The sequence below is a fragment of the Sutcliffiella horikoshii genome, assembly GCF_019931755.1.
GTDB lineage: Bacteria > Bacillota > Bacilli > Bacillales > Bacillaceae_I > Sutcliffiella_A > Sutcliffiella_A horikoshii_E.
Genome location: NZ_CP082918.1, coordinates 1,148,379 through 1,205,689 on the forward strand (window position 1 = coordinate 1,148,379; position 57,311 = coordinate 1,205,689).

Annotated in this window: 60 protein-coding genes and 2 riboswitches (2 of these 62 cut by a window edge); of the genes, 39 read left to right on the forward strand and 21 right to left on the reverse strand. The window is 40.8% G+C overall.

Annotated elements, in window-relative coordinates:
• Both K7887_RS05950 and K7887_RS05955 read left to right on the forward strand, forming a co-directional pair.
• Positions 1-1,323, forward strand: partial view of a transglycosylase domain-containing protein gene (locus K7887_RS05950; protein WP_223492630.1) — the 3' portion only. Its footprint begins 738 nt before the window's first position; the window shows 1,323 of its 2,061 coding nt (coding positions 739-2,061); the start codon falls outside the window, past its left edge; it ends in the stop codon at positions 1,321-1,323.
• A 106-nt stretch (positions 1,324-1,429) separates the two neighbouring features.
• The gene (locus tag K7887_RS05955) at positions 1,430-2,236 is read left to right on the forward strand and encodes a VLRF1 family aeRF1-type release factor (protein ID WP_223492631.1); all 807 of its coding nucleotides are present in this window, start codon (positions 1,430-1,432) and stop codon (positions 2,234-2,236) included.
• Between the two features lie 282 nt (positions 2,237-2,518).
• Here the strand turns inward: K7887_RS05955 and K7887_RS05960 are convergent, their stop codons facing one another.
• Positions 2,519-3,499 carry an SDR family oxidoreductase gene (locus K7887_RS05960; protein ID WP_223492632.1) on the reverse strand — a complete coding sequence of 327 codons (981 nt, stop codon included), beginning with the start codon at positions 3,497-3,499 and terminating at the stop codon, positions 2,519-2,521.
• Between the two features lie 185 nt (positions 3,500-3,684).
• Between K7887_RS05960 and K7887_RS05965 the strand changes: the two genes are divergently transcribed.
• The 12 genes from K7887_RS05965 (at position 3,685) to thiE (ending at position 14,243) form a co-directional block, all read left to right on the forward strand.
• Positions 3,685-4,965: an MFS transporter gene (locus K7887_RS05965; protein ID WP_223492633.1), complete on the forward strand. Its 1,281-nt coding sequence runs from the start codon at positions 3,685-3,687 to the stop codon at positions 4,963-4,965.
• Between the two features lie 74 nt (positions 4,966-5,039).
• Positions 5,040-5,146, forward strand: a riboswitch (TPP riboswitch).
• 103 nt (positions 5,147-5,249) lie between these two features.
• Positions 5,250-5,933, forward strand: a complete 684-nt coding sequence (gene tenA, locus K7887_RS05970) for a thiaminase II (RefSeq protein WP_223492634.1) — start codon at positions 5,250-5,252, stop codon at positions 5,931-5,933.
• Positions 5,934-5,944: 11 nt separating this feature from the next.
• Complete coding sequence (locus K7887_RS05975; RefSeq protein WP_223492635.1) at positions 5,945-6,526, forward strand: ECF transporter S component; 582 nt, start codon at positions 5,945-5,947, stop codon at positions 6,524-6,526.
• 11 nt (positions 6,527-6,537) lie between these two features.
• Entirely contained in the window at positions 6,538-7,995 is a 1,458-nt protein-coding gene (locus K7887_RS05980) for an ABC transporter ATP-binding protein (protein WP_223492636.1), read from the forward strand.
• Positions 7,976-8,770 carry an energy-coupling factor transporter transmembrane component T family protein gene (locus K7887_RS05985; RefSeq protein ID WP_223492637.1) on the forward strand — a complete coding sequence of 265 codons (795 nt, stop codon included), beginning with the start codon at positions 7,976-7,978 and terminating at the stop codon, positions 8,768-8,770. Before K7887_RS05980 ends, K7887_RS05985 begins: the two co-directional genes overlap by 20 nt.
• 60 nt (positions 8,771-8,830) lie before the next feature.
• Positions 8,831-8,937: riboswitch (TPP riboswitch) on the forward strand.
• Positions 8,938-9,036: 99 nt separating this feature from the next.
• The gene (gene tenI / locus K7887_RS05990; protein WP_223492638.1) at positions 9,037-9,651 is read left to right on the forward strand and encodes a thiazole tautomerase TenI; all 615 of its coding nucleotides are present in this window, start codon (positions 9,037-9,039) and stop codon (positions 9,649-9,651) included.
• Positions 9,648-10,778, forward strand: coding sequence for a glycine oxidase ThiO (thiO, locus tag K7887_RS05995; RefSeq protein ID WP_223492639.1), 1,131 nt, complete (start codon positions 9,648-9,650; stop codon positions 10,776-10,778). The genes tenI and thiO overlap by 4 nt, the downstream gene beginning before the upstream one ends.
• Complete coding sequence (gene thiS, locus K7887_RS06000; RefSeq protein ID WP_399209300.1) at positions 10,762-10,983, forward strand: sulfur carrier protein ThiS; 222 nt, start codon at positions 10,762-10,764, stop codon at positions 10,981-10,983. The genes thiO and thiS overlap by 17 nt, the downstream gene beginning before the upstream one ends.
• A 1-nt stretch (position 10,984) precedes the next feature.
• Positions 10,985-11,752, forward strand: a complete 768-nt coding sequence (locus K7887_RS06005) for a thiazole synthase (protein WP_223492641.1) — start codon at positions 10,985-10,987, stop codon at positions 11,750-11,752.
• Positions 11,752-12,780, forward strand: coding sequence for a MoeB/ThiF family adenylyltransferase (locus K7887_RS06010; RefSeq protein ID WP_223492642.1), 1,029 nt, complete (start codon positions 11,752-11,754; stop codon positions 12,778-12,780). Before K7887_RS06005 ends, K7887_RS06010 begins: the two co-directional genes overlap by 1 nt.
• A 15-nt stretch (positions 12,781-12,795) precedes the next feature.
• Positions 12,796-13,599 carry a bifunctional hydroxymethylpyrimidine kinase/phosphomethylpyrimidine kinase gene (gene thiD, locus K7887_RS06015; RefSeq protein ID WP_223492643.1) on the forward strand — a complete coding sequence of 268 codons (804 nt, stop codon included), beginning with the start codon at positions 12,796-12,798 and terminating at the stop codon, positions 13,597-13,599.
• Positions 13,596-14,243 carry a thiamine phosphate synthase gene (gene thiE, locus K7887_RS06020; RefSeq protein WP_223492644.1) on the forward strand — a complete coding sequence of 216 codons (648 nt, stop codon included), beginning with the start codon at positions 13,596-13,598 and terminating at the stop codon, positions 14,241-14,243. The genes thiD and thiE overlap by 4 nt, the downstream gene beginning before the upstream one ends.
• A 164-nt stretch (positions 14,244-14,407) precedes the next feature.
• Here thiE and hmpA read toward each other — a convergent pair whose 3' ends face one another.
• Together hmpA and K7887_RS06030 are read right to left on the reverse strand one after the other, a co-directional pair.
• Complete coding sequence (hmpA, locus tag K7887_RS06025) at positions 14,408-15,640, reverse strand: NO-inducible flavohemoprotein (RefSeq protein WP_223492645.1); 1,233 nt, start codon at positions 15,638-15,640, stop codon at positions 14,408-14,410.
• 211 nt (positions 15,641-15,851) lie between these two features.
• The gene (locus tag K7887_RS06030; RefSeq protein WP_010198513.1) at positions 15,852-16,052 is read right to left on the reverse strand and encodes a cold-shock protein; all 201 of its coding nucleotides are present in this window, start codon (positions 16,050-16,052) and stop codon (positions 15,852-15,854) included.
• Between the two features lie 802 nt (positions 16,053-16,854).
• On the opposite strand from K7887_RS06030, the gene K7887_RS06035 reads away from it, so the two are divergent.
• The 5 genes from K7887_RS06035 to K7887_RS06055 all read left to right on the forward strand — a co-directional run bounded on the left by K7887_RS06035 (position 16,855) and on the right by K7887_RS06055 (position 23,107).
• Complete coding sequence (locus tag K7887_RS06035) at positions 16,855-18,612, forward strand: ABC transporter ATP-binding protein (protein ID WP_223492646.1); 1,758 nt, start codon at positions 16,855-16,857, stop codon at positions 18,610-18,612.
• Entirely contained in the window at positions 18,609-20,645 is a 2,037-nt protein-coding gene (locus K7887_RS06040; RefSeq protein ID WP_399209306.1) for an ABC transporter ATP-binding protein, read from the forward strand. Before K7887_RS06035 ends, K7887_RS06040 begins: the two co-directional genes overlap by 4 nt.
• Positions 20,646-20,817: 172 nt before the next feature.
• Positions 20,818-21,636, forward strand: coding sequence for an amino acid ABC transporter substrate-binding protein (locus tag K7887_RS06045; RefSeq protein ID WP_223492647.1), 819 nt, complete (start codon positions 20,818-20,820; stop codon positions 21,634-21,636).
• Positions 21,623-22,324 (forward strand): amino acid ABC transporter permease, encoded by a 702-nt coding sequence (locus K7887_RS06050; protein WP_223492648.1) that lies wholly within the window; start codon positions 21,623-21,625, stop codon positions 22,322-22,324. Before K7887_RS06045 ends, K7887_RS06050 begins: the two co-directional genes overlap by 14 nt.
• Positions 22,325-22,363: 39 nt before the next feature.
• Complete coding sequence (locus K7887_RS06055) at positions 22,364-23,107, forward strand: amino acid ABC transporter ATP-binding protein (RefSeq protein ID WP_223492649.1); 744 nt, start codon at positions 22,364-22,366, stop codon at positions 23,105-23,107.
• A 41-nt stretch (positions 23,108-23,148) separates the two neighbouring features.
• Here K7887_RS06055 and K7887_RS06060 read toward each other — a convergent pair whose 3' ends face one another.
• Both K7887_RS06060 and K7887_RS06065 read right to left on the reverse strand, forming a co-directional pair.
• A complete protein-coding gene (locus K7887_RS06060) occupies positions 23,149-24,228 on the reverse strand; it encodes an FAD-dependent oxidoreductase (RefSeq protein ID WP_223492650.1) in 1,080 nt (359 codons plus the stop codon).
• Positions 24,229-24,370: 142 nt separating this feature from the next.
• Positions 24,371-24,571, reverse strand: coding sequence for an alpha/beta-type small acid-soluble spore protein (locus K7887_RS06065; protein ID WP_223492651.1), 201 nt, complete (start codon positions 24,569-24,571; stop codon positions 24,371-24,373).
• Positions 24,572-24,831: 260 nt separating this feature from the next.
• On the opposite strand from K7887_RS06065, the gene K7887_RS06070 reads away from it, so the two are divergent.
• The gene (locus K7887_RS06070; protein WP_223492652.1) at positions 24,832-25,074 is read left to right on the forward strand and encodes a hypothetical protein; all 243 of its coding nucleotides are present in this window, start codon (positions 24,832-24,834) and stop codon (positions 25,072-25,074) included.
• A 39-nt stretch (positions 25,075-25,113) separates the two neighbouring features.
• On the opposite strand, the gene K7887_RS06075 is transcribed toward K7887_RS06070, so the two are convergent.
• From K7887_RS06075 to K7887_RS06110, 8 genes are all read right to left on the reverse strand, one after another.
• Positions 25,114-26,217 (reverse strand): ABC transporter ATP-binding protein, encoded by a 1,104-nt coding sequence (locus K7887_RS06075; protein ID WP_223492653.1) that lies wholly within the window; start codon positions 26,215-26,217, stop codon positions 25,114-25,116.
• A gap of 502 nt (positions 26,218-26,719) precedes the next feature.
• Positions 26,720-27,616, reverse strand: a complete 897-nt coding sequence (locus K7887_RS06080; protein WP_223492654.1) for a PucR family transcriptional regulator — start codon at positions 27,614-27,616, stop codon at positions 26,720-26,722.
• A 97-nt stretch (positions 27,617-27,713) separates the two neighbouring features.
• The gene (locus K7887_RS06085; RefSeq protein WP_223492655.1) at positions 27,714-27,899 is read right to left on the reverse strand and encodes a hypothetical protein; all 186 of its coding nucleotides are present in this window, start codon (positions 27,897-27,899) and stop codon (positions 27,714-27,716) included.
• A 53-nt stretch (positions 27,900-27,952) separates the two neighbouring features.
• Positions 27,953-28,165 carry a YheE family protein gene (locus tag K7887_RS06090; RefSeq protein WP_148989719.1) on the reverse strand — a complete coding sequence of 71 codons (213 nt, stop codon included), beginning with the start codon at positions 28,163-28,165 and terminating at the stop codon, positions 27,953-27,955.
• Positions 28,166-28,213: 48 nt separating this feature from the next.
• Entirely contained in the window at positions 28,214-29,407 is a 1,194-nt protein-coding gene (locus tag K7887_RS06095; RefSeq protein ID WP_223492656.1) for a YheC/YheD family protein, read from the reverse strand.
• On the reverse strand, positions 29,404-30,762 hold the full coding sequence (locus tag K7887_RS06100; protein ID WP_223492657.1) for a YheC/YheD family endospore coat-associated protein: 1,359 nt from the start codon (positions 30,760-30,762) through the stop codon (positions 29,404-29,406). Before K7887_RS06100 ends, K7887_RS06095 begins: the two co-directional genes overlap by 4 nt.
• Positions 30,763-30,782: 20 nt before the next feature.
• Positions 30,783-31,841 carry a YheC/YheD family endospore coat-associated protein gene (locus K7887_RS06105; protein WP_223492658.1) on the reverse strand — a complete coding sequence of 353 codons (1,059 nt, stop codon included), beginning with the start codon at positions 31,839-31,841 and terminating at the stop codon, positions 30,783-30,785.
• A gap of 1 nt (position 31,842) precedes the next feature.
• Complete coding sequence (locus K7887_RS06110; RefSeq protein WP_223492659.1) at positions 31,843-33,219, reverse strand: YheC/YheD family endospore coat-associated protein; 1,377 nt, start codon at positions 33,217-33,219, stop codon at positions 31,843-31,845.
• Positions 33,220-33,336: 117 nt separating this feature from the next.
• Here K7887_RS06110 and K7887_RS06115 point away from each other — a divergent pair, with 117 nt between their 5' ends.
• The 7 genes from K7887_RS06115 (at position 33,337) to K7887_RS06145 (ending at position 40,273) form a co-directional block, all read left to right on the forward strand.
• The gene (locus K7887_RS06115; protein ID WP_223492660.1) at positions 33,337-34,470 is read left to right on the forward strand and encodes a DUF445 domain-containing protein; all 1,134 of its coding nucleotides are present in this window, start codon (positions 33,337-33,339) and stop codon (positions 34,468-34,470) included.
• A gap of 304 nt (positions 34,471-34,774) precedes the next feature.
• Complete coding sequence (locus tag K7887_RS06120) at positions 34,775-35,134, forward strand: YlbF/YmcA family competence regulator (RefSeq protein WP_223492661.1); 360 nt, start codon at positions 34,775-34,777, stop codon at positions 35,132-35,134.
• Between the two features lie 162 nt (positions 35,135-35,296).
• Positions 35,297-36,157 (forward strand): Cof-type HAD-IIB family hydrolase, encoded by an 861-nt coding sequence (locus K7887_RS06125; protein WP_010198469.1) that lies wholly within the window; start codon positions 35,297-35,299, stop codon positions 36,155-36,157.
• A 422-nt stretch (positions 36,158-36,579) separates the two neighbouring features.
• A complete protein-coding gene (locus K7887_RS06130) occupies positions 36,580-38,067 on the forward strand; it encodes a coproporphyrinogen III oxidase (RefSeq protein WP_223492662.1) in 1,488 nt (495 codons plus the stop codon).
• A gap of 117 nt (positions 38,068-38,184) precedes the next feature.
• Positions 38,185-38,562 (forward strand): MaoC/PaaZ C-terminal domain-containing protein, encoded by a 378-nt coding sequence (locus K7887_RS06135; protein WP_223492663.1) that lies wholly within the window; start codon positions 38,185-38,187, stop codon positions 38,560-38,562.
• A gap of 91 nt (positions 38,563-38,653) precedes the next feature.
• Positions 38,654-39,427, forward strand: a complete 774-nt coding sequence (locus K7887_RS06140) for an enoyl-CoA hydratase (protein WP_223492664.1) — start codon at positions 38,654-38,656, stop codon at positions 39,425-39,427.
• Between the two features lie 180 nt (positions 39,428-39,607).
• Positions 39,608-40,273 (forward strand): TVP38/TMEM64 family protein, encoded by a 666-nt coding sequence (locus K7887_RS06145; protein ID WP_223492665.1) that lies wholly within the window; start codon positions 39,608-39,610, stop codon positions 40,271-40,273.
• A gap of 25 nt (positions 40,274-40,298) precedes the next feature.
• Here K7887_RS06145 and K7887_RS06150 read toward each other — a convergent pair whose 3' ends face one another.
• Positions 40,299-40,484 (reverse strand): YhzD family protein, encoded by a 186-nt coding sequence (locus K7887_RS06150; protein ID WP_223492666.1) that lies wholly within the window; start codon positions 40,482-40,484, stop codon positions 40,299-40,301.
• A 142-nt stretch (positions 40,485-40,626) separates the two neighbouring features.
• Here K7887_RS06150 and K7887_RS06155 point away from each other — a divergent pair, with 142 nt between their 5' ends.
• The 7 genes from K7887_RS06155 to K7887_RS06185 all read left to right on the forward strand — a co-directional run bounded on the left by K7887_RS06155 (position 40,627) and on the right by K7887_RS06185 (position 49,876).
• The gene (locus K7887_RS06155; protein WP_223492667.1) at positions 40,627-41,529 is read left to right on the forward strand and encodes an ABC transporter ATP-binding protein; all 903 of its coding nucleotides are present in this window, start codon (positions 40,627-40,629) and stop codon (positions 41,527-41,529) included.
• Positions 41,522-42,778 carry an ABC transporter permease gene (locus tag K7887_RS06160; protein ID WP_223492668.1) on the forward strand — a complete coding sequence of 419 codons (1,257 nt, stop codon included), beginning with the start codon at positions 41,522-41,524 and terminating at the stop codon, positions 42,776-42,778. Before K7887_RS06155 ends, K7887_RS06160 begins: the two co-directional genes overlap by 8 nt.
• 130 nt (positions 42,779-42,908) lie before the next feature.
• Positions 42,909-44,141: a metallophosphoesterase family protein gene (locus tag K7887_RS06165; RefSeq protein WP_223492669.1), complete on the forward strand. Its 1,233-nt coding sequence runs from the start codon at positions 42,909-42,911 to the stop codon at positions 44,139-44,141.
• 5 nt (positions 44,142-44,146) lie between these two features.
• A complete protein-coding gene (locus tag K7887_RS06170; RefSeq protein WP_223492670.1) occupies positions 44,147-47,179 on the forward strand; it encodes an ATP-binding protein in 3,033 nt (1,010 codons plus the stop codon).
• Between the two features lie 83 nt (positions 47,180-47,262).
• Positions 47,263-48,480, forward strand: coding sequence for an MFS transporter (locus K7887_RS06175; RefSeq protein ID WP_223492671.1), 1,218 nt, complete (start codon positions 47,263-47,265; stop codon positions 48,478-48,480).
• Between the two features lie 207 nt (positions 48,481-48,687).
• Entirely contained in the window at positions 48,688-49,632 is a 945-nt protein-coding gene (gene yhaM / locus K7887_RS06180) for a 3'-5' exoribonuclease YhaM (RefSeq protein WP_223492672.1), read from the forward strand.
• A 70-nt stretch (positions 49,633-49,702) separates the two neighbouring features.
• Positions 49,703-49,876, forward strand: coding sequence for a sporulation YhaL family protein (locus tag K7887_RS06185; RefSeq protein WP_010198295.1), 174 nt, complete (start codon positions 49,703-49,705; stop codon positions 49,874-49,876).
• Positions 49,877-49,904: 28 nt separating this feature from the next.
• Here the strand turns inward: K7887_RS06185 and K7887_RS06190 are convergent, their stop codons facing one another.
• Positions 49,905-50,792, reverse strand: a complete 888-nt coding sequence (locus K7887_RS06190) for a peptidylprolyl isomerase (protein WP_223492673.1) — start codon at positions 50,790-50,792, stop codon at positions 49,905-49,907.
• Positions 50,793-51,519: 727 nt separating this feature from the next.
• Between K7887_RS06190 and K7887_RS06195 the strand changes: the two genes are divergently transcribed.
• Together K7887_RS06195 and K7887_RS06200 are read left to right on the forward strand one after the other, a co-directional pair.
• The gene (locus K7887_RS06195; protein WP_063561705.1) at positions 51,520-51,606 is read left to right on the forward strand and encodes a YjcZ family sporulation protein; all 87 of its coding nucleotides are present in this window, start codon (positions 51,520-51,522) and stop codon (positions 51,604-51,606) included.
• Between the two features lie 31 nt (positions 51,607-51,637).
• On the forward strand, positions 51,638-51,727 hold the full coding sequence (locus tag K7887_RS06200) for a YjcZ family sporulation protein (protein ID WP_223492674.1): 90 nt from the start codon (positions 51,638-51,640) through the stop codon (positions 51,725-51,727).
• 88 nt (positions 51,728-51,815) lie between these two features.
• Here the strand turns inward: K7887_RS06200 and K7887_RS06205 are convergent, their stop codons facing one another.
• Both K7887_RS06205 and K7887_RS06210 read right to left on the reverse strand, forming a co-directional pair.
• On the reverse strand, positions 51,816-52,007 hold the full coding sequence (locus tag K7887_RS06205; protein ID WP_010192281.1) for a hypothetical protein: 192 nt from the start codon (positions 52,005-52,007) through the stop codon (positions 51,816-51,818).
• A 149-nt stretch (positions 52,008-52,156) separates the two neighbouring features.
• Positions 52,157-52,711 (reverse strand): DUF3267 domain-containing protein, encoded by a 555-nt coding sequence (locus K7887_RS06210; RefSeq protein WP_223492675.1) that lies wholly within the window; start codon positions 52,709-52,711, stop codon positions 52,157-52,159.
• A 248-nt stretch (positions 52,712-52,959) separates the two neighbouring features.
• Between K7887_RS06210 and K7887_RS06215 the strand changes: the two genes are divergently transcribed.
• On the forward strand, positions 52,960-53,256 hold the full coding sequence (locus K7887_RS06215) for a DUF1878 family protein (protein WP_263290339.1): 297 nt from the start codon (positions 52,960-52,962) through the stop codon (positions 53,254-53,256).
• Here K7887_RS06215 and K7887_RS06220 read toward each other — a convergent pair.
• Positions 53,243-53,842 (reverse strand): HTH-type transcriptional regulator Hpr, encoded by a 600-nt coding sequence (locus tag K7887_RS06220; protein WP_223492677.1) that lies wholly within the window; start codon positions 53,840-53,842, stop codon positions 53,243-53,245. The genes K7887_RS06215 and K7887_RS06220 overlap by 14 nt on opposite strands.
• Positions 53,843-53,935: 93 nt before the next feature.
• Complete coding sequence (locus tag K7887_RS06225; protein WP_223492678.1) at positions 53,936-54,301, reverse strand: YtxH domain-containing protein; 366 nt, start codon at positions 54,299-54,301, stop codon at positions 53,936-53,938.
• Positions 54,302-54,550: 249 nt separating this feature from the next.
• Here K7887_RS06225 and K7887_RS06230 point away from each other — a divergent pair, with 249 nt between their 5' ends.
• Complete coding sequence (locus K7887_RS06230; protein WP_223492679.1) at positions 54,551-54,742, forward strand: membrane protein YhzF; 192 nt, start codon at positions 54,551-54,553, stop codon at positions 54,740-54,742.
• Positions 54,743-54,798: 56 nt separating this feature from the next.
• Here the strand turns inward: K7887_RS06230 and K7887_RS06235 are convergent, their stop codons facing one another.
• Positions 54,799-55,323: a tryptophan transporter gene (locus K7887_RS06235; protein WP_223492680.1), complete on the reverse strand. Its 525-nt coding sequence runs from the start codon at positions 55,321-55,323 to the stop codon at positions 54,799-54,801.
• A gap of 123 nt (positions 55,324-55,446) precedes the next feature.
• Complete coding sequence (gene serC / locus K7887_RS06240) at positions 55,447-56,529, reverse strand: 3-phosphoserine/phosphohydroxythreonine transaminase (RefSeq protein ID WP_223492681.1); 1,083 nt, start codon at positions 56,527-56,529, stop codon at positions 55,447-55,449.
• Positions 56,530-56,633: 104 nt separating this feature from the next.
• On the opposite strand from serC, the gene K7887_RS06245 reads away from it, so the two are divergent.
• Positions 56,634-57,311, forward strand: partial view of a hypothetical protein gene (locus K7887_RS06245; RefSeq protein WP_223492682.1) — the 5' portion only. 201 nt of this gene lie beyond the right edge of the window; only the first 678 of its 879 coding nucleotides appear in the window; it begins with the start codon at positions 56,634-56,636; its stop codon lies beyond the right edge, outside the window.

The following is a 57,311-nucleotide window of genomic DNA, read 5'->3' on the forward strand; positions in this document are numbered from 1 at the left end:
GCAAAAAAAGAGGAATTAAAACTTGAAACGCGTCATGTTGATCCTCATAAAGGGAAATACCCAAGCTTTACGGATTACATTATTGATGAGGCAGAAAGAATGTATGGCATCAGTGAGAGTGAACTCCTTGCTGGAGGATATCGTATTTATACGACGCTCGAACCCAAGGTGCAGGAAGCACTTGAAAAAGTGTATGCAGATCCAGCGAATTTTCCTACCGGTAAGTCCGGAGAGGTGGCGCAAAGCAGTGGGGTTCTGCTTGACCCGAAAACAGGTGGAATTCTAGGGATGATAGGTGGCCGGGATTATCAGTTCCGTGATTTTAACCGTGCATCCAAGCTTAAGAAGCCGCCTGGATCAACAGCAAAACCGTTACTTGTTTATACACCTGCCCTTGAAGAGGGATATGATGTGTATGACATGTTAAATGATTCCCCTACTGAATTTGGTGATTACAAGCCACAAAATCATACGTTGGATTTCCGTGGTGAAGTTTCTATGTATGATGCAGTGTTGAATTCTTATAACATTCCTGCGGTTTCCCTGCTGTATGATATGGGGATTCAAAAAGGCATGGACGCAGCGAAAAAGCTATACTTGCCGGTGGATGAAAAAGAAGATCGTACGCTCGGAAATATAGCATTGGGCGGATTTCATGGCGTTTCCCCGAAACATATGGCCGAAGCGTACTCCGTCTATGCAAACAACGGGGAAATTATTGAATCGCATGGAATCGTTAAGATAGAAACAGTAACAGGAAAAGAAGTGGCTTCTTTTGAGGAAGAAAAGGAACGTGTCTTTTCCGAAGAAGCTGTTCAAAAAATGAACTTTATGCTCAAAGGCGTTGTCGAAGAAGGAAGTGGGAAGAACGCAATCATTGATGGACGGGAAGTTGCCGGAAAAACAGGTTCTACTCAAACAGCTGATAATAACCATGGCGCCACTTCCAATCAGTGGTTTGTTGGTTTCACTCCCCAAATTGTTGGGGCATTCTGGATTGGGTTTGATAAAGAATCTGCTGACAACGTTCTTCCAATCATCTCTGGTGCGGGAAGCCCTTCAGCGAAAGTCTTCCAACAGGTTGTAAGTGAAGCACTTGAAGGAGAGCCGGTAGAATCGCTCAACCTTCCAGCAAGCTTGCAGAAAAAGAAAGATTTTGCGAAGAAGGAAGAGAAAAAGCAGGCGCAAGAGCAGCAAAGCAAAAAAGAGCAAAAGAAGAAAGATGAAAAGAAAAGAGAAGAGAATAAGAAAAAAGAAAATAAGAAAAAGGAAGAAAAAGAGAAAGAGCGTGGCAAGAAGAAAGACCGAGATGACGATGACTAACAGTAACCACCTTCCCCTAATAAATGAGGAAGGTGGTTTTTATATGTTTAGACCATTCAATTTTGTGATAAAGACTATTAAACCAAAAGTTTAATGGAGGGATTTTGTGACCTATCATAAGACGATGGAGAAACTTTCAAACATGAGATTTACTAAACCAGACAAGGTACTAAGCTTATATTTGCACACCGATCGCAGTCATCCAGACCAGCAAGGTGGCGAATGGAAGATAGCATTGAAGAATGGGTTCAATCGATTAGAGGAATATATAGAAGCTAGCAGTATGGAAGAGTTAAAGAGATTGCGTTCCATTCGTGAGAATGTTGAAAAGTATGTAGAAGGTATGGAACGGAAAATGCCGAGAGGCCTAATCATCTTTGCATCTGCTGATAGCGGACTATGGGAGACTTTTGAATTACAGGTCTCTGTGCCGACCAACTTTTATTGGGAGGAATATCCTGTACTCGATGAGCTTCAAAAAATGTATCAGGCATACCCTTTAACTGGGTTTGTTCTTATGCAACAGAATGAAATCAAAATTCTTACATCAATTTTTGCCCTGTTAGAAGAAAGTGAGTCGATGGAATTTGATTTGGAAATAGATGATTGGAGAATGCATCAAGGTCCATCACATCACAGTTCTAGTATGGGAAGCGGAGCCATTAAAACGGCGAGCCAGGTGGACCATTACGAAGATCGCATCAATGCGAATCAGAAGAGGTGGGTAAAGAGCCTTGGCAGCAAGCTTGATAAAAAGGCAGCGGATAAGCAGTGGGAGAAAATAATATTAGTTGGAGATAAAGGAGAAGCAGAATTGCTGGAAGGATATATGAATAAAAAGGTGGACGCCATTATTCAGAAGAACCTTTTAAACGAAAATGAGAATACTGTATTAGAGAAGTTATTAGCTTAACTTTTGGTAAAGCCCCCTAATCATAAAGGGGGCTTTCATTATGGTCCCTGGAGCTATATAACAGGATATTCCGCTTCATATATTGGTTCTGTGTAGTACGGAGGGCGCGGTCCAATTTTGGGCATGGGCCATTTATTTGGTTGGTAAACCATTTGGACTTTTGTATCCGATTGATTGATTAACAATAGTTTGACTTCAGGGTTAAATTCGTAGCTCAAAAGGATTCACTCCTTAGAAATATTTGATCAAAGTGAGGTTTAGAGAAACATCTCTATTCCTCTATCAAGAAGCCGTAAACTCTCCTCCATTTACATGCAGGACTTGCCCTGTAACGAATCGGGAGTCATCTGATGCGAGATAAACATAAGTGGGGGCTAATTCAAATGGTTGAGCTGCCCGCTTCATGGGGTTATATGCACCAAACACTGCTACTTGATCGGAAGAAAAACTTGCAGGAATTAGTGGTGTCCAAGTTCTTCCAGGTGCGACGGCATTTACGCGGATACCTTGGTCAACGATACTATTGGCAAGCGCACGTGTAAACCCGACATTCGCTGCCTTGGTAGCAGTATAATCAATCAACTGTTTTTCCCCCGCATAAGCGACTACGGAGGCGGTATTAATGATGGAACTGCCGGTTTTTAAGTAAGGCAATGCAGCTCTGGTTGTATAGAAATGGGAATAAATATTCACCTTAAACGTGTCGTCAAACTGTTCATCGGTTATATCAAGCAAACTTAGTTGTTGGAATTGTATTCCCACATGATTCACCAGAATATCCAACTTTCCGAAAGCTTGGATTGTTTGTTCTACAATTGCCACACATTGTTTCTTCTCTCTTAAATCCCCAGGCATAAGGATACATCGTTGCCCCAGCTCTTCAATCCGAGATTTTGTTCGGTTCGCATCTTCATGTTCATCAAGATAGGAGATGGCTAGATCTGCACCTTCTTTTGCATAAGAAATCGCTGTCGCTGCACCTATCCCGCTATCCCCGGCAGTAATGAGTGCAACCTTTCCCTTCAGCTTTCCACTGCCCTTATAATTTGGATTTTCAATAATGGGCTTTGGAACCATATATTTTTCCAAACCAGGCTGCTGTAACTGTCGCTGTTCCGGAAAGTTGATTGGTATTTCTTGATATTTTGTTATTTTTCCATAATTAGGGTATAAGGGGTAGGGCTCTTTTTGTTTATTCGATTCAAACCAATCTTGAAACTGTCTCAGCTCCTCCATATGCCGCTGCTTGTCAAATGAGTCCATATAAAACCTCCTTTAATCTTTCTATGCACAACTACATGTATATTTCAGTGATAACTTGGGTTATGCAATTGTTTTGTTGCTTGTTCTCCATCTCCAGACCGAGAAAAATAGAACCGACAGTCGGTTACGGGCAATTTCTAAAGAAGTTAAACTTATTTTAGATAATGAATAGTGGAGGACAAGTGATGAAAAATATGATTGCCATATTCAAGAAACCGAATTACAGTTTGCTGTTCTGGTCGTCTTTTACGTCGACAATGGGAAGTATCGTTGGTATCGCAGCTCTGATGCTGTATTTGTTGGACAGATATTCAGATCAGCCATTTTATGCAGCATTGACGGAATTAATGTATTCTTTGCCTACACTTGCTGTCTTCTTTCTGGTAGGAGTACTAGCAGATAGAATGGATCGACAGAAGATTGCTGTTTACAGTGATCTGATTTGTGCCATTTTGTCGTTGGCACTTATGGGGGCTATATATATTGATTGGATGCCGCTCGTATTCGGGTTGTTGTTCTTAAGAAGTGCTGTATCGAAATTTTTCCATCCTGCCCAGGCTGCAATCATCCAAGGAATCCTTACAAAGGATGAATATACAGTGGCAGCAGGACTAAATCAGATGACAAGCAGTTTGTTCATGCTGTTTGGCAATGCGTTAGGAATTTTTATCTACTGGACGGTAGGCCTTCAAGGTGCTATATTTGTATGCTTTGTCACTTATATGGTGAGCGCTGTTTTAATTAGGGCTTGTAAATTGGAAGAAGAGGTGGTCCTTCCGAATGGCCGACACAAATGGACGCAACTTAATGTCAGGTTTGTAGCGAATGATTTTAAAGATGGAATGCTTTATATTATAAAAAATCCTTTGTTGGTCTACCTTATCATTGGTTTCTTTGTTTTTGGGATCGTAAACGGGGGGCTTTCCGTCATGCCGGCATATATACTTAAATACAAACTTGCTCCAACAGACTACGAGCAGTTCATGATGGTGATGGGAGTAGTATTTGGCATCTCGGTTTTGATTGGAAGCATTATTGCCTCGATGATGGCGAAGAAGCTGAAACTATATCAAATGGTCATCATTGGTTTGGGTGTCTCTGGTGCTTTTGTCGTGGCTAGTGGATATAGCCCGGATATGTATTACTATTTGGCATTCACTGCTTTAATTGGTCTTGGCCTGCCTTTTGTCAACATTGGAATTGGGGGATGGCTGCCTAGGATTGTAGATCCTAAAATGATGGGCAGGGTACAGGGCTGGATTACGCCATTGATGATGTTGTCTCAGTCTATTACTCTCGGAGTCATTGCGTTGACTTTTCAAAAAATCCTTTCAGTGGAAGGGCTTCACCTTCTTGTAGGCGGCTGCTTATTGTTTGTTGGGGTTTTCTATATGTTCACCTTGCCTAAACACGCTACAGAAGAGGAAGAGTCAGCGGAAGGATTGGAAAATTCCGCTTCTGTGTAAAATTATTCTTTGACAAAATAGAAAAAGCAAATTAACATAGGTATCAGAAATTGCTTTCCGACAACTATATACGAATCTACCACTAGGGGTGCCTTTATAAGGCTGAGATTGAAGTGTGACTTCAAGACTCTTAGAACCTGATCTGGTTAACACCAGCGTAGGGAAGTGGGGTCGAGACACTTTTCATTTAAAAGTTCAGCTGTATTAGTGTATTCACCACCTTCTTTGCGCAAGCGAGGAAGGTGGTTTTTTGCATTTACTAACATTTTTAGGAGGAATGGAGAATGAAATTTTCACAGTTGGTAAGAGAGAAAGCGGATTACATTTGGGAGGCGAGCTTCCATCACCCATTTGTAAAAGGGATAGCAGATGGAACTTTATCATTGGAGTCGTTTAAATATTATGTACTGCAGGATGCCTATTATTTAAGCCATTTTGCAAAAGTTCAAGCATATGCCGGAGCAAAGGCTTTTGATTTACAAACGACAGCAAGACTAGCAGCACATGCACAAGGTACATATGAAGCGGAATTATCCTTGCACGAAAATTTTTCAAAACGCCTTGGGGTGACAGAGGCAGAGAAGGCGGCATTCCAGGCAGCTCCGACCGCACACGCTTATACTTCCCATATGTATCGTGCTGTATTGACCGGTGGGTTGGGAGAAGTGATTGCAGCCCTGCTTCCTTGCTACTGGTTATATTATGAAATTGGTGAGAGATTAAAAGATTGCACTCCAGCGGAACCGATCTATCAAGAATGGATTGCAGCATATGGTGGAGAATGGTTCAAGGAGCTTGTGGAAGAGCAGATCAATAGATTGGATGAATTGGCAGACAAGGCAACCGAGGAAGAGAAAGCCAGAAGGCTTGAATATTTCATCATCAGCAGTCAGTATGAATATTCCTTCTGGGAAATGGCCTACACTTTGGAAAAGTGGCCGGTATCTGAAGCCGCAGTGAAGGCTTAGGGGGAATTAATATGAACAAAGGATTAAAGCTTACAGATATATTGGTGACGGTCATTATTGCATTGGTGTTTGGGGTTGTTTATAAAATTTGGGCCCCGGTTTATAACGTGCTAGCTCCATTCGGATTGCAGCTTCAAGAGCTGACATATGGCATGTGGTTCATTGCTGCAACGGTTGCTTATCTACTGATCAGAAAAGCCGGTGTCGCTTTTCTGGCGGAAGTGGCAGCCGCATCAGGTGAATTCTTGGTAGGGTCTGAATATGGATTGATGGTGTTGATATATGGTGTCGTACAAGGGCTTTTTGCTGAAATGGTATTCATGGCTTTCCGCTATAAGCGGTTTGATGTGCTTGTCGCATCTCTTGCAGGTGCCGCAGCAGGTGTAGGTTCGCTTCTATTGGACCTTTTTAGAGGATACCTGTTTGATTATGTATGGTGGAATGTCACATTGCTAATATCTTTCCGTTTGATCGGAGCGGTCCTTTTAGCGGGAGTACTTGCTTATGTTTTGGTAAAAGCGCTAGAGGCAACGGGAGTCACAAGTCTTTTAAGACCGGTGAGCAAGGAGGATTATGACTCCTTAAGGCAATAGGAGGTAAGAGAATGGAAACAATCATACGATTAGACCATTTAAGACTGAAATATCCAGGTGGCGATAAAATCTTTGAAGACTTATCCTTCGAGATTAGAAAAGGGGAAAAGGTATTGATCCTTGGCCCCTCCGGAAGCGGGAAATCGACTCTTATTCAAGTGTTGGCAGGACTCATTCCCAAAGTGGTGGAAGTGCCGATGATTGTGAAAGAGCAGCTTTTGCCCAATTCATGGGGATATGTCTTCCAAGACCCGGATGCACAGTTTTGTATGCCCTATGTGGATGAAGAACTTGCGTTTTTACTGGAAAACCTCGCCGTTCCAAGAGAGAAGATGGGAAGACGGATTGTAGAAGCCCTTGATTTGGTGGGGTTGGACTTACCGAATTTCCACATGAAAATCCAGCAACTCTCAGGAGGGATGAAGCAGCGGCTTGCCATTGCTTCTGTCCTCGCGATGGAGCCAGATGTACTCTTTTTGGATGAACCGACCGCGTTATTAGATCCAGAAGGTACCAGGGAAGTATGGGATACCATTAAGAAAGTGGCAGATGATAAAACCGTCATCATCGTGGAGCATAAAGTGGAGCAGCTGCTTGATTTTGTGGAAAGGATCATTGTGTTGGATGACGCTGGAAATATAATTGCTGATGGTAAGACGCAAGATGTCTTTAAAACCTCGCTTTCTCATTTAAACCAATATGGAATATGGTACCCAGGTGCTTGGGAGAATTATTTGAAAAACAGAAAACCCTTCTCCATGCTTAACATGGAGGCTGAAACGGTGTTAAAAGTAAACGGTTATTCAGGCTTTCGTGGGAAAGAGAAAAAGATTTATGTGGAGGAAGCGGAAATTCGTAAGGGAGAATGGATTTCCGTGGTAGGGGAAAATGGGGCTGGAAAAAGCACATTGCTGGAATCGTTAATGAAGTTGTTAAAGACAGAAGGAACCCTCGAAATTAATGGGGAAAAGGTCATAAATATCCCCACTGACAAGGTAACTTTCGTTTTCCAGAACCCTGAATTCCAATTTGTAACCAAATCTGTGGAAGCGGAAGTTGCTTATACACTGCGCCTAAAGAAAATGGACGAAGGATTGGTATTGGAAAAGGTAGAGGAAATGCTGAGACTTTTCCAATTGGACCACGTGCGTCATCACCATCCATACCAATTATCCGTTGGCCAAAAGCGCAGGCTGAGCGTAGCGGCTGCTGTCATCCATCAGCCGAGTATTCTTCTATTGGATGAACCGACATTTGGCCAGGACAGTAGAAACACATTTGCCATGCTGGAATGGTTGGAAGCATTAAAGGAAGCAGGCGTCGCTATCTTGATGGTTACACATGATGAGAACATTGTTACCGAGTTTGCTGACACCATTTGGACAGTAAAGGATGGAAACCTTATTGATATGAGGAGTAAGGAGAGATTAAGAGGCAGGGGAGAAAAGGATGCAGTTGGAGCTTTATAAAAATAAATCATGGATGCATGATATTAATCCGAGCTTCAAACTACTAGGGATGGTCCTCCTTTTTATAGGTGTCCTGTTCATTCATAATATCAATATCATGCTGAACTTAACCGGAATTCTATTGTTAGTCTATCTTTTAATGACGGGGCAATCGTATAAACTGAAGCTTCTTTTATTGATTCCATTTGTCTTTTTATTTTTCACATCGGCTGTCTCAATGGTTCTGTTTGGAAAGGGAGAAACCACCTGGTTGGAATTCGGATTAATTCATGTCTCGGAGGAAAGTTTTTATCGTGGAATTCATTTAGGGTTACGGTCCCTTGCCTTTGCTTTTTGCGGGTTGATATTCGCCCTGACGACCCGGCCGGTATATTTATTCTATTCATTGATGCAGCAATGGAAGCTACCGCCGAAATTTGCTTATAGCTTTATGGCGGGTATCCGTCTTTTGCCGTTAATCCTACAGGAGTTTCTCACCTTGAGGAAGGCGCTGATTGTTAGGGGAGTGGAGCAGAAAGGCAACTTGTTGAAAAAGATGTACTTTTACAGCATCCCTTTACTCTCCCAAAGTATCAGAAGAGCCCATCGAATTGCTGTGGCAATGGAAGCGAAGCGTTTCAGTAATCAAAAGAATCGTACCTTTTATTACGAGTTGGGCTACTCCCGGATGGATCTTTGGTTCGTGTTTTTAATCCTGTTGATGATTGCTTTGTCCCTTTATCTTGGCATAAGGCTACCCTATGTACCAGTAACGGATGTCAGATACAGCGGATAGTATGCATTTCTTTTGAAAATTAGGAATTGTGTGCTATACTGAAGCCATCAATTAAATAACTCGTAACACTAGGGGAGTCAATAGTGACTGAGATGGAAAGAGTAATTTCCAGACCCTTTGAACCTGATCTAGTTTGTACTAGCGTAGGGAAGTGGAAATGTTCTATCACTGTTGGCTATACATACCACACATAGATAAAACCCACTCTTTACGTTAAAGAGTGGGTTTTTTGCGTTGTAAAAAGTTTTACAAAAGGGTGAGAATCTTTGCAATTACATCTTATTACGGATGGTAAAAAAACGAAGGAAGAGCTTGTAGCTATCTTGTGTGAAGTCCATGAGTCAGTGGATTTCATCCATGTAAGAGAAAAACACCGAAGTGCAATAGAGGTCTTTGAGCTGGTTGATGAGCTGATTAAATCTGGAATCCAGCCCAGGAAAATCATCATAAACGACCGTATCGATGTTGCCCATGTGCTTCATGTCGGCGGCGTACAACTGGCTTATCACAGTCTTGGAGTTTCAGAGATTCGCAGAAATTTTCCTGAATTAAGGGTGGGGAAGTCGGTACATAGTTACGAAGAGGCAATACAGGCAGAAAGGGATGGGGCTGATTTTGTCGTATATGGCCATATTTATTCGACCTCTTCTAAGGAGGGGTTGATACCCAAAGGACTGATGGGATTAAAAAGATTAACAACATCCTTGAAGATACCCGTTATTGCCATAGGTGGAATAACTCCTGACAAACTTCAGGAATTAAGGAGTGCCGGGGCCGGTGGGATTGCGGTCATGTCCGGAATCATGGATGCAAATAATAACGCTCATGCAGCGAAAGCCTTTCAAGCAGCATTGCTTGCCGAAAAGGAGGAGATTGGATGAAAAAAAGCTATGACGTAATTATTATCGGTGGTGGTGTTAACGCCTGTTCCATTGCGTACTATCTTGCCGGTGAAGGAAGAAGTGTATTGCTTTTGGAAAGGGAAAAGTTGGCGGGCAAGGCATCGAGTGCAGCTGCAGGCATGCTTGGAGCCCAGGTAGAAGTGAGTGAAGAAGGAGCACTTTTTGATATTGCCAAGGAAAGCAGGGCGATGTTTCCCTCTCTTCAGTACGAATTGAAGGAGCACTCGGGAATCGACATAGAACTTGTGCAGAAAGGGATGCTGAAGCTTGCCATGAATGAGGAAGAGGAACGGCACCTAAAAAGCACGATTGCCTTCCAACAAAAGCTAGGGGAACGGGCAGAATGGCTTGCGCCTGAACAAGTAGCAGCAAGGGAGGGGCAACTATCGGATGCTCTGTTGGGGGCGATGGACATTCCGATGGATGGCCATGTCAACCCTGAACGACTTACCCATGCATTTGCGAAATCGGCCGTCAACCTTGGAGCGGAAGTGAAAGAGTATGTAGAGGTGTACTCGCTACTGATGGATGGGAGTACCGTTAAAGGTGTTGAAACAAGCAACGGTACGTTTCATGGGGGAAATGTAGTCGTTGCAGCAGGCGCTTGGAGTAAAAGGCTGCTTGGTGAGTGCGGCGTGACCGTTTCCGCATATCCGGTAAAAGGGGAGTGCTTCTCTGTCATCACAGAGCGACCATTGCTCGCAAGTACTATTTTTACAGAAAGCTGTTACATTGTTCCGAAAAGCGGAAACAGGCTAGTTATCGGGGCCACGATGATCCCTGACACTTTTTCTGAGAATGTTACGGTAGGTGGGCTTTTTCAGTTAATGGAGGAAGCTGCCAGAGTGCTTCCGGCTTTGAAGAGCGCCACTTTTGAGAAAGCTTGGTCAGGGATACGCCCGCAAACGGGGGATGGTCTTCCATATCTGGGGCAGCATCCGAAATATAAGAATCTTGTCATCGCTACCGGACATTATCGGAATGGAATCCTACTATCCCCCATCACAGGAAAACTTGTAACAAAAATGATTCAAGGTGAGCCTTTGCCTGTTTATATGGAAGCTTTTAAGTTAGATAGAGTAAAAGAATATGCAAGGGGTGAGTAGTTTGAAACTAATTATTAATGGTGACGCTATCGAAATTCCGGATTCAGTGAAGACCGTATCGGAACTGTTAGTGCATTTTCAACTGGACCAGAAAGTGGTCATAGTGGAAAAGAATAAAGAGATTCTGCAAAAGGAAGATCATGTGGCAGAGAACGTGCAAGATGGAGATCAATTCGAATTAGTACATTTCGTAGGAGGCGGTTAATATGTTGAAAATTGGTTCATATTCCTTTAATTCCAGGTTGTTGTTAGGAACAGGGAAGTACCCAGACTTTGATATCCAAAAGCAGGCGGTGGATGTTTCAGAATCGGAAATACTGACATTCGCGGTTAGAAGAATGAACATCTTTGAAGCAAGTCAGCCAAACTTTCTGGAAAAGTTAGATTTGGAGAAATACACGCTATTACCGAACACAGCAGGTGCCAAAACGGCGGAAGAAGCTGTAAGAATTGCCAAGCTTGCGAAGGCTTCCGGGCTTTGCGACATGATTAAGGTGGAAGTAATCGGTTGTTGGAAAACACTATTGCCAGATCCGGTCGAAACGTTGAAGGCAACGGAAGAACTTTTAAAAGAAGGCTTTACGGTGCTTCCTTATACTTCAGATGATGTAGTGCTTGCTAGAAAACTAGAAGAACTTGGGGCCCACGCCATCATGCCAGGTGCTTCTCCAATCGGTTCCGGACAAGGAATTATCAACGAATTGAACTTAGGATTTATCATTGAACAGTCCAATGTACCGGTTATCGTGGATGCAGGAATCGGTTCACCAGCAGATGCTGCAAAGGCGATGGAGTTGGGAGCCGATGGTGTGCTATTGAATACGGCTGTTTCCGCAGCAAAAAATCCCGTGAAAATGGCAGAGGCTATGAAACTTGCAATTGAAGCTGGGCGTCTGGGGTATGAGGCTGGAAGAATGGAGAAGAAACGTTACGCGACAGCCAGCAGTCCAAGTGAAGGAATGAGTGTGGGGTAATGGATCGATATTCACGTCAGACTCTGTTCGCACCGATTGGAGCGGCTGGTCAAAAAAGCATCGGTGCGAAACACGTGTTGCTCATCGGTGCTGGGGCATTGGGCACGGGAAATGCGGAGGCACTGGTGAGAGCTGGAGTCGGAAAAATCACCATCATAGACAGGGATTATGTGGAGTGGAGCAACCTTCAACGTCAACAGCTTTATTGCGAAAAGGATGCTCGTGAAAAAATGCCAAAAGCGGTGGCAGCAAAGGAACGGCTACAGCTGATCAATTCAGAAGTGGAAATAAATGCGTACATTGCGGATGTAACGGTAGATATGTTGGATGCACTGGTGAAAAAAGAGGGGTTTGACCTATTGCTTGATGCAACCGATAACTTTGATATCCGCATGATTATGAATGATATTAGTCAAAAGCATGGTGTTCCTTGGATATATGGTGCGTGTGTGGGAAGTTACGGTATCTCTTTTACGATTTTTCCAGGCGAAAGCCCCTGCTTGCAGTGTTTGCTGAAAACCGTTCCACTGGGAGGGGCAACCTGCGATACAGTCGGAATTATTGCCCCGGCTGTGGGGATGGTGGTCGCGCATCAAGTTGCAGATGCGTTGAAAATTCTTTCTGGGAACGGAAGGGACTGCAATCGTAAGCTCGTTTCCTTCGATCTATGGAAAGGACAGTATGTCTCCTTGAATGTAGAAAAATTGAAGGACCCTGAGTGCTTAAGTTGTGGAGAAAATCAGACGTATCCTCATCTATCTTTTGAAAACCAGACGAAAACGGCTGTCCTCTGCGGAAGGGATTCTGTGCAGATAAGGCCGGCGGAAACAATGCCAGAAGGAAGAAATCTGGGGGTTCTTAAAGAACTTTTAATAACTCAGGGAATAAGCGTAGAATCAAATCCTTACTTGATGTCCTTTCATGTTGAAGGCCATCGTTTGGTAGCTTTCCAAGACGGTAGAGTGCTAGTTCATGGAACAAAAGATATTGCTAGAGCGAAAACTTTGTATCACCGATATTTAGGATAAGGGACTGAGAAACCTATGGTAGCAAAAGTATTAACAATTGCAGGTTCCGATAGTGGCGGAGGGGCCGGCATCCAGGCAGATATCAAAACGTTCCAGGAGCTGGATGTGTATGGGATGTCGGCCATCACCGCCTTGACCGCTCAAAACACATTAGGGGTCCAAAGCGTCTATCCGATTCCTGTGGACATGGTGTTGGAGCAATTGCATTCCATTGCAGAGGATTTACGTCCGGATGCTTTAAAGACCGGCATGCTTTTCAGCAGCGTCATCATAGAGGCTGTAGCCGGAAAAATTGCAGAACATGGCTGGGGGAATGTCGTGGTGGATCCCGTCATGATAGCCAAAGGCGGGGCAAGACTTTTACAGGAGGATGCCATTAGGGCCATCCGGGAAAAACTTTTACCGCTAGCAACCGTTACAACGCCAAATATCCCTGAAGCAGAAGTGCTGACGGAAATGACGCTGGATACAATAGACAGGAGAAAGGAAGCGGCCCGAATGCTTCACCGACTCGGATCTTCCTATGTTGTCATCAAAGGCGGGCATGGGGAAGAAGATGAGCTGATTGACCTTGTTTATGATGGCAGTAGCTTTTTGGAGTTGAAAAGTATGCGCATAGATACAAGGCATACTCATGGAACAGGGTGTACGTTCGCGGCGGCTATTGCGGCTGGACTTGCTAAAGGTTGTAAAGCAGAGGATGCCATCGTGACGGCTAAACGATTTATTCATCTTGCCATTGAGATAGAGCTTGGTATTGGAAGTGGTCATGGCCCGACTAATCATTGGGCATACCGAAAAGCAGGTGTAGGGGTATGAAGAGGGAGTGGCTGAACCTATATTTTGTGATGGGGAGTACTGATTGTGATGGTCGCGATCCTAGGGTTGTGCTGCAGGAAGCAATCAACGGAGGTGTAAGTTTTTTTCAGTTTCGTGAAAAAGGGAATGGTGCCAAGGTAGGGATGGAAAAAAGGAAGCTTGCACGGGAGCTTAAGGAAATCTGTAAGAGGCATGACGTCCCGTTTATTGTGAATGATGACATTGATTTAGCTTTGGAGGTTGAAGCGGATGGCGTGCATATTGGGCAAGAAGATACACCTTTTTCAGTGGTGGAGGAACGTCTAGCACCTGGGATGATTATCGGTGTTTCTTGTCACACAGTGGAAGAGGCTGCAGCGGCTGTGGATGATGGTGCAGATTATATCGGAGTCGGACCTATGTACTTTACTGCCACAAAAAAGGACATCAGGGAAGTGAAGGGGCCGGAGGTAATCAGGGAGATTAGGAACGCTGGTTTGAAGGTTCCCATTGTGGGAATCGGCGGCATCAATGCGGGAAACGCGTTGGATGTGTTAGAGGCTGGGGCCGATGGAGTTGCGGTGATTTCTGCCATCTCAAAAGCGGAATCGGCTTTGGAAGCAGCAAAAGAGTTTAGTCGTATTCACAACATTGTCACAAAATAATCACTAATTCTTCCAATCAATGATATAATAAAATTACCATTTACTTTATAACATGTTTGCATGTATTCCCCTGCTCTTAAATTAGAGTAGGGGTTTTTTTGATCAAAAAGCAGGGCCATCAAAAAAGAGCCTGCCGCACAAAAGCAGCAAGCCCCCGACAATTATTATTTTACTACTACTTCTTCTTCCTTCATCATATCAATGGAAGGTCCGAAAAACTCGTATCTGATATTATCCTCAGCGACTCCAAGTTTACCAAGCATGGAGATGACAAACTTCATGAATGGAACTGGTCCACACACATAATACTGAGCATCTTTATCGATGTTTAATGCTTTTAACATGTTTTCCGTGATGTAACCTTGTTCATGGAAAGCTCCTAATCTTACATCCTCATCTGAAGGGTTTTCATAAACAAATAACTTTTTCCCGTTTTCCATTATATCAATGGTTTCTCTGACTTCATCTTTAAATGCATGTACAGAGCCATTTCTCGCAGCATGAATGAAAGTGGTTGGTCTTGCCGGTTGTTCTTTGGCAATGGTCTTCAACATACTTAGCATTGGGGTGATACCAACACCACCGCTTATTAAGTAAACAGGTGAGTCTTGGTTTGTTTCAAGGACGAAGTCACCTGCTGGTGCAGTCACTTCCACTGTATTTCCTGTTTCCACATGGTCATGAAGATAATTGGAAACGGCCCCACTCGGATCGCTATTTTCTTTTTTGACAGATATTCTAAAATATTCGCCATTAGATGCATCTGACAAGCTATATTGGCGGTTGAATAAATTCTTTTCTCCAGGGATGGAAAGTCTGATTGTAATGTATTGGCCAGGAGTGAAGGACGGAACAGCAGAACCGTCGGACGGCTTCAAATAGAAGGAAGTAATCAGTTCGCTTTCCTCGACCTTTTCCACCACTTCAAAGTTTTTGAAATCTTCCCAGCCGGCATTCTGTTGAGCGGCTGCTTCATACATTTCCTTCTCAACTGAAATGAATACGTCAGCGATAACTCCATAAGCTTCTCCCCATGCTTCAATAATTTCATCTGTCGCTGCATCACCTAGAACAGCCTTGATTGCTTCAAGTAAATGTTCACCGACTATAGGATAATGTTCAGGTTTAACTGCTAAACTTCTATGTTTGTGGGCAATCTGTTTTACAGCTGGCAAAAGGACTTCCAACTGATCGATGTAAGTAGCTGCTGCGTAAATCGTGTTGGCTAAAGCGGTTTGCTGACGGCCTTTCTTTTGATTGGCGTGATTAAAAATATTTAATAACTCTGGATGGTTGGTGAATAGTGTTTTATAGAAATGAGTAGTAATCTCCTCACCTTTTACGGCTAAGACTGGAGCAGTTGATTTTACAATTTGTATAGTATTTGAGCTAAGCATCGAGATGCCTCCCTGTTTAAAAGATATATTTTAAATACATCTTTATTATAAAGGAAAGTTGAACTAAAGTAATATATAAAATACATCTTTAACAAATTGGTCACAAGTTAGGCAAATAGTCGGATTTGGGTTTCATTTCCTCATTAATAGAATAAAAAACAAAACAAAAAGGCTCCCATTGCTGGGAGCCTTTTATATGCTGTGCTATAAATTATGCTTTGTTAACGTTAGCAGCTTGGTCGCCACGGTTACCTTGAACGATTTCAAATGTAACAGATTGACCTTCTTCTAAAGATTTGAAACCTTCGCCTTGGATTGCTGAGAAGTGAACGAATACGTCGTCTCCGTCTTGGCGCTCGATGAATCCGAAACCTTTTTCTGCGTTAAACCATTTTACTGTACCTTGTAACATGTTGTTACCTCCTAGTGTGCTTGCCACACAATGTATTACTATTCTTGCTCTTAGAAATATCAAGGCGAAAGTTAAATCTTAACTTTGAATCCTTACATACCGAACAAAAATAATTCTTCTTTAGAATAACAGTAAAAACCAAAAATAGCAACCCAAGAGCACAAAACCCCAATTAAGCGTGAGGCTTATATAGAGGTGGGAATTCTCCTGTGCGGGTCTGACCCCTTTATTTAATTTAATAAACGTAACACGATTGAAATATTTCAATTATTGTAATTTTGGTGAAATTGGTGATTGACAAGTGGTTGTCCGCGGTGGTAAGTTTAAAAAGTGGAAATTATATGAAACTAATTCAAATTATGAAGGAAAGGGAGGGTTCGATGATGATTAAATTAATGACAACTGACATTGTAGATCGTAAATCCATCAATTTAATAAATCTCGTGACCTGTCCTGAAAGAAATTCGGTTATTGTCTACTAATCGAATTATCTATTCCTTTAAACGTATAGACGTATAAGGATTTCTTTGTGGAGAACACAGGTCACCATCAGGGCGTGACGTGTGCTTTTTTTATGGAGAAAAAAGGTGGCATACCGAGGATCGTTCGGTATGCCACCTTTTTGTTTTAATTAGTTTCTATAATTTTCCAAAACTACACCAATGGAAGCATCAACGCTTCCATATAAACAGGAGGAATACAAAATGGGAAATGTTTATGTTCGTTTAATGATGTACAAAGTGGCTTCAGATGGGGGGTAGCAAGAAACTTGAAATCAGCATAGAAGGGAGAGTTTTTCATTATGTTTTCAGTACTAGGAAAATTGGGTTGGTTTTTTAAAGAACATTGGAAGAGATATACAGTAGCAATCGCACTACTTATTTTTGCAGGATTCTTAGAGGTTATTCCGCCGAAGATGATTGGAATGGCCATTGATGATATACAAGTAGGTGCCTTCACGCCTGAAAAATTAATGCAATACGTAATTTTTCTGACCATACTTGCGATTGTCATTTATGGGATCACCTATACTTGGATGTATCAGCTTTTTGGGAGCTCCTTCTTGGTGGAAAGATCACTAAGATCGAAATTGATGGGCCATCTGCTAAAGATGACACCTACTTTTTATGAGAAAAATCGTACAGGGGATTTAATGGCCAGGGCAACGAATGACTTAAAAGCCATATCCACTACAGCGGGTTTCGGAGTTTTAACACTCATTGATTCAAGTGTGTTCATGCTGATCATCTTGGGGACGATGGGTTTTATGATAAGTTGGAAGCTGACGTTAGCAGCTATCATTCCACTACCACTTATGGCAATTGCCATGAATATATATGGAAAGAAAATTCATCAGCGCTTTACAGAGGCACAAGATGCTTTTGGAGATATGAATGACAAAGTACTTGAATCCATTGCCGGGGTCAGAGTAATTCGCGCCTATGTACAGGAAAGAGCGGATCAGGGCAGGTTTCATCAGATGACAGATGATGTGTATAAGAAAAATGTAAAGGTTGCCATCATTGATTCTCTCTTTGAGCCGACCATTAAATTGCTTGTCGGGGCAAGTTACCTGATTGGCCTCGGATACGGTGCTTACTTGGTCTTCCATAAATCAATTACATTAGGCGAACTTGTGGCGTTCAATGTTTATTTAGGAATGTTAATTTGGCCGATGTTTGCAATAGGTGAACTGATCAACGTCATGCAAAGGGGAAATGCATCGCTCGATCGTGTTAACGAGACACTGGCTTACAAAGAGGATGTCCGGGATCACCATGAACCGATAGATGTTTCTACTCCTTCCCAAATTGAATTCAATCAAGTTTCTTTTAAGTACCCTTCCTCTACAGTGGATAATTTAAAGAATGTTTCTTTCCATTTGAAAGCAGGGCAAACACTTGGGATTGTCGGGAAAACAGGAAGCGGGAAAACAACACTAATTAAGCAACTTTTAAGAGAGTATCCACTTGGTACGGGTACCATCAATATAAATGAGGTGGATCTGAAAAGAATTCCGTTGCATACCATTCAAGCTTGGATTGGCTATGTGCCACAGGATCATATCCTATTTTCGAGGTCTGTCAAAGAAAACATCTTATTTGGAAAAGAAGATGCGACGGATGAGGAAATTGCGCAAGCGATCAGATCATCTGCTTTTGAAAAAGATCTTGAATTGCTTCCGGAAGGATTGCAGACCTTGGTTGGAGAAAAAGGTGTATCGTTATCGGGAGGACAAAAACAACGTATTTCTATTGCACGGGCCCTTATTGCTGATCCTGAAATTTTGATACTTGATGATTCTTTATCAGCAGTAGATGCGAAAACAGAAGCAACAATCATTGAAAATATTAGAAATGAACGCGCTGAAAAAACAACATTAATTACCACACACCGATTGTCTGGTGTGCAACATGCGGACTGGATTATTGTGTTGGAGGATGGAGAAATAGTAGAATCCGGAATGCATGACCAGCTCATGGCCATTGGAGGCTGGTACAAAGAACAGTTTGAAAGGCAGCAAGTTCAATCGCCAAAAGGAGGCGAGGTTTTAACATGAAAGACATCAAAGAAATAAAATCAGGCAAACGCCTATTTCAATATGCACTAACACAAAAGAGAATCATCATTATTGCATTGTTGATGCTGTCCGTTGCAGTTGCAGCAGAACTGACTGGTCCTTTTATCGCTAAAAGGATGATTGACAATCATATCCTTGGAATTGAAAAAGCTTGGATTGAAACAGAGCAAGATGGTGAAAATCGAGTATATTTCGAAGGGAAATATTATGGCAGGGAAGACCGGGAAGCTGGGAATACCACCCCAGAGAATACGGTAAGGATTCTTCAGGTCGGCAGAGAGTATTATTTCTTGCCTTCTGACATCCGCTTTGATGGGGAAAGGTCTGCTGAAAATGGTGAGGTCACCATTAGAAGGGGAGAAGAGGAACAAAGCTATCCTGCACAAAGGTTGACTAATAGTGAACTGGTCAACTTTTATCAGCCGGAGGTAAAATATATCATCTATCTTGTAGGTTTATATTTTGGCTTGCTTGTATTGGCATCATTTTTTCAATATGGCCAAAGTTATTACCTTCAGACATCTGCCAACCGCATCATTCAGAAAATGAGAGAAGATGTGTTTGGGCAGATACAGAAATTACCGATACAATACTTTGATCATCTTCCTGCAGGGAAAGTAGTATCAAGGATTACCAATGACACGGAAACGATCAAGGAGTTATATGTGACAGTCCTAGCAACATTCTTTTCGGGACTGATTTATATAACTGGAATTTATATCGCTTTATTTTTACTAGATATGAGGTTGGCGTTAATCTGCTTAACCTTGATACCGATTTTGATTGTCTGGTTTATCTTTTACCGTAAGTATGCCTCCGTATATAATCATAAAATCCGGGCGCTTCTTAGTGATATAAACGGGAATATTAATGAGTCTATTCAAGGGATGACCATCATCCAAGCGTTTAGGCGTCAAAAGAAGGCAACAGAAGAGTTTGAAGGGTGGAATGAACAGCATTTCACTTACCAAAATAAACTGTTAAGTCTAAATGCGTTAACATCCCATAACCTTGTAGGCGTACTTAGAAACATTTCATTTGTCGTCGTGATTTGGTATTTCGGAGGTGCTTCCTTAGGGATTGGAACCATTGTTTCATTAGGTGTTTTATATGCATTTGTTGACTATCTAGGTAGAATGTTCGGCCCAATTACCGGAATGGTCAATCAGTTGGCAAACCTGGAACAGGCACGTGTGTCTGCGGTCCGCGTGTTTGAATTGATGGATGAGGCTGGAGTTCAGGTTTCCGATGTAAAACATCCGCGCTATGAAGGGAATGTCTCCTTCGAGTCTGTCTGGTTTGGTTACAAGGAAAACGAATATGTGTTAAAGGATATTTCTTTTACAGCTTCAAAGGGGGAGACAGTAGCCCTGGTCGGACATACTGGTTCAGGAAAGAGCTCCATAATGAATCTCTTATTCCGTTTTTATGATATTGAAAAGGGAAAAATCGTCATTGATGGGCAAAACATTCAGGAACTGCCCAAACAGGCAATCAGGCAGCACATGGGAATCGTACTTCAGGATCCGTTCTTGTTCACCGGGACCATTTCCTCCAATGTAAGCCTGGATGATCCAACTATCTCCACCGATCGTGTGAAAAAGGCGCTAGAGGATGTAGGTGCAATGGAATTTATCAATGCTTTGCCAAAAGGATTGGAGGAACCAGTTATTGAGAAAGGGAGTACATTATCTTCCGGACAACGTCAACTGATTTCCTTCGCACGTGCGCTTGCGTTTGATCCGGCTATCTTAATTCTTGACGAAGCGACAGCCAGTATTGATACAGAAACAGAAGCCGTCATTCAGCAGGCGTTGGAGGTATTGAAGAAAGGAAGAACCACTTTCATCATTGCTCACCGCCTTTCTACTATTAAAAACGCAGACCAGATTCTTGTACTTGACCGTGGGGAAATAGTCGAGCGAGGCAATCATTCAGAATTAATGGAGAGAAAAGGAAAGTATTATCAGATGTACGAATTACAGCAGGGTAGCAAGGATCTTGCTGTCTAAAAACAGGAGGCTATGGGGAGGAAGACACCCCATAGCCTTTTTGTTATTTTTACGCATATTGGGAGAAAATAAAAAAGTAAACAAAGTCTTTGACAAGCTTAAAGACTTCTTATACTATACAGTATGTTGCGTTAAAAAATAATTCATATAAGAATACTGGGGGTTTAACAAGATGAAGAAAATTTTATCTATATTCACATTACTTTTACTATCTGCAGTAGTGTTAACTGCATGTGGTACAACTAATAATAACGGTGCTACAGGAGATGCTCCGAAAGAAGAAACGGATAGTCTTCTTAGCAAGGTGGAAGAAGAAGGGGAACTTCTAGTTGGAACAGAAGGTACATACCCTCCATTTACATTCCATGATGAGTCTGGAAAGTTGACAGGTTTTGATGTGGAAATAGCAGAAGCGATTGCTGAAAAGATGGGTGTAGAAGTAAAGTTCATGGAAACACAATGGGATGCTATGTTTGCAGGTCTTGACTCTAAGCGTTTTGATATGATTGCGAACCAAGTGGGAATCCGTGAAGACCGTTTAGAAAAATATGATTTCTCTGACCACTATATTACTTCAGCTGCGGTCCTAGTAGCAAAAGAAGGTAATAATGAAATAAAAAGTTTTGAAGATATTGAAGGCAAGAAGTCTGCGCAATCTTTGACAAGTAATTATGCAGATATCGCGCGTGAGTATAAAGCTGAAATTGAAGGCGTTGAAGGATTTAACCAAGCAGTAGAATTAATTAACTCCAATCGTGTTGATGTAACAATCAATGATAAATTATCTGTTCTTGATTTCCAAAAGAACCGTCCGAATGCTCAAATTAAAATTGTTGATGAAGCAGGAGATGCAGCACAAAGTGGTATGATGTTCCGCAAAGGCAGTGATGAATTAGTAGAAGCGGTAAATAAAGCTCTTGCTGAAATTATTGAAGACGGAACATACGAAGAAATCTCAGAGAAATGGTTTGGTGAAAATGTACTTAACTAATATCCTGACAGATCCGGAACGTTTAGATAGATGGATGACCATCGCACAAAGCTCCCTTCTTCCTTTGTTGAAGGGGGCTTTGTCTAATACAATCCCGTTGACACTGCTTTCATTCAGTTTTGGATTAATGATAGCCATTTTAACGGCATTGGCACGAATATCGCCGATTAAACCATTACAGATTGTAGCAAGAATTTATGTCTCGATTATTCGTGGAACCCCACTTTTAGTGCAATTATTTATTATTTTCTATGGATTGCCTTCCATCGGGGTTACCATCGATTCTTTTCCAGCAGCAGTAATTGCATTTTCCTTAAATGTAGGAGCATATGCATCGGAAATAATTCGGGCTGCGATTCTTTCCACACCAAAAGGACAATGGGAAGCGGCATATTCTATGGGGATGAGTTATCCTCAAGCGCTTAGACGGATCATATTGCCACAGGCAGCAAGAGTTTCTATACCACCATTGTCTAATTCATTTATTAGTTTGGTAAAGGATACATCGCTTGCTTCCTTGATTCTAGTAACAGAGATGTTCAGGGTGGCGCAACAGATTGCTGCAACCAACTATGAATTCCTATTACTTTATGCGCAAGCAGGGGCCATCTATTGGGTAATCTGTTTTTGCTTGTCCCTTGTACAAGGAAGAGTAGAACGTAGATTGGACAGATACGTTGCCAAATAATTATTTTGAAAAAACAGCCATAAAAAAGGAGCTCAAGATATGATTTCAGTACAGAGCTTATACAAGCAGTTTGGAGAGTTAGAAGTTTTAAAAGGCATTGATTTAAACGTGGAGCAAGGCAAGGTTGTAGTGGTAATCGGGCCATCTGGATCTGGTAAAACCACACTTTTGCGCTGCTTGAATATATTAGAAACTCCTACTTCCGGTAAAGTGGAAATTGATCAGCAGGCACTTGATTTTTCTGAAAAGGTGTCTTCCAACAAGATTGCCAGCTTTAGAAGACTAACAGGTATGGTATTTCAAAGTTATAATCTATTCCCTCACAAAACGGCCCTTCAGAATGTAATGGAAGGTCCGATCACAGTGAAAAAAGAGGCAAAGGCAAAGGTGGAAGAAAGAGCTAAGAGGCTGCTTGAAAAGGTAGGGCTTGGAGATAAACTGGACTTTTATCCTTTTCAGCTTTCAGGTGGGCAGCAGCAACGTGTAGGAATTGCGCGTGCCCTTGCGATGGAACCTAAAGTGATGCTGTTTGATGAACCTACCTCTGCACTAGACCCCGAACTTGTCGGAGAAGTGCTAAGAGTCATGAAGGAATTGGCACAGGAAGGGATGACAATGGTGGTTGTTACCCACGAAATGAAGTTCGCCAAGGAAGTGGCAGATGAAGTTATTTTCATGGATGATGGCAAGATTGTGGAGAAGGGGAAACCTGCTGAGATATTTGAAGACCCCAAAGCAGATAGAACGAAGCAATTCCTACGTATGATTGAAAGTGGAGTTTGATTTAACAAAGAATCCCCGTCACTGTTAAAAGTCGCGGGGATTTATTTTTGGAAATTTTTCATATAATCTGTATCAATTTTATTCTTAAGCTTCCAAGAAAGCTGGTTGTGAGCAGTAAAGCGTCCATATTGCAGTAAGGCTTCTTTATTACCTGTTGAGAGTATTGATAAAAAATGATGTTGGGGACGGAACGTAGAACACTCATCTCCGTTTAAGTAGCTTGTAATGTTATTCCAAAGTAACTCTGCCTGTCTTACTGCATATACCCCGTTTTTAGGAAGGTCTGGAAACGCTTCTAGTGTCATACAATCACCTGCTCCAAAAATAAACGGCAGCCCTTTAGCTTGAAGCGTCTTCTCAGTCAGGAGAAAGCCATTTTGATCACAAGGAAGCGAACTTTTCTTAAAGATTCCACTAGGGCTTGGGCCAGTCAACCACAGAACTTGAGAATGAGGGAGGCTTGTTCCGTTTTGGGTTATAACATGACTCTCATTCATTTCCCCTACACTATCATCCTCGATTACTGTAAGGCCTTTTCGCACAGTAATTTCTTTTATCAATGTGGAGGCTTTGCTAGAAGAAGAGGGCAACAGCTTTGAGGAAGTAATCAGCGTGACATTAGTGGGATAGCCGTTTTTCTCCCTCCAAGCAGTAATAGCTAAAGCAATCTCTACCCCTGAAGCGCCGCCCCCGACCACTACTGGGAATTCAACATTGCGATATTCCTTAATCTTGTTCGCAAAAAGGTAATTTGGTTTAATTTGAACAAGATAATCCTTAAAAGAGGATGGTCCCTCTATGAATGAGCCTGTATCAAATGAGACCACACTGAAAGAAATACTGGTCCCTGCCTTTGTTAAGAGTGTTTTTTCAGTTACAGAAACCTCCGTAACTTTATCTTCTATAAATGTTACGCCTGCTTTTTCAGACATGTCTTTTAAATCGATTCTTATTTCATCTATTGAATACAAGCCCTCGGTATAGCCTGAGAACATTCCTGAGTAGTATTGATACCGGTTAGGAGAGATTAAATAAATGTTTTGATTGGGAAGGGGCTTCTTTCTTATATCTAATAAACACTTCAAGTGAGCGTGGCCTCCACCAACTAATACAATACTCAAAACCTATCCACACCTTCATTTACATATTTAGATACATTTTAACTTAGGATAGTTATAATAGCGAAAAATAAGCAAGGCACCCCAAAACTGAGGTGCCTCAAGCCATACATATAAAATTATGTTGCTACATAAAAACTAAAACTTATCTTCCGCCTAGGGATTGCTCAGCCATTTGAACTAGACGCTTAGTGATTTCTCCACCAACAGATCCGTTAGAGCGAGAAGTTGTGTCTGCACCAAGATTTACACCAAATTCAGTTGCGATTTCGTACTTCATTTGGTCGATAGCTGCTTGAGCTCCAGGTGCTACTAATTGATTTGACGAATTGTTTCTGCTTGCCATGATGTGATTCATCTCCTCGTAATATAGTTTTGGCTGGACCAACTGGGATTGCACCAGTAAGTGCAGAGGTCTCTGCTGCCGTCTAGGCTTGGTCCATTGGGTGATAAGTTGTTACTTGTATTATAGGAATTTCCTAATATCTTTATCCAAATATTTTTAGGTAATTTATGGATATTATCTATTTCAGTAATACGCATATTTGAAGGTAAGATGTAAAAATTAATGGAAAGTAGAAGATGTAAGGAACTGGAGGAGCTTTTATGGAGATATGTCCGCTATGTAATGGGTTGGAAGATTATCATGGTACTTGCGCATCCTGTGGTAGCATGCTTATTGATACAGGGAAGGTGACGGACTACTTGGATGATTATAGTGCATATATGGAGATAAACCTTTTGAAGATGGTGGATGGAGATTTAAATAGTGTGGAAAATCATGTTTGCCTACATTTGTTCAATTGTGCAGTTTGTCAAAAAGATCAGATCATTACTATACAAGAATAAAAAAACAGGCCGGTTAGGACCTGTTTTCGATAAAATATATTATTTAGAGCGAACGCGAGATTCTGTTTCGATGTCAAAGAAGTGGCATTTGTTCATATCCAATGCAAGTTGAAGCGACTGTTGAGGCTTCACGTCTGTACGGGAATCAACACGTGCTACGAAATCTTGGCCATGGATTTGAGAATAAAGCATAGATTCAGCACCAAGAAGTTCAGATACTTCGATTACTGCAGTGATAGTCGATCCAACAGAAGATTCAATGAAAACAGGCTCATCGTGGATATCTTCTGGACGAATTCCAAGGATGATTTCTTTTCCAACATAACCTTGGTCTCGAAGTACTTTCATTTTTCCTTCTGGAACCGTAATTTTCTGTTCGCCGATTAGGAATGATCCATCTTCCAGCTTACCATTGAAGAAGTTCATGGCAGGAGATCCAATGAATCCGCCTACGAATACATTTTCAGGGTTTTCGTAAACTTCTTTAGGTGAACCAAGTTGTTGGATGATACCGTCCTTCATAACAACAAGGCGTGTTGCCATCGTCATTGCTTCTGTTTGGTCATGCGTTACGTAGATTGTTGTCGTTTGCAGACGTTGGTGAAGCTTAGAAATCTCAGCACGCATCGCTACACGTAGCTTTGCATCAAGGTTGGACAAAGGCTCATCCATTAAGAATACTTTTGCATCACGAACGATTGCACGCCCTAGTGCTACACGTTGACGCTGACCACCGGATAATGCTTTTGGTTTACGATCAAGGTATTGTTCCAAGCCAAGGATTGCTGCAGCTTCTTTTACCCGGCGGTCAATCTCTTCTTTAGGGAACTTACGTAATTTTAATCCGAATGCCATGTTGTCATATACATTCATGTGAGGATATAGTGCATAGTTTTGGAATACCATTGCGATGTCGCGGTCTTTTGGTGCAACGTCGTTCATTCTTTTGCCATCAATCTCAAAATCACCTTTGGATATTTCCTCAAGTCCTGCAATCATACGTAGAGTTGTGGATTTACCGCAACCTGATGGACCTACGAATACGATAAATTCTTTGTCTTTAATGTGTAGGTTGAAATCTTTAACTGCTGTTACGTCACCTTCGTAGACTTTGTAGATATGATCTAATTTTAACTCTGCCATGTGTGTTTCCCCCTATGAAATCGTTTTCTTAATCTGTTATTAGTGTACCGAAAACGCATACATTTCGTAAATGTACAAGTTGCACAAAAAAGAGCAACGTCTTTGTGCAACGTTACTTTGTTTCATGAAAACGGTTGATTTCCGTTCCTGGCGCTTCGCTTGCCTGCGGGCGGTCCGTGAGCCTTCTCACTCCGTTGGAAGCCCTGAAAAAGGCTATGATTTATGGTGTTGTTTTAGACACCGCTGTGGATTTCCGCAAATGGCTTCGCTTTCCTAGGGGCGGTGCTTGAGCCTCCTCGCTTCGCTGCGGGGTCTCAAGCTACCGCTATCTCCCTCAGGAGTCTTCGCCTTTTGCTCCAATCCACAGCTAGTAATCACTAATTACTTGATATTGCAGCTTTTCTGTTGCCCCTTCAAGTTGCGGGGGCTCACCTGTCCCTTTCTCCTGCGGGCGTCTGCGCGCCTTCCACTCCAATCTACTTGGTTATTACATTACATCACGTTACTTTTCGATGATGATTATTGCTAGGTAGGCGGCCATTGCGCCTTGGAAGTTTTTGATGTCTATGCCTGTTCGTTCAATGAATTTATCGATACGGTATTGAAGGCTGTTACGGTGCATAAAGAGTTTTTTGGCTGTCAGTGATACATTCATATTATTTTCTATATACACTTTTACGCTTTGCAGAAGTTCTTTTTCATCATCTGGCATCGTGCCAAACATCTTTTTGATATAGGTGATGTGTTCGGCATCTATGTTTTCTGTCAGCATGAAAGGGAGGGCATGTTGGAATGTATGTATATTTGCCTGCTTCCTTGCTTGTAACGATCGTTCAAAACATGTTTGCTCCCAGTGAAATAAGTCTGTTAAGTTTTCCTCTAAATGGGTGTATGTTCCGATATACAACTTTACATTTGTATAAAAGTCGGAGGCGGTGATGTCGATGATGTCATGAAGGGGAACGATTTCTTCCGCCTTCACTTCGGGCAAAAAGTCCACCATTACGCCGCTAGTAAAGTTTTTCCATATAATTTCCAAGTCGCTGTCGAAAAACGCAATCAATGCTTCTTTCCATTCTTCCTTGTTCAACAAGGGGTCTGAGAATTCAAAGTGGATGAAGCGGAAAGGCCTTGGTTGGGTGTATGGACTCTTTTGAGGAGTACGGCCAAATAATAACTCATGCCACCACTGTTCCTTTTCACTCATGGATAGTTGATGCTCTTCTACCTTTTGTAAAAAAGTTTCTAATAGCAGAATATCTTTTGTAGTCAATGCTTCTTTTTCTATTCCATAATAATCATTGTCTTGCAAAGTGAACCAAAGATAACGTGAAAAACTATGTGGGGAGGATGTCTGGATGAGAGCATCCTTAAATATTTTTTTTAGTTGGTTGTACATGTTTAATCCCTTTCCTTCTGAGCTATTCATTTTATTATATCGAAGAGAACGCGGTATACAAAGGAATTAAAAAAACTCCTCCGTAAAGGGAAGAGTTTTATTGTTGTTCTGTTGGAGGTTCTTCTTTGACAAGATCTCGTGCTTCTTCTATGTTCGTGTAGCGGTCTCTTTCAAAGACGCTTCCGCCTGCAAGTCCTTCATTGATATACCTGTCAATATCCATGAAATACTCATCTCTGCCTTCATACTGTGGGCCTTTATCGGTCTTTTTCTTATCTGACATGAAAAAAATCCCTCCTTTTTAGTTAGTTTATCTAAAGGAGGGGAAATGATTCTTCAATCGTATACGTGGAATAGCATGAGTTCATGAATCTGTGCTTCCACCGCTTGTTTTTCTTCTTCGGAAAAGGTTTGTGATTCGGGCCATTCAATGGAACCGTTTTTGTGATAGACGGCTTTTACGGAGTGCCCTTTGTAAAAAAAGGAAAGATGCCAGCCAGGTAGTTGGTTATTTTGATAGAAAGGTTTTAATTGAAAGTGTGAAATCATGCCTTTTCCTCCTCATGGTGTAATGGCGACTTGTAACATTATTCGACATTACGTGAAGGATTCCTGCATGGAAAAGCCAGATCGCTCATAGAAAACCTTGGTAATACTTTCAGTTGCCCGCTGCTTGATTAGTGCCTCATCGAAATCCATCGGCTTGGCGTTCAATTCAAAAATGTAATGTTTTCCTTCCGCTGTAATTCCAATGTCTGCGGAAAATTCCCCAATTTCATCGTAAAAAGAAGAGAGCTGTATTCCACATTGGTTAATTAGCTGTTCGATTGTTTCATGATCTGTTTTAACCGGAAGTTCTTCTGTTGTTACTACTACTCCGCCAGAAGGAACGTGGGTGGTTACTTGCTGTTTCTTAGCCATTCGAACGCCTACTCCAGTAATAGCAAAGCGATTTCCGCTTGAGTGAGCCAATACTCTATAATCGAATTTTTTGCCTTTCATCGGCAAAGTGGTAATGGCTTCTTGTATGATATAAGAATTTAATGATCCTTCTTTTTCAAAGTAACTTGCTAGTTTACTTATTGACGGAAATAAAACGGTGGTAGTGGACGTTGATTTCATCAAAAATGTGTTTCCGTTTCGTATGATCAGGAATACTCCTTTTCCTTTCTTGCTTTTTCTTTTTTTAATGTACACTTCAGGATATGTTGTTAAGTACTCGGTTAAGGTTTCTTCAGATAGAAGGTCCGTTTTTGGTAAATGGTGTTTCAATAAATCATTATCTCTCAGTTGTAAATATAACTCCCATTTTTCAAAAAAATGAGGATTGAAAACGGGAATATGATAAAGAGAGGTCAGTTTATCTGTTTGCTCTAAGAAAAGTTTTTCGTCCTCATATCGTGATAAACGGTTATACAAAAGGTCTGGAAGTGGGGTTTGTATTTTTACCCAATGGTCGTGCGTCGGCAGATAACAAAAACCATTTATCCCATCTTCGGTAAGTTGCTGCGGAGTAACGATAACTGATAAACCACCGGATTGTTGGAGATTTCGTTGTATTCTTTTAAAAAGACCGATATTTCCTACAAATCCGTCCTGCTTTGGACTGGCCAGAATACCGATGAGCGGTCCGGCTTTCATGTCCTTTAGCAAAAAAGGGAAGCTAAGAGATTTGCTGGTATGCTCTTTTTTATATGGGACAGAAAAGTACTTTCCCATTGTTACTTTCTTATCATCGTCAAAACGCTGGTACCAAGACTGGGAGGCAATCTCATAAAATAGTTCAATCATGAAAAAACACCTTCCGGATTTTTTATTGTATGTTCTGTCAAATACACCGCATATTCAATGGACAGCTTGCGGGTTAGTATATCTTCGTTTCTCAATTTCGGATGATAGAAGATGGAACGGCCAGGTTTGGAATTTGCTTCAAACATCCAAAGCTTGTGCTCTTTATCAAGTCCAAAATCAAAACCGATTTCCCCGATAAATCCCGGCATATGTGTATCAATGGCATTGCTTATTAAGAGAGAAGCTTGAGACAACTTATGGATCACTGCCTCTTTTTCTTCTTTATCTGTAAAGATTTCGGATACCGTCTTAATCACTCCGCCGCTGTTGGCGTGGGTGGTGATGCTTCCTTTGCCACTAAGCTTAGCGGCCATCGCACTTACCACCCAATTTCCCTGCTCATCTTTATTTGTATGAACGCGAAAATCGACTAAGGAATCATCCACTTTTAATAACGGTATGCCTTGTTGAATGAGATAACAGGACAAGTCCTTGTTTTTCAAGACATGGCCCAACAAGGCTTCAAGGGAAGAAGAACGCTGCAGTTTATTGACAAAATCCTCATTTTTATAGCGAGCATAATAGGTTTCTTCTTCACGGTTATAAATGATTTTGTAAACGCCAAGTCCTAGACTGCCATTGGTAGGTTTCAGATAAATGAACGGATACTTAGATAATAATTTTTCCATTTTCGCAATGGACACATTATTATGCGTTTCTGGTAGATATGGGACGATATTTTCCTCAATCATAAGCTTTTGATGAATATCCCATTTGTTGAAAAAGCCAGGATTGAACCAGGGAATGGCATAATCTGTTTGCATCTTTTCTCTCGTCTGTGCAAGCAACCTATGTTTTTCTGTTCGCCTGTTGGGAAGGCGGTCGTAAACGACATGTGGAAATGGGAGGGTCTTTTTTTTCCAACCCTGTTCTGTAAACATGAAACCTTCCATTGTCCCCTCTTCCCAATCAATATGATTGGCACCGAAAAGAAACATATAAGCACCAACTTTTCTCTCTGTTGCTAGCAGTTTGGAGAAAAATAAAGAGCGTTCTCCTATAGGCCGAATCATGGAGCTTGTGAAGCCTGCTGTGAAAATTCCAATCAGAGGTCCAAGGTGAAGGGTGCCTTCATGAACGAATACATGGATGTTCCCTTCATAAGGAAGAAGCAACTTTTTAAATAATGATTCGGAAAGATAAAGAGAATGACCGCCGTGTAAAATCCCATGGCAGGAATACTGGTGTGTTCCAAAAGCTATCGATTCTATGTGGACGTTGCTGATCTGTTCTGGTACAAGAATTTGGTGTTCTTTCAAGTCATCTCTGCATTTAACAGGTATGAGTGCTTTCATCATCATCAACTCCCGTTTGCTCACCTTTTGATAGACGACAAGTACATGCAGTACTTGCTTGGGGCTTCATAAATTTCTGCCTGTACAGAAGGAGAAGCCATTGTTACTATCTTATGACCGGGCTTTGAATTAATATCTAAAATCCACAAATTATAGTCAGGATCGATCCCAATGTCTATCCCCAATTCAAAAAGAGGAGAAATCGTCTCGTCAATGGCAGCAGGGAGATGTTCCACAATGACTTGCAACTTCCTTTCTAATTCTTCTCTTTTCGAACGTTTTAAGCCCTGAGTAATGACAGAGAAAGGAAGCATTTCCCCGCCGCCTGCAAGGTTGGATGTAATATGATTCTTTGGGCCTGTCCGGATACACCGTACTCTTTCTTTCCAGTTTCCATCTTCGTTTTTTTGGAGAAGTAGCCTTAAATCAAATGGAACATCCTTTTTATTTTGCAATGGAAGAAATGGTTGGAAAATATATTCTGTCACCTTCATGCGGCTATGCAGCCACTTTTTCAGGTGATTATCTGTCCTGAATACATAGAGTGATTCTCCTGGCTGGACCACCTCTTTTACGATATATTGCCCTTCGATTCGCTCTACCTTAATCAATCCCCTTCCTTGGGAGCCGTTGATGGGCTTGATAAGCCATCTGTCTCTTAGGCGGAAGTGAGATAAGAAAAATGTGACGCTGGTTAGTTTCTTTGTTAGTGGAAAGAAGGCTTGAATTTCCTGTATGGATGATAGCTTGTTATAGACTTCCCATTTATTCGGAAGGCCGTATCCGAGGAACTGTATATTTTCCTGCAACTTCAATGAGTCCGTTACTGCCTTGAAGAGTTGCGCTTTTTTGGTTCCATAATAACAGCGGTCATAAATAAAGGAAGGAATGGGAAATGTGGAATTCTTCCATTCCTTCTTTTCTGAAGTGTACATGAGTCCTGATACGTTAGAAGTGCCTTCAGTCAATTGAGTTGGTGAAATGAGGCATATCATGACACCATTTTCAACAGCATGTTCGGCCATTTTTGTAAGATAAGAAGTCGGTTGTGAAAATGAGAGGACACCTAGGGTGATCATGTTATCTCTCCTTTACGTGTTCGTGTATCAGGTATAAACAGTAGATGATGACAGCCTTGGCAGAAGGTCGGATGCTCCTTGTGTTTACAGGTTGATCTAAATTCTTGGATGGTTTTGTATTTACCTCAATGATCCAAGGATGGCCAGAGGTATCAATAGCAAGGTCAATGCCCAATTCTCCAAAAACCCCTTCTGAGGCAGCACCGATTTCGTTTGCCACTTCAAGAGCCAATTCCTTCAACAGTTTACGGATTTGAGGAAGTTCTCTAGTGTCAAATTTCGTTCGAAGTACATGTTGGACAGAGAGCATTTCTCCTCCCTGGGCAAGATTCGAGACGAACGACCCGCTTTTGGAAGCTCTCGCGGTAGAGGAGGTGACCTGCCAACGATTATTTTCGGTACGATGACACAAATAGCGGAAATCCACCGGCCTCCCGTCCAGGTGAAGAAGATCTAGCCCTTGCTGAAGAATATATTGCCTTTTTTTTATTTCAGGAGAAAGTCGCTTGTACAAATCAGTAATACTGCTGTATGTTTGGGATACTTGTTGTTGAAGGGAAGAGTAAGCCAGTGAGTATCCTTCTTCTGTTTTGCACACTTTAAATATCTGTTTTCCCTGACTGCCATTGATAGGTTTCAAAAAAAGCGTAGAGTGAGTTTCTAACCATGATTCCAGTCGTTTGGCAGAAAAGAGCGCTGTCTCCGGCAAATAAGGGGTCAAGTGGCCAGCATTCACAAGTTGTTCATGCACGGTCCATTTATTAAGAAAATGATCATTAAAGTAAGGAATCTCCCATTCTTGCAATTGTTCGGTGAATTCACGAAACATTTCACTCTTCTCGTTCGTACGTTTATGGAGACGGTTATGCACAACTTGAGGATAAGGAAGCAATGCTTTGTTCCAGTTATTGTTCTCCAGGTAGTATCCTTCGATATGTTTTTCTTTCCAATGATCGTGAAGCAAGAAAACATAGAAAATAATGCCGATATCGTCAGAATAGTTGGCGAGCTCCATGCAATACTCTTCAATAGACTTAAGGTCGATACATTCTTCATCCTTCATTCCAATTTCAGTGAGGAGTGCAATCACAGGTCCAATATGGAGTGTGTTGGAGTCCCTGTTGTACGTAATGAGGTATGTTCGTTCGTCTTCAAAAAGTAACAAGGATTTCTGGATGGTTCGGTCCATTTTTAACAGGTTTTCTTCTATATTGATAGTTACGATATTACAAGTCATTGTATTCCGGCTGCATTGAATGGTAATTAAAGATATATGTTCTGGAAGCTTTAATTTTTTTGCTAAAGCTTCACTTATTTGTATAATTGGTACAGGTGTATTATTTTCAATAGGTATTACTCTTGCTGCTAGAAAATTCATGTTTTTCCCTCATTTTTGTCTAAGGTTAGGCAGTTTAGGAGAAACAGGGGATTTCGCCCCACAATTTATAGTATTGAAATGCAGATAAATCGGTGATTAGAAAGAGGTTGACAATAGATGGATATCTTGTTTGTTATTGTTGTGATGATGGCGATTGGCGCCTTGATTGGAGGGGTTACCAATTCCCTTGCCATTCGAATGCTGTTCAGACCATATAACCCTATTTATATCTTTGGAAAACGTGTTCCTTTTACACCTGGATTGATACCAAAAAGAAGGTCTGAACTTGCAGACCAACTCGGAAAATTGGTGATGGAGCATCTATTGACTGCAGAAAGCATGAAAAGAAGATTAATGAACAGCTCTTTTAAGGAAAAGTCCGAACAATGGATAAAGGAAGAAGTGGACCGATACCTTGATAAAGGAATCAGTGTCCAAGAAGTACTTATGAAGTTTGGGATAGAGGACGCAGAAACCCTTTTTCAAGAAAATTTGCATCAAATCGTGGAGAGTAAATATGAAGAGGTAATGACACAATTGCGCTCAAAACCTATTCAACAGGTCTTGCCGATGAATTTGCTGCATTCTGTAGAGAGCAATATTCCTGCAGTTTCGGAATTCATCCTGAATAAAGCAATCAACCATTTTGAAAATGTGGAAGGGAAAAGGCAGTTATCCAAAATGATCAACGACTTTATCGCAACACGAGGCAAACTGGGAAGTGCTGTGCAAATGTTTATGGGCAACTATCCTTTAGTCGATAAAGTGCAGCCGGAAATTATTAAATTTCTCAAACATGATGGTACAAAAGATGTGTTAATTAATGTTCTGTACCGCGAATGGAATAAACTGAAGGAGATGGAGGTACAGGATCTGGAAAATAAAATCTCCAGAGAAGCAATTCTTACCTCTCTTCATACAGTAGTAGAACGCACAGTGAACGTTCCAAAATGGATGAACAAAACGGTGAAGGAAGCGATAGAACCTATCTATCCATGGATGATGGATAAATTAATTCCTTCCGCATTCTCCACAGGCAGCGAACTCTTGCTGGAGAAATTGGAGGAACTGCTTGTTAGATTAAAGCTCGAGGAAGTGGTGCGAGATCAGGTCGAATCCTTCTCCCTGCAAGAAGTGGAAGAAATGGTCCTCTCCGTCTCCCGTCGCGAACTAAAACTAATCACCTACCTCGGAGCCCTCCTCGGAGGCCTAATAGGACTACTACAAGGATTACTAGTGCTGATACTTTAAGAGAGAGTTTTCCCTGTAGATTGAAGTGGAAGGTATGAGACTCCTTGAAAATGCTAACGCATTTTCTTCGTGCGATGTATCGCTGTCGAAGCATTCCTAGTCCTGCGGGGGATAACGGTAGCTTGAGACCCCACAACGAAGTGAGGAGGCTCAAGCACCGTCCCGCGGAAAGCGAATACCTGAAACGGAAATCTACAGGAGTAATATAGAATCCCCCATATGGTTTGAATGACTCTGGCATGTTTGTTATACTGGTCACTAGCATGCCTGAAAGATGGGCAAAAAAGGAAGGAATGACGTACAAATGGCAAACAACGTATACGATGTAGCGTACAACCTAGAAACAGCAGTAAAAGAAAGTGATGAGTTCAAAAACTTACAAACTTTATATAAAGAGGTATTCGCTGACGAAACAACAAAAAATATGTTCGAAAACTTCCGCAACATTCAACTGGAACTTCAACAAAAACAAATGAGCGGACAAGAAATCACACAAGAAGAAGTAGAACAAGCTCAACAAACAGTTGCAGTTGTTCAACAAAATGAATCCATCGCAAAACTTATGGAAGCAGAACAACGCATGAGCATGATGGTAAGCGAACTAAATAAAATCATCATGAAACCTCTGGAAGAATTATATAGCAACGTAGATTCCGCTAACTAATAATTGGTGGAAAGACGCTTGTCAGGAAAAACGTATCTGAATGAAGATGCGTTTTTTTCTTTCTCATTTTTTCTCTACCTGAAGCTCCCTATGTTCTAATTCCCTTAATTTCCTCATACTCATATCAATAAGTACAAACATCTTAGATAAGGAGGTCTCTCCATGATATACCGCCTGCTCGCCATCAATATAGATGGAACGCTATTGAAATCAAATGGAAGATTGGCAAAGGAAACGAAAGAAGCGATAGAGTATGTGAAAAACAAGGGAGTCTATGTAACACTTGTGACCGGCCGAAACTTCGCTTTTGCTAAGAAAGTGGCTAAATCTTTGAAACTTGATACGTTTTTAGTAACGCATGGAGGTTCATTTATTGCCTCTAAACTGGAGCAACCTCTTCATGTAAAGCGTCTGTCAGAGGATAAGACATTCAATCTTGTGCAAGTGCTTGAAAATTATGATTGTACAGTTAGGATTTTGCATGAAAGATATTCAATCGGAAACAGACTGCGAGGCGCTAACAACTTGATGGCTAGAGCAGTACTTGGTTCTAGTGATCCATTAATCTACCCGATGCAATTTGTAGAATCTTTAGGGGATACGTTAATTGACAATCCAATCGCACCACCGAAGATAGAGGTTTATTTTACAGAGCCAGAAGAGAGAGAAAGAGTATTGAAAACCTTGAAATCCGCGTTTGAAGGGATAGAAATCCTTGTTCATGCTGACGGGAAAGTGGATATATTACCTGACGGTGGAACAAAGATGGACGGTTTGTTAACTCTTGGTGAAGTACTGAAAATTCCTCCGCAAGAAATGGTGGTTATTGGTGATACGATGGAAGACCTGCCAATCATTGAAGTGGCCGGACTCGGCGTAGCAATGGGGAATGCCCCAAAAGAAGTGAAGCTTGCTGCCGACTGGATTACTCGGACAAATGATGAAAACGGAGTAGCCTATATGATTAAAGAACACTTCCGTAAACAGCAACGCATTGCGTTTTTAAATAAAATGAAAATATAGTAGGGAAGAGGCAGACTCTGTAAGTGGAGTTTGTCTTTTTTTGTTTACCAGGAAGTTATAAAATAATGGAATGCTGGAATCGACTTCAGGATCATTCTTGTTCGTTTGGATGAAGACCTCAGTGACGAGTAAAAAGGAGGAAAGAGGTCCTCATTGCCGTTATGAAGACCTTGCTGACGAAGAAAAAGGAAGAGAGAGGTCTTCATCGCCGTTATGAAGACCTTGCTGGCGAAGAAAAAGGAGTATAGAGGTCCTCATCGTCAATATGAAGACTTTGGTAAAAATGAAATTTCATTAAAATAGTCAAAGGTGTCTCCCTATTTTCCAACGGTATTATCTTGATATGCATCGGCTACATCCGTTACACTAGTGGGAGTGAAAAATCTTGCTGAACAACAAGGCAAGTGTGAAAGGTGATTAACTTGAAGATTGCTATAAAAGGATTACATGATGATAGATATCAGCGTCCGTTATCATTGATTGCGGATTTATTTTTTGAAGAAACAGAAGTGGTGCTTGGGGAAGATGGCTCCTCTGAGTTAAATGTAACGTTCGAGGTGGAAGAGAAAAACTCCACGTTTATTGTAAGTGGACAACTCGGCGAACTGTTTTGTTCCCATGAGAAAGAATTGGGCGATTCAGATGAAAAAGAAAGTTTTCGTCGTAAAAAACAAGCCGTGTCCTATGTTTATTTGACTCTCTTGCAAGACCATACGGGAATTATTCAGAAGTGGGGGATTTTAACGGGAATTCGTCCAACGAAACTTCTTCACTCTAAGCTTCAAAATGGGGAACCGAAAGAAAAGGTCCACCAACAGCTGCGAGAAGATTATTTAATTACAGACGAAAAGATAGCGTTGATGCAGCAGATTGTAGATCGTCAGCTAGATGTTGTGCCTGATCTTCATGATTTAGGCAATGAAGTCAGCATTTACATAGGGATTCCGTTTTGCCCGACTAAATGTGCGTATTGTACATTCCCTGCCTATGCGATCAATGGAAAGCAGGGGAAGGTGGACTCCTTCCTTGGCGGTCTGCACCATGAAATCGATGCTATCGGTGCCTGGTTGAAGGAAAAAGGAATTAAGATTACTACTGTTTATTATGGTGGGGGCACCCCGACAAGTATCACGGCAGAAGAAATGGACATGCTTTACGAGCAGATGTATGCCTCCTTCCCTGACATGGAAAAAGTTCGCGAAGTAACAGTGGAAGCTGGTCGTCCGGATACGATTACGCCTGAAAAGCTTGAAGTGTTGAAAAAGTGGAATATTGACCGCATCAGTATTAACCCGCAATCATATACACAAGAAACGTTGAAAGCGATCGGCCGTCATCATACTGTGGAGGAAACCATTGATAAGTTCCACCTTGCGCGTGAAATGGGTATGAATAATATTAATATGGACCTGATCATTGGCTTGCCTGGTGAAGGAGTGGGAGAGTTCACCCATACACTAGAAGAGACGGAAAAGCTGATGCCGGAATCATTGACGGTTCATACATTGTCCTTCAAACGAGCTTCGGAAATGACACAGAATAAGAATCGCTACAAGGTGGCAGATCGCTACGAGATTGGCAAGATGATGGATATGGCGACGGAGTGGACCACTAACCACAACTATGTACCGTATTATCTATATCGCCAGAAAAATATCTTAGGCAATCTGGAGAATGTAGGATATGCATTGCCAGGCCAGGACAGCATCTATAACATCATGATCATGGAAGAGAAACAGACAATCATTGGACTTGGATGTGGGGCATCAAGTAAGTTTGTTCACCCTGAAACAGGGAAGATTACTCGCTTTGCCAATCCAAAAGATCCTAAGTCTTACAATGATGGTTTTGAACATTATACGGATGAAAAGATTAGGATTTTGGAAGAACTCTTTTCATCTAGAAACTAACAAAATGGCGGGGATAAAAAATCCTCGTTTTTTATTTTTATTAAATGAGTGAATAATCATTCATTTATAAGCGCTTTCATATTATACTAGATATATATCTTATAGGGGGGAAATGGGATGAAGCTTGAAACAGGTGAAGTACTGACTTATTCCAGAACATTTACTGTGGAAGAAATCCTTCAATTTGGAGAGGTTTCAGGTGATCAAGGCAGGCATCATGTGGAAAAAGATGAACACGGCAGGCTAATGGTACATGGCCTGTTGACTGCAAGTATTGGCACCAAAATAGGAGGAGACATGAATTATATCGCAAGAGAAATGAACATGGAATTCCTTCGTCCCGTCTTTACAGGCGACACCATCACCTGTGAAGCTACCCTCACCGATGTCCAACAACAAGAAGGCTACAAACAAGTCCAAGTCACCTCCATCTACACCAACCAAAAAGGCAAACAAGTCCTCCTAGGCAGCAGTAAAGGTATTATTCGAGATTAAGAGAGAAATTCCTGCGGGGGTCTGACCCCGCACAGAACTTTAATATTTCTGAAAACTCAAACTAATTAAAGACAAGAAAGGGTGTGCTTGTATGAGTACGGTTAAGGTGTTGAATCAGGGGCCGGTTGTGGTTTTGGAGCTTAATAGACCTGAGGCGTTAAATGCTATGAACGTGGAGATGTTGGTGGAATTAGAACGTGTTTTGGATGAAGTATCAAAAAATGAGGATGTCAAAGTGCTTGTTGTCAAAGGAAGCGGGAATGCGTTCAGTGCCGGTGGAGACATTAAGATGATGCTCCAAGAAAATGTAGGCGGAGACTTCGACCAGGTGATGGATACGATTGGTTCGATTGTCACTAAATTTTACACGATGCCAAAAGTGACTATCAGTGCTCTTCATGGTGCAGCTGCCGGTCTGGGCTTAAGTTTTGCACTTGCCAGCGATTTTGTTGTTGCTCACACTTCTACAAAACTTGCTATGAATTTCATCAAGATCGGTCTAATCCCAGATGGTGGTGGCCACTTCTTCATGGAAAAACGTCTTGGAGAAGCGAAAGCTAAACAGATGATTTGGGAAGGTAAAACGATTTCTACAGAAGAAGCCCATGGATTAGGTCTAATTGATAGTTTGGCTGGAGATCAGTTGGAAGAGGAAATTTCCAAAAGGGTTGCAGCTCTTCTTCATGCTCCTTTGCAAGCGATGTTGGAAACGAAGTTGATCTACACGAAGCAATCCTTGCCACGCCTGGAACAAATTCTAGAGTTGGAAAAGAATGCACAGCGTAGAATGAGGGTGTCTCAAGACCATAGAGAAGGAATTCGTGCATTTGTTGAGAAAAGAAAACCGCAATTTAATGGAATGTGAACATGAAAAGCTGCTCCTATAATGGGGCAGCTTTTGTATTTTAACGACAACTCCCTACAACAACGTCTTCTAAGCCTACAGTCGTACATTCAGATAATCCTCCGGCACATTACCAATAAGAAGAAATCCACTTATACTAAATATCAACAAAGAAAAGACGGAGTGGTAAGTGTGCATATAATGAAAACGAGCAAAAAAACGATCACGGTAACAGCACTCTTACTATTCGTACTACTGGTTTATTATATAAGTAAATTCATGATGATTGTAGAGTACAAAGGACTGGAAAATTTACTATTAGAATATGGTTCTATTGCTCAATTACTCTTTTTCTTGCTGTGTTTGTCTCAACCAATCTTTTTACCACTTCCGGAGGCGGTGACCATTCCGGCCGGGAGCGTGGCTTTTGGGGCATCCGCTTCGTTCTATCTTGGTTTTTCGGGAACATTGACAGGCATAATCATTATGTTCTTCATTGCAAGGTATGGCGGTATGAAAGTGGCTTCTAAACTGGTAAAAGAAAAACATTTAAAAAGATATCAAGAATATGTTAGGAAAAATGAGACGGTCATTCTTGCACTCTTATTTATAATTCCTGTTCTACCTGATGAAATCATTTGTGTCGGGGCGGGCATTGGAGCTGTCTCGTTTAAAAGGTTCTTTGTAATAGCGACCTTGTCTAAACTTTTGACTTCTTTTGTGCTTGCGTATTCGGTTTCTTTGGCAAAATTTCTGGACTTAACGTCTACACAGTTGCTATTATGTTGCTCTGTGATAATGGGAATTGTTTTCTTTATCACATTTGCTTTCCATAGATATTGGAACAGAAAACGCATGGAGATGTAACCCTTTATCTCCATGCGTTTATTCGTTATCTGTGGAATAAAACTAGTTTCCCGCTTGCGTTAGTGCAACGGTGTGTAGTGTCAAGGTAATTTAGTTCTTCTAATCTCTTTTCTCCCAATGTTTTTGCTTCTTTTTCGGTTGCGGCTTCAAAACTTTCATCAAGTAATGTTTCTCCGCTTTTACTAAAGACTGTTAACGTATATTTCCCCATCAGTGTCCCCTCCGTGTCTGTAAAATGAATATCCATTCATTGTTTCTATTTTACTAAAAGTTTCTTGAAATGTAAAAGTACTATGAAACTATTTAGATTTTCAATCGTATAGGTTACTGTAAAACATAGGAGGGATAACGTCATGGCATTACAGATAGATGGTGTAACCAAAAGGTTTGGCAAGCATGTGGCAGTCAATAATTTGACCCTTGAAATACCTGAAAGTGAAATGTTTGGGTTTTTAGGAGCAAATGGAGCAGGAAAAACAACTACTTTCAGAATGGTCCTTGGATTATTGGAACCTACAGAAGGGAAGGTTTCTTGGGCAGGAAAACCAATTACATATAGAGAAAGTCACCTGGTGGGATATTTGCCGGAAGAAAGAGGGCTTTATCCGAAATTGACGGTTAAGGACCAGATGATTTATTTGGGCAGATTACGAGGAATGGAGAAGACGGAAATTTTAAAGCAATTGGACTATTGGTTGGAGCGCTTCAAGGTACCACAGTATCTCAACAAAAAAGTAGAAGAGCTCTCAAAAGGAAATCAACAAAAAATCCAGTTTATCGCATCAACCATTCACAACCCGAAATTGCTCATCCTAGATGAACCTTTCAGCGGCTTGGATCCGCTAAATGTAGAACTTTTAAAAGAAGCGGTAGTGGATTTGAAAAAGCAAGGAACATCCATCGTTTTTTCCAGTCATCGGATGGAGCATGTAGAAGAACTTTGTGAGCATTTATGCATAATGCATCATGGTCAACCTGTTGTGCATGGGTCGCTTAGGGACATTAAGCGTTCGTTTGGGAAAAAGAATGTCATCATCCATGCTGATTTTGATTTAGGGTATTTATCCAATGTAGCAGGAGTTACCAAAACAAAGCAGACAGCGGAAGGTATGATTCTTCAAGTGGAAGATGAAGATGTATCCCAGACATTACTGCAACAAATCACTGGTAAAGGCTATATCCGGAAGTTTATCTTGGAAGAGCCATCCTTAAATGATATCTTCATAGAAAAGGTAGGTGCTTCTTACCATGAATAAATTTTTGATTATCTTAATGCATACCTATATGAGCAAGCTGAAATCTAAATCCTTCATTATTTCCACTCTGATAACAACATTACTCATTGTCGGTGTTACAAACATTCAATCCATTATTGATGTTTTTGACAAAGAGGAAGACAAAGTCGTGGCAGTTTTAGATGAAGAAGGGGCTATTGTTCCACTGTTAGAACAGCAACTGGCAACGAATCTTAACAGCAACTTGAACCTTGAGATAGTATCAAATGAGTCAGAAGCTGAAAGTAAAGTAACAGAAGGAGATTATGACGGGCTTCTCGTCTTATCAACAGATCAAAACGGTCTGCCATCAGGCGTGTACAAAGCTGCCTCCATCACTGATTCAGAAACGATGACACAAGTGGAAGTGATGCTTCAGCAGGTTAAAAATGAGCTGGCAACAAGTCAACTTGGATTATCTCAAGAAGAAATCGCTCAACTTTATACGCCTATTAATTTTGATGTGGTAGCATTAGAAGAATCTGCAAAATCTGCAGAAGAATTGAACCAGGCACGTGGATTGGTATACGTTTTACTGTTTGTTATCTATTTTTCCGTCATTCTATATGCTAGTATGATTGCGACTGAAGTGGCAGTAGAGAAATCTTCTCGTGTTATGGAAATACTGATTTCGTCTGCCTCCCCAATCATGCATATGTTCGGTAAAATCCTTGGAATAGCGCTATTAAGTTTAACCCAACTGGCATTCTGGATCATTGTCGGGTATTCATCATTGAGCAGAAATCTTGAAGGCATGACAGAAGCTGGGGGAGTATTTGAATTTTTCGGTGTAGGCGATCTGCCTGTAGCAACATTTGTGTACGCCATCGTCTTCTTCTTGCTAGGCTACTTCCTTTATGCAACGTTTGCCGCATTCTTAGGGTCCCTTGTTAGTAGGATAGAAGAAATCCAGCAAATGATCATGCCAATGACTCTATTAATAGTGGCAGGATTTATGATTTCTATGTTCGGACTAGGTAACCCAGATAATTCTTTCATTCAAGTAACGTCATTTATTCCGTTCTTTGCACCTATGATCATGTTCTTACGTGTGGGAATGTTGAATGTACCGATCTGGGAAATCAGTCTTTCCATTGGCCTTTTGGTAGCAACCATTGTGTTACTGGCCATGTTTGGAGCAAAAGTGTACCGTGGAGGAGTCTTGATGTACGGTAAATCATCTTCTTTAAAAGATATAAAGAAAGCTTTGCAATTGACTAAAGACAAGTAAAGTAGCATGTGGGACTTTTCCAAAAGTCCCGCATGTTTTTTTATTGTTATACACCCATACCGAACGTGCATTCGTATTTCATTCGTGATAAAATAAGGAAAAGACGATGAGAGAAGAGGGTGAATCCAGATTGAAAAAAATTCGTTTCCTGCATGCTGCAGATCTACATTTAGACAGTCCATTTAAAGGACTTAGCCATCTTCCCCAACAGATATTTAACATGGTTAGAAAAAGCACATTCCAATCTCTAACAACACTAATAAACACTGCTATCCATTATCAAGTGAATTTTATTTTATTGGCAGGAGATCTCTTTGATCTAGAACAAAGAAGCCTAATTGCCCAAGCGACACTAAGAAAAGAATTCATGCGATTGAACGAAGCCGGAATCCAAGTGTATATCATCCATGGAAATCATGATTACCTTACAGATGACCACACACTTTTTACATACCCGGATAATGTACATATATTTACGGAAGAAGTGGATTGTAAGATATATTTAAAAGACGAAGAAGAGTTAGCCTGCATATACGGTTTCAGTTATAAGCGAAGGCATATAACAGCAAACATGACAGGTTATTATCAAAAAGAAAATGCTAAGGTACCTTTTCACATCGGGATGCTGCATGGCAATCTCTCTGGACGGGAAGAGCATGATCCGTATGCACCATTTTCCATACCTGATCTTCTTGACAAAGAATTTCATTATTGGGCGCTTGGCCATATACATAAACGTGAAATCCTACACCATTATCCTCCAATCGTCTATCCGGGAAATATCCAAGGACGTCACAAAAAGGAACAAGGCGACAAAGGCTGTTATCTGGTTGAACTCTCGGAAGATGGTATGCCTGAGCTTAAATATATAGAAACATCCATCATACATTGGCAAGAACTTGAGATTTCTATCAACGAAATACAAACGGTGGACCACCTTATGGAGGAAACAAAACATTCATTGGAGGCCATAAGGTTAGAAGGGAAGGGGAAACTACTTCGACTTACTTTTACAGGTAACGGAGATCTGCATGGTTTTCTCCAAGATGAAAGTCATCAGGAAGAACTTCGACTTATTCTAAATGAGGGAGAAGAGAATAAGTTTTCATTTGTTTACGTATATTCGCTGCGTGTGCAAACCGCTCTATCTTATTCAAAACAAGACTTGCAAGATAAAACTTTTTATAAAGACTTTTTCTCCATGGTTGAGCAAATCGACGTGAAAGAAGCATTGACTCCTTTATTACGTCATTCTGAAGCAAGCCGCTATTTGGACACCTGGGATGAGGAAGAACAGAAAGCGATAGTGGAAGAAGCGGAACAATGGCTAGTCACTAAATTCTTGGAAAGCGAGAAGAGGTGAATAGGTTGAAAATTACGAGCTTACATATCTATGGATTTGGAAAACTAGAGAACGTGGTAATGGAAAATCTATCACCAAGCATCCAAGTGATTTACGGAGAAAATGAAGCAGGAAAATCTACTATTATGGCCTTCATTCAAGCCATTCTTTTTGGATTTCCTGCAAAAAATCAACAAGATCTGCGCTATGTTCCTAAAAAAGGCTTTAAATACGGTGGGAAGCTGGTAATAGAAACGGATGATCAAAGAAAAATAACCATTGAACGAGTGGCAGGGAGATCCTCTGGTGATGTTACTGTTCAAGATGAGCGTGGCAATCCCTGCGATTTGAACGATGTATTAGGCGGCCTTGATAAGACGATGTATAAGGGTATCTTCTCCTTTAATATTATGGACATCCAAAATCTGCAGCTGATAGATTCTGAGCAACTTGGCAGTTATTTGTTCTCTTCAGGACTTATGGGGAGTGAACAACTGCATAAATTATCACGAGAGTTAACAAAAGAACAGGAAGAGCGCTTTAAGCCAAACGGCAGGAAGCCAGTCATCAATCAATTGTTAACATCCTTAAAAGAGGAAGAACGAAATGTTCTGCAATGGAAAGAAAAAATGGGGCAATATGACCGCTTGCAGAAGGATTTAGATCAATATGATAAAGCATTAGAGGAAACACAATTTACTAAAGAAGATATAGAGAAAAGTATAAAAGAAACAGAAGCAATGCTCACCATTCAACCATTAGTAAATAGATTAGAGATGCTTCAATTACAAATAGCGGACTTTGGAAACATCGAATCGTTTCCCCATGATGGTTTGTCAAGATTGGAAAAATGGCAGACAGAAGCAGTATTCTATCAATCAAAACTTGAAAAAGTGGAAAAAGATTTACATGAAAAAGAGTGGGAAATAGGGAAAATAAGGGTAAATGAAGAGATTCTTGAAAAAGAGGAATCAATAAAAGGTCTAGTAAAGTTAATGCCGACCTATCAACAGACAAAAGATCAATTGTCCCTGCTAACTACTGAAATAGCGCAGTTGGAAAAGCGCATGGAAGGGTGGAAGCAAGATCTTGAATGGCATGACAAAACAGATCAGGAGTTAGAAGCACTACATACCAGCTTGGCATCAAAAGGATCTTTGCGGGGACTTTTAAAAGACCATCATGAACTTCACATCCAGAAACAGCGATTAGATGAACAGTTCCAACTGGCAAAAGAGGAACTTGAGGCTCAAGAAGAACGGGTGAAAGATCTTGAACAAGATCAGCTTCCAAACCATGAAGTAATAAAAATGAAGGAACTGGTTGAAGTAGAAAGTAAGGACACGTTACATAAAGAAGTCCATCTCACTGAGCAACTTCTAAAACAGTTGGAAAAGCAGTTGGATGCTCAGAAAAAGAATAACCAAAATGAGATGAAAAAAAGTAAACAAATCGCAGTTACCAGTCTTTTTATTGGAATTGCCGGTGCCACTTATTTTTATGTGCAAAGCCAGCTTATAGCTTCTCTGCTATGTATAATCTTTTTTTCAATCCTTTCTTTTATGTTTAGTAGGAAAACTAAACATACTAGTAGTAGCAATGAGCTATTGATGGAAAAAGAAGAGATGGAAAGCAAGATGGAATTATTAAGAGGAAAACTATATTCCACTGATACTTTCGGGAAAGTGGAAGAGTATCAAAAAGCTCTGGCGAAGAACGAACAAGTAGTGCAGCTTCTGCAGAAAGAACAACTTCTCCTTTCCCAATGCGATCGAACATACAATAGAATTATTCAGCAATTTGAAGAGTGGGAAGGAAAGAATTTTGCCTTTCAAGATAATTGGCATAATTGGACCTCATCCCTTTCACTTGAACAAATCTCGCCTCCCTTTATGGAGGAAGCCTATGACAAAGTGGTTCAATTAAAAGGTGCTATTTCAGATAAAAAAGAACTAGTGGAAAGACAAAAACACTTTCAAAAAGTAGTGGAAACGTTTAAGAATAAGTTAGATCCTCTTATAGAAGGAAATATTGAAATTGATACGAGTTTATCCCTTGAAGAAGTGATCACACAATTACGTGTCGGTGTGGAAGAAAACATGGAAAAAAAGAAAAGGAAACAACGGATCCAAGAACTAATAGACGAATTGAAAGAAGAAATAATTGGATTGTCCCAACATGAACATAATGCCCAAAAGCAGATTCAGCGTCTGTATGAACAAGCTGAAGTGGAGGATGAGGAATCTTTTCGTCAAAAGAACCAAGAGAATATAGAAAAATCTGAGCTTGAGAAGGAGATATCCCTCCTTAAAAGTCAGTTGGCTCAAATGGAGAATTCCTATCAGCTGAGTTTTACAAAAAGCAAGCCGATGGATACGTGGCATTCAGAGAAGGCTGAGCTGGAAGAAGCCCTTAAGTCCATTAAAGAAAAACAGAGTCAGCTCGTTGAAAATAGGACGGCAACAAAAGAAACCATTCGTCTCTTGGAGGAAGCCGGAACATACTCTGAGGCTGTGCAACAATTCGAATTATCTAAAAGCAAGTTACAGGACCATGCAAGAAAATGGGCTATCCATGCCACTGCATCCCATCTACTAGGAAAAACGATGGATTATTACCGGACAGTGAAGCTCCCAAAAGTACTTAAATATGCTTCTGACAACTTTCGTTTTCTTACAAAAGGTAATTATGTAAGGTTACTAGATGCGCACAATGAAAGAACGCTTATGGTCCAGCATGCAGACGGAACTAAATTTGAACCTAAGGAATTAAGTCAGGCAACGGTTGAGCAGCTGTATATATCCATTCGTGTTGCAGTTGCTCAAGTATGGAGTGACGAACAAAAACTACCATTCTTGATGGATGACAGTTTTGTCAATTTCGATCACCATAGAACAAATTTAGCTACTAAGTTGATAAACAAACTTGCACTCCAAGGTTATCAATTCCTTTTCTTCACTTGTCATCAACATATTAAAGATAAATTGGCGAGTGAACCAAACAACCAGATTTTCTCTTTTGACACAATGAAGGTAGGAGAAGCAACCATCAAGCGATGAATTTGGTTCATCCATTGCCGAAAGGAATAGACAAGTGCTATGCTTAGAGAGATATAGAGAAGCATGTTGAAAGGATAAAGAAAATGAGTGAAAGTGTGATAAAAAATAATAGAGCACCATTGATACTATTGAGCTTTAATCTATTTATCGTCATGGTAGGAATTGGGTTGGTTATTCCAATTCTACCGTTTTATATCGATAAGTTTGGAGCGGACGCAAGAACATTAGGTTTGCTTGTTGCCGTGTTTGCATTTATGCAATTCCTTTTTGCCCCTTTATGGGGGAGGCTCTCCGATAAAATTGGAAGAAAGCCTCTGATAACAATCGGGCTTTTCGGTTTTGCTATCGCCGAGTTTATTTTTGCATACGCAAGCGGCCTATGGATGCTCTTTCTTTCTCGGATATTGGCGGGTACCTTTGGCTCAGCACTTATGCCGACTGCAATGGCTTATGTTTCTGATGTCACTTCTTCCGAAAAAAGAGGTCAAGGCATGGGGATAATGGGTGCTGCGATGGGCCTTGGTATCGTTGTAGGTCCTGGACTTGGTGGCTGGCTTGCCGAATATGACCTGTCTCTGCCATTTTTAGTGGCAGGTGTGGCAGCAACCATAGCGGGAATACTTTCCGTATTTATATTGCCGGAATCATATCCAAAGCATAAAAGAGAAATGGATGCTCAAGCTTCAGTAGGAGAAAAAAGGGACAATCAATTTGTAACGATGTATAAGGCTCTCAAAAGTCCAGTAGGTTTTTTGCTGATTCTTGTATTCATCATGAGTTTCGGATTGGCTAATTTCCAATCCATTTTTGGCTACTACACGATGGAACGATACAACTATAACCCAAGTGAAGTAGGATCAATCATCTTGATTGTCGGCTTGGTGGGAACTGTTGTCCAAGGCGTTCTGGTTGGCAGGATGACTAAACGGTTTGGGGAAGAAAGAGTGGTTACAAGTGCCCTCTTAATCAGTTCATTCGGTTTCGTTCTAATGACACTGGCTACAAGCTTTACAACCGTACTATTAACTACCTGCATATTCTTCTTAGGTAATTCTTTGTTAAGACCATCTTTAAATTCGTTCATATCTAAACTTGCAGGGAACAGACAGGGCCTTGTCATGGGGCTCAATAATTCATTCTTAAGCTTGGGGAATGTGGCAGGTCCAATATTGGCAGGTATCTTCTTCGAGATAAACATACATATTCCATATCTATTCGGAGCATGTATCATGCTATTTGGACTAATCGTCACCAAACTTTGGATCTCCAAAAGAGCCCATAAAATAGAAGTATCTTCATAGAAAAAACATTTAGTTATTGTTGTTCATAGCAGTTGATTGGAGCAAAAGGCGAAGACTCCTGAGGGAGATAGCGCTAGGTGGAGACCCCGCAGGCGAAGCCGAGGAGGCTCCAGCAGCGCCCCTAGGAAAGCGAAGCCTTTTGCGGAAATCAACTGCGTCGTCCAAGAAAAGCGATAAAAGGATCAAAACGACAGGGGGAAGGAACAGATGAAAAAAGGTATCCTCCACTTTGAAGTGGGAGAACAAGTAGACGTTCACTTATTAATCAAAACAGCAACAAAAGGAATAGCCAGCAACGGTAAACCTTTCCTGACTTTAATATTTCAAGACAAAAGCGGTGAAATAGAAGCAAAACTGTGGGACGCTTCTACAGACGATGAAGAGCTCTACACACCACAAAGCATTGTAAGAGTACTAGGAGACATCCACCATTATCGTGGCCGTAATCAATTGAAAATCCGCAAAATAAAGCCAAAGGAAGACCATGAGAACGTCAATGTCTCTGATCTGATTGAAACGGCGCCATTAAGCCAAGAACAGATGATGGATAAAATAACACAGGCTATCTTTGAAATGAAGAATCCCAATATACAGAGAATCACAAGACACCTGCTGAAAAAGCATCAAAATGAATTTTTACAATATCCAGCAGCAACAAAGAATCACCACGAATTTGTATCTGGTTTGGCCTATCATGTCGTCTGCATGCTAGACCTTGCTAAAGCCATTGCCAACTTATATCCTTCACTGGATAAAGACCTTCTCTATGCAGGAGTCATCCTTCATGACTTAGGTAAGGTAACTGAACTGTCCGGACCTGTATCTACTAGTTATACGATTGAAGGAAACTTAATTGGCCATATTTCCATTATGGTAAATGAAATTGGAAAAGCGGCAGAGGAGCTTGGTATTGAAGGGGAAGAAATCATGGTTCTTCAACACTTGGTTCTAAGTCATCATGGTAAACTGGAATGGGGCAGCCCGAAACTGCCACTTATCAAGGAAGCGGAAATTCTCCATTATATTGATAATATCGATGCGAAAATGAATATGCTAGACCGTGCACTAGAACGTGTTAAACCTGGAGAGTACACGGAAAGAATATTTGCGATGGACAACAGAAACTTCTATAAACCTACTTTTCATAATTAAGTAATAGCCCCCCATACTCTATCATAAGTATAAATTAGTAGCACATATGTAAGAGAAGGGGGGCTTATTTATGCCATGGTGGATGCTGTTAATCGTTATCGGAATTGTTTTCAGTGCATATATGACGTTAAGGTCTGCAAAGGAAGAAAAAGAGGTAGAAGAAGCAATCATTGAAAAAGAAGGACAAGTTTATATGGATAGGATTCAAGAGGAAAGAGAGAAGAAACAGGTTGTAAACGTATAGAAAAAGGAAGCGGGGATCCGCTTCCTTTTTAGCTTTGTTCTTCAGTTTCATCTTCTGTTTCTTTTTCAAATGTATTTTTGAGGTTGGAATCCTTCACTTTTATATTGGCGTTGTCCAACTCTTTTTGTACAGCTGTGTCAACGGCGGCTTCCTCGTTCACCTTGGATAAGCGAACTTCTTCTTTTAATTCCGCTTTCATGTCTTCAAAAGGTTCTTTATCCTTCTTATCTGTTACTTTGATAATATGGAAGCCGTACATGCTTTCTACAGGCTCGCTGATCTCGTTTACTTCCAGGCTGTAAGCTGCCTCTTCGAATTCTGGCAGCATGGCACCAGCTCCGAACCAGTCAAGATCTCCGCCATTTTGGGCTGAACCTGGGTCTGTTGAATATTCTGTTGCAAGTTCCGCAAAATCAGCACCCTCATCAAGCTTCTTCTTCACTTCATCCGCTGTTTCTTCGTCTGCTACAAGAATGTGGCTTGCACGTATCTCAGGTTTCATCTCATCATAATATTCCTGAATTTCCTCGTCTGTAACTTCCACACTTTCCATTGCTGCTTTTTCTTGCAGCATGGAGATGCGCAAAGTTTGGCTTAGCTGTTCTTCATTTTTGAAACCGCTCTGAGCCATTGCAGAATCAAATTGAGGTCCAAGTTGTTGTTTCAATTCGTCTAATCGTTCTTGTACTTCTTCATCTGTAACCTCGTATTTTTCACTTAAGACTTTTTCATATACCAACTCCCGAAGAACCTCTTCGCCAAAACGGTCCTTCATGGCTTCATATAGCTCGTCCTGTGTAATGTTACCAGCAGAGGTTTCAGCAATCACCTCAGAATTATCGGCTTTGTCATTGTTACAGGCAGACAGTGCAAGAATTGAAGCGGTTGCACCTAAGGCAATCATCCATTTTTTCATTTAAGTCACTCCCATATGTAGTAAAACGTTCCAATCAATACTATAGCATATTCTCCAAATTTAATGAAATTATTTGACAATACTTTAAGGGAGGCATTTACGTGTTATAAGAATACTTAAAAAGATAAGAAATTATAAAATACGGTTGATTTCCGTTCCAGGCGCTTCGCTTGCCTGCGGGCGGTCCGTGAGCCTCCTCAGGCTTCGCCTTCCGGGGTCTCACTGTCCCTTCCTCCCGCGGGCGTCTGCGCGCCTTCCACTCCAATCAACAAGGTGACTTCATTCATTGAAGGGTTTTAAAATAATACCTACCGAGTTAACTGAATAAGCATTAACGTATCATTTATGTGATTTTTAGCTGTGAATTGGAGTAAATGGCGTAGACTCCAGCGGGGGAGTAACGGTAGGTTGAGACCCCACAGCGCAGCGAGGAGGCTCAAGCACCGTCCGGCGGAAAGCGAAGCTATTTGCGGAAAGGAACAGCGGCTATTAACCACTAACTACTATTTTATACTTTTTCTTAAGGTAGCTTTTTTAAAAAAATGGGTAATCGTCCATTCCAATTTTTAACCTTTTACATATGATAAATGGAATCATGAAAACATCAACACACTTTGTTGTCCCAGGATTTCATGTAAAAAACCTTAGAGGCAGGATAAACGCCTATGCCTCCTAAGAAATTGTTGCATAAGATATCGTAACAACTCATAAAGGAGGTGTTACTAAGATGGGTAATGCGTATGCAGGTGGCTTCGCGTTAATCGTAGTATTGTTTATCTTGTTGGTAATCGTAGGTGCAGCTTGGTTGTACTAAATACATTTTTAATTAAAAAGGAGGAACTAAAATGTCAGGTGGACATTCCGGCGGCGGATTTGCGTTAATCGTAGTATTATTTATCCTGTTAGTAATCGTAGGTGCAGCTTGGTTATACTAAGCTAGACCTTGGAGTTTAGGCAATGCCCTTGCTCCACAAAAACACCTTCCATGTTTACATGGAAGGTGTTTTTTGTGGTGCTGATTTATTATTTGGAGCTTAGCAAGATATCTACATAAGAAGAAATTAATAGAATGGTAATAAGTACATTTATGGTTCGGAAAACTTTCGGTTGACGATCCTCCGGTATTTCCTTCTGAACGCATAAAGCATTCGTTAATTTGTTTATGTAGAAGAGTATAAATACAGCCACCCAAACAAATAGAAATGCGATAGCCATAAGATCCCTCCTTTGTGGCTTGCTTTAAACTAACTGCGGAATATATACTTATGCCTTCTACCTTACCAAAGTTTATGAGAAAAAGATACTGTGATAGTCCGAATCTTTTACAAAAAAATGAAAAAGCATCCTGAAATTATGAAAATTTTCTAGGACGCTATTTCTTTCTCATTAACTATTAAGATATCATAACCGTTTTCCAATTCTTCAATTTGGCATTTGCTTGGAGCACGTTGGATAAGTTTAATATATAGGAAATCTGGCATGCATAGACCAAGATTTACCGCCGCAAGCATGGAAAAGTAATGATAGTAGCTTGGGAAAATATGTGCAAGTAAGATGCATGCTGTAGTAATAATGGCAAAAGGAGCCAGTAAAACAGCATAAGATTGGATTTTTGTAAAAGGCTTCTTTGTTTTTATTTTCATATAAGGCATATAGCACTTAAGTTTCCATTTAAGTTTTACTTGGTTTTTTGTGGCGATTAGCGGAAGAACATGACATAGTTTGTGCATAGTGAACATTCCCAGAAGGCCAAGGATGAACCATCCGAAATTGGCAGATGAGACAGCTGTGTCATGGTACATAAGGCTAAAAGACAGAAAGAATACAATAAACGAAAGTAAAGTGATGATAAACGAAATAAGTGTTATGCGATGGAGTCCATATTGTCTCGAAATATCAATGGATTTCCAACAGTTCATAGTTGCGTCACCTACCGTAATTGCTAGTCGTAATCAAAATTACTAAATTAATGTAAGCTTTTTTAATGGAAAAATCAATAGGTGAATGTAATTTATTTTTCTATGTATCCATCTAAATATTGGTAAGTGTAAGGAATTGTTGTAAAATAAGTAGAAAAGTGAGGAAATCCTTTGAGACTTGCTATAAGAATTTGCAACAGTGAGGACTGAGTAAAGTGGAAGAAAGACTTGCAAACTTGGAGTTCTACATGGAACTATTATTAAAACAAATGGACCGTTCAAAATATCCTTGGGATTACTTGATCATGAGAGGTAAATTGAGCAGGAGAGATGTTGAGGCACTATATCATTTATGTGAAGAGTTGAGCAAGGAGATGGAAAAACAAAAAGCGGAAGGATTTGTTACATTCTCTCCGCTTCTTATACAGTTCAGACAAGCACTACCTCCAGACCTTCCTTTGGAGGAGACAATTGCCGCCTTACGGACACAAGGGCATTATGTCCCGTTGATGGATGCATTCCAAAAGCTTATCAAGAAGAAGTAACGCTTTCATTTTTTTCTTCAAGCACTTCATCCTTTTTGGAAAGCTTCCCGTCTACCTCAACAAAATCCTCTTCAATATTATTAAAGGAACGCTCAAATATTTGCATAAAATCTTCCCCGTAAACATTACGTATCACGCACATGATGTCCAACAGCTCGGGGAACTTTCCATATAAGTCATGCATCGGCAAAGCCCCGTTAAATACGGAGTTTTTACTAGGATCATAGGTTTCCATCAATTCTAAAAGAATCTGTTCGCCTTTTTCTGTTAGTTCAATATACGTGTTTCGCTTATCATTTTCCTTTTTAGAAAAACGAAGAAGTTCTCTTTCTTCCAATTTCTTAGAAAAGTTGAACGCAGTGGATACATGCATAACTCCAAACTTGGCAATCTCTGAAATACTGGCACCTTTTAAATGATAAGCAATCCATAGAATATGGTGCTCGTTGATATTTAGGTCATATGGTTTTATCCATTGTTGCCAATCTTTCTCGATGGTCTTCCAAAGTGCTTTACTCAGCTGGGCAACACGTTGGCTGAAGAGCATAGCTTCTTTTAATGAATACTGTCCATTCTGTGTATTCACAAACTCACCTACTTTTTTCTAATATATTACTATCTATTATGACAATAAAATAAAAATTAATAAAGGTCTAAATTTACAAAAAATTAAAATTTTTTATTCAGCGGTGTTTTTTGCTAACTTTTTTTCTAGATTTTCTAATTCTTCCTGTAGGTTTGCAATGTTTTGTTGAATGGATTCTTGATGAGGTTTGATCGAATTTTGCCAAAGATCCACTGAATCCTTAATCTCTTCTGCAATATTTCCGACTGTTGCTTTTCCCTCTTCCATAGCTTGTGTTACTTGATCCTTAATATGAATAGCCTCTTGTTTCAAATCTTCAATCGTCAGCTGAATAGATTGAGCCGTTGACTTTATTTTCGCTCTTCTGGATGCTCCAGATTCTGCAGTTGTAAGCAGTGCGGAGACACCGGCAATTGTTCCGCCTATTAAAACTCCGTAAATGAATGATTTCCCATTCATAGTAATCACTCCTCTATAAAGTTATGTGAATATAGTTCAATACCCTAAGATTATTATATAATTCAACATTTATTAAAAAAATCCTTTTTTTGCTGAATACTTTTCTGGACGAACCGTTGAGAAGTTACTGTCTTATGCTTTATTGTTTCCAAATAACACGTTTATATTTAATCGAAACTTTAGCTAAGTATACTTGTTTCATAAGAAAAGAGAGAGCGGCATATTTATGGTACAAAGGGGGCGGGCTTAGTGGCAGGTATAACATCTTTGTTATTCATCATAAGTATCGTAATGTTGTTTGGTGGCGGAAATTACTTTTTGGCCGCGCAACGGGCAGGGGTATATCCGCCGAGGAGAGTGTTGCAGCAGAGGGCTGTAGCTGTTGGAGGTGCTGGTGGGGTCATGTTTTTACTAGCGATAATAGTGACTTGGGCTTTATAATTTCATTTTTATAATAGGAAGAGGGCAAATTCCTAACTTGGAATTTGCCCTCTGGATTATGTTGCAGGTATTAGATTTGAGCGTTTGGCAATGCTCGTTACAATCGGATAGATAATAATCATTACTATTGCATTCAATACGACAGCCGGTAGAACGGCGGTTGCGAAAAAGAATGCAAAGGATTCTCCGCCTGGCAATCCTACAAGTGTCAGGGCGCTTGTAAGGAAAATCGCTCCTGAAATAAGGGTGCCGATAACGGTTAAGATTCCTGCTTTAACAAGTGGTTTGTCCAGTTTCTTCAATGCAAGAAGCAGGAAGAAGAACAAAAATGCTGTAATCGGCTTATCAATGATGTTCGGAATCTGACCGGCTGGAAAAGTGGTTGTCATGGCGGAGATTAATCCTGTTACGACACCTAATAGTAATACATTTTTCTTTTCTGGAAACAGCATGATACCTAAAAACATCATCGTTAAAGCTAAGTCTGGCTTCATACCGAGAATTACCCCCGGTACAACAGTGTGCAGAACAGCACCTATTCCTACTAATAAAGCTAGTGATACTAAAGTCTTTGTATTCATTTCTCATCTCTCCTCAACTAATCTGGTCTTTTTTAACTCCATTAGTACACTCGTTGTCTAATGCGAATTAATAGATACTAGTATATAAAACTTTCCCCCTTTTGAAAAGAGGAAAGCTTGTCTTTACCTATATTTGGCTTGGAAGCTTTTCATGAATTCCGCTAATGCCTGACAGGATTCCAAAGGTACGGCATTATAAATAGAAGCTCTGCAGCCTCCAACCATTCTGTGACCTCCAAGGCCGACAAAACCTTTCTCTTTCGCCTGAGTTAGAAAAATAGATGTAAGCTCGTCAGAAGGAAGATTGAATGTGACATTCATGTGCGACCTGGCATCTTTTTCGGCATGACCAATATAAAACCCTTCACTTCGATCAATGGTTTCATACAGGAGTTCTGCTTTCTCCCGGTTTATCCTTTCTATAGCTTCAACGCCCCCTTGTTCTGCTACCCACTCTAATACAAGAGCAAGCATATAAATCGAAAAGGTAGGTGGGGTATTGTATAGGGATCTGTTTTTAGCATGTGTTTGGTAATTCAGCATCGTCGGGATAGTACTAGGACATTGTTCCAGCAGTTCCTTTTTAATAATCACGACGGTTACACCAGAAGGACCAAGGTTTTTCTGGGCGCCTGCATAGATAAGGGAGAAGTCTTCTATATTTATTGATCTGCTTAAGATATCACTCGACATATCTGCAATTAATGGTATGTACGAAGGAGTGGATGGGAATTCCCACCATTGCGTTCCAAAAATGGTGTTGTTGCTCGTAATATGCAAATAAGCTGCGTCTGATGAGAGTGACAATTGAGAAGGAATCTGAGAGTAACCTGATTCCTTGCTTGTTGAAGCAATATGGGTCGAGCCAATTTTTTGTGCTTCCTTTAATGCTTTTTCGGACCATGAGCCGGACAAGCTATAATTAGCTGTCTTACCTGAGGGGAGAAAGTTCAAAGGGATGGCTGAGAATTGCAGGCTTGCACCACCTTGCATGAAGAGAATGTCATATTCATCTGGGATCTGCAAAAGCTCTTGTAAAAGTGTAGCTGCTTTCTGATGGACCTTTTCGTATTCTTTGCTCCGATGACTTAACTCCATGACAGACATACCAGTATCTTGGAAATCCAATAATTCCTCTTGTGCACGTTGTAGCACTTGTTTAGGAAGTGCTGCCGGCCCTGCATTAAAATTATATATACGCTTCATCCTATTACCCTCCTAAAGTAATCTGAAAATATTAATATATATCCTATCACGGATTGTGTTAGAATACATGAAAGATTTCGAAAAAAAGTTAGGAGTAATGTAATATGTATCAAGAAAATAAGCCTTTTGATGTTAGTCCATATGATCATCCGGATATTTATCCCGGCCCGAGACCTGCGTCATCTTTTTTATTTTGGAAAGGGAGGGCTCATCGAATCGAGGCGGAAAAAGGGATGCCGGTTGAGCAGCAATCCATTCACTTTACTAATGTTGACCATATGCTTGGCAGTCTGGCGTTTCAAAGTACGCAGGTGAAAAAAGTGGAGGAGTTTTTTAAGGAAGGAAGGTTCCATTCAAAGGTACCAGTCGTCGCTTATGGTTCGAATGTTTGTTTAGCACAGCTACAATACAAATTCCGTTTGCGGCCGGAAGAAGATGATTTTATGCTTTGCTTGAAAGGTAATGTGACGGATTCCGATATTGTTTACGCGCCATTTTTGGCACCATATGGTTCACTGCCTGCAGTCATTGCACCAGTTAAGGGGGCTGTATGTGAGGTGTGGTTGACGTTTATGGATAAAAAACAGTTGGAATTGATCAATTCGACTGAAAAAGGATATGAGCTTAGAGTTCATGAGGGTAAAAAAGTACGTTTGGACACTGGTGAAGTCTTTGAGAATGTTTATGCCTACTATGAGCCGCGGGCCCTGTTATGGAACGGTGAGATGCGAAGATTCAAGGACATTTCAGGTCACAGTCCACTTCAGTCCGTATGGCAAAGC

Bases quoted from the DNA above. Each gene is read 5' to 3' on its own strand.
- K7887_RS05960 (WP_223492632.1), bottom strand. From the start codon at position 3,499: ATGGACTCATTTGACAAGCAGCGGCATATGGAGGAGCTGAGACAGTTT.
- K7887_RS05965 (WP_223492633.1), top strand. From the start codon at position 3,685: ATGAAAAATATGATTGCCATATTCAAGAAACCGAATTACAGTTTGCTG.
- tenA (WP_223492634.1), top strand. From the start codon at position 5,250: ATGAAATTTTCACAGTTGGTAAGAGAGAAAGCGGATTACATTTGGGAG.
- K7887_RS05975 (WP_223492635.1), top strand. From the start codon at position 5,945: ATGAACAAAGGATTAAAGCTTACAGATATATTGGTGACGGTCATTATT.
- K7887_RS05980 (WP_223492636.1), top strand. From the start codon at position 6,538: ATGGAAACAATCATACGATTAGACCATTTAAGACTGAAATATCCAGGT.
- K7887_RS05985 (WP_223492637.1), top strand. From the start codon at position 7,976: ATGCAGTTGGAGCTTTATAAAAATAAATCATGGATGCATGATATTAAT.
- thiO (WP_223492639.1), top strand. From the start codon at position 9,648: ATGAAAAAAAGCTATGACGTAATTATTATCGGTGGTGGTGTTAACGCC.
- thiS (WP_399209300.1), top strand. From the start codon at position 10,762: ATGCAAGGGGTGAGTAGTTTGAAACTAATTATTAATGGTGACGCTATC.
- K7887_RS06005 (WP_223492641.1), top strand. From the start codon at position 10,985: ATGTTGAAAATTGGTTCATATTCCTTTAATTCCAGGTTGTTGTTAGGA.
- K7887_RS06010 (WP_223492642.1), top strand. From the start codon at position 11,752: ATGGATCGATATTCACGTCAGACTCTGTTCGCACCGATTGGAGCGGCT.
- thiD (WP_223492643.1), top strand. From the start codon at position 12,796: ATGGTAGCAAAAGTATTAACAATTGCAGGTTCCGATAGTGGCGGAGGG.
- thiE (WP_223492644.1), top strand. From the start codon at position 13,596: ATGAAGAGGGAGTGGCTGAACCTATATTTTGTGATGGGGAGTACTGAT.
- hmpA (WP_223492645.1), bottom strand. From the start codon at position 15,640: ATGCTTAGCTCAAATACTATACAAATTGTAAAATCAACTGCTCCAGTC.
- K7887_RS06030 (WP_010198513.1), bottom strand. From the start codon at position 16,052: ATGTTACAAGGTACAGTAAAATGGTTTAACGCAGAAAAAGGTTTCGGA.
- K7887_RS06035 (WP_223492646.1), top strand. From the start codon at position 16,855: ATGTTTTCAGTACTAGGAAAATTGGGTTGGTTTTTTAAAGAACATTGG.
- K7887_RS06040 (WP_399209306.1), top strand. From the start codon at position 18,609: ATGAAAGACATCAAAGAAATAAAATCAGGCAAACGCCTATTTCAATAT.
- K7887_RS06045 (WP_223492647.1), top strand. From the start codon at position 20,818: ATGAAGAAAATTTTATCTATATTCACATTACTTTTACTATCTGCAGTA.
- K7887_RS06050 (WP_223492648.1), top strand. From the start codon at position 21,623: ATGTACTTAACTAATATCCTGACAGATCCGGAACGTTTAGATAGATGG.
- K7887_RS06055 (WP_223492649.1), top strand. From the start codon at position 22,364: ATGATTTCAGTACAGAGCTTATACAAGCAGTTTGGAGAGTTAGAAGTT.
- K7887_RS06065 (WP_223492651.1), bottom strand. From the start codon at position 24,571: ATGGCAAGCAGAAACAATTCGTCAAATCAATTAGTAGCACCTGGAGCT.
- K7887_RS06070 (WP_223492652.1), top strand. From the start codon at position 24,832: ATGGAGATATGTCCGCTATGTAATGGGTTGGAAGATTATCATGGTACT.
- K7887_RS06075 (WP_223492653.1), bottom strand. From the start codon at position 26,217: ATGGCAGAGTTAAAATTAGATCATATCTACAAAGTCTACGAAGGTGAC.
- K7887_RS06080 (WP_223492654.1), bottom strand. From the start codon at position 27,616: ATGTACAACCAACTAAAAAAAATATTTAAGGATGCTCTCATCCAGACA.
- K7887_RS06085 (WP_223492655.1), bottom strand. From the start codon at position 27,899: ATGTCAGATAAGAAAAAGACCGATAAAGGCCCACAGTATGAAGGCAGA.
- K7887_RS06090 (WP_148989719.1), bottom strand. From the start codon at position 28,165: ATGATTTCACACTTTCAATTAAAACCTTTCTATCAAAATAACCAACTA.
- K7887_RS06095 (WP_223492656.1), bottom strand. From the start codon at position 29,407: ATGATTGAACTATTTTATGAGATTGCCTCCCAGTCTTGGTACCAGCGT.
- K7887_RS06100 (WP_223492657.1), bottom strand. From the start codon at position 30,762: ATGAAAGCACTCATACCTGTTAAATGCAGAGATGACTTGAAAGAACAC.
- K7887_RS06105 (WP_223492658.1), bottom strand. From the start codon at position 31,841: ATGATCACCCTAGGTGTCCTCTCATTTTCACAACCGACTTCTTATCTT.
- K7887_RS06110 (WP_223492659.1), bottom strand. From the start codon at position 33,219: ATGAATTTTCTAGCAGCAAGAGTAATACCTATTGAAAATAATACACCT.
- K7887_RS06115 (WP_223492660.1), top strand. From the start codon at position 33,337: ATGGATATCTTGTTTGTTATTGTTGTGATGATGGCGATTGGCGCCTTG.
- K7887_RS06120 (WP_223492661.1), top strand. From the start codon at position 34,775: ATGGCAAACAACGTATACGATGTAGCGTACAACCTAGAAACAGCAGTA.
- K7887_RS06125 (WP_010198469.1), top strand. From the start codon at position 35,297: ATGATATACCGCCTGCTCGCCATCAATATAGATGGAACGCTATTGAAA.
- K7887_RS06135 (WP_223492663.1), top strand. From the start codon at position 38,185: ATGAAGCTTGAAACAGGTGAAGTACTGACTTATTCCAGAACATTTACT.
- K7887_RS06140 (WP_223492664.1), top strand. From the start codon at position 38,654: ATGAGTACGGTTAAGGTGTTGAATCAGGGGCCGGTTGTGGTTTTGGAG.
- K7887_RS06145 (WP_223492665.1), top strand. From the start codon at position 39,608: ATGAAAACGAGCAAAAAAACGATCACGGTAACAGCACTCTTACTATTC.
- K7887_RS06150 (WP_223492666.1), bottom strand. From the start codon at position 40,484: ATGGGGAAATATACGTTAACAGTCTTTAGTAAAAGCGGAGAAACATTA.
- K7887_RS06155 (WP_223492667.1), top strand. From the start codon at position 40,627: ATGGCATTACAGATAGATGGTGTAACCAAAAGGTTTGGCAAGCATGTG.
- K7887_RS06160 (WP_223492668.1), top strand. From the start codon at position 41,522: ATGAATAAATTTTTGATTATCTTAATGCATACCTATATGAGCAAGCTG.
- K7887_RS06175 (WP_223492671.1), top strand. From the start codon at position 47,263: ATGAGTGAAAGTGTGATAAAAAATAATAGAGCACCATTGATACTATTG.
- yhaM (WP_223492672.1), top strand. From the start codon at position 48,688: ATGAAAAAAGGTATCCTCCACTTTGAAGTGGGAGAACAAGTAGACGTT.
- K7887_RS06185 (WP_010198295.1), top strand. From the start codon at position 49,703: ATGCCATGGTGGATGCTGTTAATCGTTATCGGAATTGTTTTCAGTGCA.
- K7887_RS06190 (WP_223492673.1), bottom strand. From the start codon at position 50,792: ATGAAAAAATGGATGATTGCCTTAGGTGCAACCGCTTCAATTCTTGCA.
- K7887_RS06195 (WP_063561705.1), top strand. From the start codon at position 51,520: ATGGGTAATGCGTATGCAGGTGGCTTCGCGTTAATCGTAGTATTGTTT.
- K7887_RS06200 (WP_223492674.1), top strand. From the start codon at position 51,638: ATGTCAGGTGGACATTCCGGCGGCGGATTTGCGTTAATCGTAGTATTA.
- K7887_RS06205 (WP_010192281.1), bottom strand. From the start codon at position 52,007: ATGGCTATCGCATTTCTATTTGTTTGGGTGGCTGTATTTATACTCTTC.
- K7887_RS06210 (WP_223492675.1), bottom strand. From the start codon at position 52,711: ATGAACTGTTGGAAATCCATTGATATTTCGAGACAATATGGACTCCAT.
- K7887_RS06215 (WP_263290339.1), top strand. From the start codon at position 52,960: ATGGAACTATTATTAAAACAAATGGACCGTTCAAAATATCCTTGGGAT.
- K7887_RS06225 (WP_223492678.1), bottom strand. From the start codon at position 54,301: ATGAATGGGAAATCATTCATTTACGGAGTTTTAATAGGCGGAACAATT.
- K7887_RS06235 (WP_223492680.1), bottom strand. From the start codon at position 55,323: ATGAATACAAAGACTTTAGTATCACTAGCTTTATTAGTAGGAATAGGT.
- serC (WP_223492681.1), bottom strand. From the start codon at position 56,529: ATGAAGCGTATATATAATTTTAATGCAGGGCCGGCAGCACTTCCTAAA.